At 71.5% G+C, this 56,445-nt stretch carries 51 protein-coding genes and 3 pseudogenes (2 of these 54 cut by a window edge); 14 read left to right on the top strand and 40 right to left on the bottom strand.

The annotated features are described in order from the left end of the window. Positions 1-1,095: the 5' portion of an MBL fold metallo-hydrolase gene (locus tag OHB00_RS43980; protein WP_406443591.1), read on the bottom strand. 93 nt of this gene lie to the left of the window's left edge; 1,095 of the gene's 1,188 nt are visible here — the first part of the coding sequence; its start codon is at positions 1,093-1,095; its stop codon lies off the left edge, out of view. A 140-nt stretch (positions 1,096-1,235) separates the two neighbouring features. Between OHB00_RS43980 and OHB00_RS43975 the strand changes: the two genes are divergently transcribed. Then, positions 1,236-2,414 (top strand): Glu/Leu/Phe/Val dehydrogenase dimerization domain-containing protein, encoded by a 1,179-nt coding sequence (locus OHB00_RS43975; protein WP_406443589.1) that lies wholly within the window; start codon positions 1,236-1,238, stop codon positions 2,412-2,414. A 4-nt stretch (positions 2,415-2,418) separates the two neighbouring features. On the opposite strand, the gene OHB00_RS43970 is transcribed toward OHB00_RS43975, so the two are convergent. Then, the gene (locus OHB00_RS43970) at positions 2,419-2,616 is read right to left on the bottom strand and encodes a hypothetical protein (RefSeq protein WP_406443587.1); all 198 of its coding nucleotides are present in this window, start codon (positions 2,614-2,616) and stop codon (positions 2,419-2,421) included. 114 nt (positions 2,617-2,730) lie between these two features. On the opposite strand from OHB00_RS43970, the gene OHB00_RS43965 reads away from it, so the two are divergent. Beyond that, positions 2,731-2,982, top strand: coding sequence for a GNAT family N-acetyltransferase (locus OHB00_RS43965; protein ID WP_406443586.1), 252 nt, complete (start codon positions 2,731-2,733; stop codon positions 2,980-2,982). Positions 2,983-3,024: 42 nt separating this feature from the next. After that, complete coding sequence (locus OHB00_RS43960; protein WP_406443584.1) at positions 3,025-3,627, top strand: TetR/AcrR family transcriptional regulator; 603 nt, start codon at positions 3,025-3,027, stop codon at positions 3,625-3,627. A 51-nt stretch (positions 3,628-3,678) separates the two neighbouring features. On the opposite strand, the gene OHB00_RS43955 is transcribed toward OHB00_RS43960, so the two are convergent. The 4 genes and pseudogenes from OHB00_RS43955 to OHB00_RS43940 form a co-directional block, all read right to left on the bottom strand. After that, positions 3,679-4,464 (bottom strand): SGNH/GDSL hydrolase family protein, encoded by a 786-nt coding sequence (locus OHB00_RS43955; RefSeq protein WP_406446260.1) that lies wholly within the window; start codon positions 4,462-4,464, stop codon positions 3,679-3,681. 145 nt (positions 4,465-4,609) lie between these two features. Next, a complete protein-coding gene (locus OHB00_RS43950; RefSeq protein ID WP_406443582.1) occupies positions 4,610-5,326 on the bottom strand; it encodes a DUF6250 domain-containing protein in 717 nt (238 codons plus the stop codon). A gap of 189 nt (positions 5,327-5,515) precedes the next feature. Beyond that, positions 5,516-5,732: pseudogene (locus OHB00_RS43945) on the bottom strand (M23 family metallopeptidase); the annotation flags it as partial. Between the two features lie 165 nt (positions 5,733-5,897). Continuing rightward, complete coding sequence (locus OHB00_RS43940; RefSeq protein WP_406443580.1) at positions 5,898-7,970, bottom strand: alpha-galactosidase; 2,073 nt, start codon at positions 7,968-7,970, stop codon at positions 5,898-5,900. A 198-nt stretch (positions 7,971-8,168) separates the two neighbouring features. On the opposite strand from OHB00_RS43940, the gene OHB00_RS43935 reads away from it, so the two are divergent. Next, positions 8,169-8,966 carry a tyrosine-protein phosphatase gene (locus tag OHB00_RS43935; protein WP_406443578.1) on the top strand — a complete coding sequence of 266 codons (798 nt, stop codon included), beginning with the start codon at positions 8,169-8,171 and terminating at the stop codon, positions 8,964-8,966. Positions 8,967-8,969: 3 nt separating this feature from the next. Here OHB00_RS43935 and OHB00_RS43930 read toward each other — a convergent pair whose 3' ends face one another. The 20 genes from OHB00_RS43930 to OHB00_RS43835 form a co-directional block, all read right to left on the bottom strand. Further along, the gene (locus OHB00_RS43930) at positions 8,970-9,092 is read right to left on the bottom strand and encodes a DUF6126 family protein (protein ID WP_406443576.1); all 123 of its coding nucleotides are present in this window, start codon (positions 9,090-9,092) and stop codon (positions 8,970-8,972) included. Further along, entirely contained in the window at positions 9,089-9,712 is a 624-nt protein-coding gene (locus OHB00_RS43925; protein WP_406443574.1) for a helix-turn-helix domain-containing protein, read from the bottom strand. Before OHB00_RS43925 ends, OHB00_RS43930 begins: the two co-directional genes overlap by 4 nt. 81 nt (positions 9,713-9,793) lie before the next feature. After that, positions 9,794-11,179 carry an aspartate aminotransferase family protein gene (locus OHB00_RS43920; RefSeq protein ID WP_406443572.1) on the bottom strand — a complete coding sequence of 462 codons (1,386 nt, stop codon included), beginning with the start codon at positions 11,177-11,179 and terminating at the stop codon, positions 9,794-9,796. Continuing rightward, positions 11,176-13,197, bottom strand: coding sequence for a 1-deoxy-D-xylulose-5-phosphate synthase (dxs, locus tag OHB00_RS43915; protein WP_406443570.1), 2,022 nt, complete (start codon positions 13,195-13,197; stop codon positions 11,176-11,178). The genes OHB00_RS43920 and dxs overlap by 4 nt, the downstream gene beginning before the upstream one ends. A gap of 27 nt (positions 13,198-13,224) precedes the next feature. Then, a complete protein-coding gene (gene ispG / locus OHB00_RS43910) occupies positions 13,225-14,382 on the bottom strand; it encodes a flavodoxin-dependent (E)-4-hydroxy-3-methylbut-2-enyl-diphosphate synthase (RefSeq protein WP_406443568.1) in 1,158 nt (385 codons plus the stop codon). A gap of 4 nt (positions 14,383-14,386) precedes the next feature. Continuing rightward, positions 14,387-15,409: an adenosyl-hopene transferase HpnH gene (gene hpnH, locus OHB00_RS43905; RefSeq protein ID WP_132887281.1), complete on the bottom strand. Its 1,023-nt coding sequence runs from the start codon at positions 15,407-15,409 to the stop codon at positions 14,387-14,389. 5 nt (positions 15,410-15,414) lie between these two features. Continuing rightward, positions 15,415-16,056 (bottom strand): 1-hydroxy-2-methyl-2-butenyl 4-diphosphate reductase, encoded by a 642-nt coding sequence (locus OHB00_RS43900; protein WP_406443566.1) that lies wholly within the window; start codon positions 16,054-16,056, stop codon positions 15,415-15,417. Then, positions 16,056-18,047: a squalene--hopene cyclase gene (gene shc, locus OHB00_RS43895; protein WP_406443564.1), complete on the bottom strand. Its 1,992-nt coding sequence runs from the start codon at positions 18,045-18,047 to the stop codon at positions 16,056-16,058. The genes OHB00_RS43900 and shc overlap by 1 nt, the downstream gene beginning before the upstream one ends. 117 nt (positions 18,048-18,164) lie before the next feature. Further along, positions 18,165-19,232: a polyprenyl synthetase family protein gene (locus tag OHB00_RS43890; protein ID WP_406443562.1), complete on the bottom strand. Its 1,068-nt coding sequence runs from the start codon at positions 19,230-19,232 to the stop codon at positions 18,165-18,167. A gap of 59 nt (positions 19,233-19,291) precedes the next feature. Then, the gene (gene hpnE, locus OHB00_RS43885) at positions 19,292-20,761 is read right to left on the bottom strand and encodes a hydroxysqualene dehydroxylase HpnE (RefSeq protein WP_406443560.1); all 1,470 of its coding nucleotides are present in this window, start codon (positions 20,759-20,761) and stop codon (positions 19,292-19,294) included. Continuing rightward, entirely contained in the window at positions 20,758-20,898 is a 141-nt protein-coding gene (locus OHB00_RS43880) for a DUF6380 family protein (protein ID WP_406443558.1), read from the bottom strand. Before OHB00_RS43880 ends, hpnE begins: the two co-directional genes overlap by 4 nt. Continuing rightward, positions 20,898-21,851, bottom strand: coding sequence for a presqualene diphosphate synthase HpnD (gene hpnD, locus OHB00_RS43875; RefSeq protein ID WP_406443556.1), 954 nt, complete (start codon positions 21,849-21,851; stop codon positions 20,898-20,900). The genes OHB00_RS43880 and hpnD overlap by 1 nt, the downstream gene beginning before the upstream one ends. Next, on the bottom strand, positions 21,848-22,750 hold the full coding sequence (gene hpnC, locus OHB00_RS43870) for a squalene synthase HpnC (RefSeq protein ID WP_406443554.1): 903 nt from the start codon (positions 22,748-22,750) through the stop codon (positions 21,848-21,850). Before hpnC ends, hpnD begins: the two co-directional genes overlap by 4 nt. Positions 22,751-23,109: 359 nt before the next feature. Continuing rightward, positions 23,110-23,904: an ABC transporter ATP-binding protein gene (locus OHB00_RS43865; protein ID WP_406443553.1), complete on the bottom strand. Its 795-nt coding sequence runs from the start codon at positions 23,902-23,904 to the stop codon at positions 23,110-23,112. Further along, on the bottom strand, positions 23,897-24,826 hold the full coding sequence (locus tag OHB00_RS43860; RefSeq protein WP_406443551.1) for an ABC transporter permease: 930 nt from the start codon (positions 24,824-24,826) through the stop codon (positions 23,897-23,899). Before OHB00_RS43860 ends, OHB00_RS43865 begins: the two co-directional genes overlap by 8 nt. Positions 24,827-25,012: 186 nt before the next feature. Continuing rightward, positions 25,013-25,897, bottom strand: coding sequence for a glycosyltransferase family 2 protein (locus OHB00_RS43855; protein WP_406443549.1), 885 nt, complete (start codon positions 25,895-25,897; stop codon positions 25,013-25,015). After that, positions 25,894-26,673: a CDP-alcohol phosphatidyltransferase family protein gene (locus tag OHB00_RS43850; protein WP_406443547.1), complete on the bottom strand. Its 780-nt coding sequence runs from the start codon at positions 26,671-26,673 to the stop codon at positions 25,894-25,896. Before OHB00_RS43850 ends, OHB00_RS43855 begins: the two co-directional genes overlap by 4 nt. Then, positions 26,651-27,712 carry an iron-containing alcohol dehydrogenase family protein gene (locus OHB00_RS43845; protein ID WP_406443545.1) on the bottom strand — a complete coding sequence of 354 codons (1,062 nt, stop codon included), beginning with the start codon at positions 27,710-27,712 and terminating at the stop codon, positions 26,651-26,653. The genes OHB00_RS43850 and OHB00_RS43845 overlap by 23 nt, the downstream gene beginning before the upstream one ends. Continuing rightward, positions 27,700-28,452: a sugar phosphate nucleotidyltransferase gene (locus tag OHB00_RS43840; protein ID WP_406443543.1), complete on the bottom strand. Its 753-nt coding sequence runs from the start codon at positions 28,450-28,452 to the stop codon at positions 27,700-27,702. The genes OHB00_RS43845 and OHB00_RS43840 overlap by 13 nt, the downstream gene beginning before the upstream one ends. Further along, positions 28,449-30,221: a DUF5941 domain-containing protein gene (locus tag OHB00_RS43835; protein WP_406443541.1), complete on the bottom strand. Its 1,773-nt coding sequence runs from the start codon at positions 30,219-30,221 to the stop codon at positions 28,449-28,451. Before OHB00_RS43835 ends, OHB00_RS43840 begins: the two co-directional genes overlap by 4 nt. A 435-nt stretch (positions 30,222-30,656) precedes the next feature. On the opposite strand from OHB00_RS43835, the gene OHB00_RS43830 reads away from it, so the two are divergent. Together OHB00_RS43830 and idi are read left to right on the top strand one after the other, a co-directional pair. Beyond that, positions 30,657-31,598, top strand: a complete 942-nt coding sequence (locus tag OHB00_RS43830) for a cation diffusion facilitator family transporter (protein WP_406443539.1) — start codon at positions 30,657-30,659, stop codon at positions 31,596-31,598. 203 nt (positions 31,599-31,801) lie between these two features. Beyond that, complete coding sequence (idi, locus tag OHB00_RS43825) at positions 31,802-32,395, top strand: isopentenyl-diphosphate Delta-isomerase (RefSeq protein ID WP_406443537.1); 594 nt, start codon at positions 31,802-31,804, stop codon at positions 32,393-32,395. Between the two features lie 6 nt (positions 32,396-32,401). Here the strand turns inward: idi and OHB00_RS43820 are convergent, their stop codons facing one another. Next, the gene (locus OHB00_RS43820; protein ID WP_406446258.1) at positions 32,402-32,896 is read right to left on the bottom strand and encodes an ATP-binding protein; all 495 of its coding nucleotides are present in this window, start codon (positions 32,894-32,896) and stop codon (positions 32,402-32,404) included. A 280-nt stretch (positions 32,897-33,176) separates the two neighbouring features. Here OHB00_RS43820 and OHB00_RS43815 point away from each other — a divergent pair, with 280 nt between their 5' ends. Then, entirely contained in the window at positions 33,177-33,932 is a 756-nt protein-coding gene (locus OHB00_RS43815) for an enoyl-CoA hydratase/isomerase family protein (protein ID WP_406443535.1), read from the top strand. Between the two features lie 10 nt (positions 33,933-33,942). On the opposite strand, the pseudogene OHB00_RS43810 reads toward OHB00_RS43815, so the two are convergent. Further along, positions 33,943-34,060 (bottom strand): annotated as a pseudogene (locus tag OHB00_RS43810) (AraC family transcriptional regulator); the annotation flags it as partial. A 92-nt stretch (positions 34,061-34,152) separates the two neighbouring features. On the opposite strand from OHB00_RS43810, the gene OHB00_RS43805 reads away from it, so the two are divergent. The 3 genes and pseudogenes from OHB00_RS43805 to OHB00_RS43795 all read left to right on the top strand — a co-directional run bounded on the left by OHB00_RS43805 (position 34,153) and on the right by OHB00_RS43795 (position 38,353). After that, a complete protein-coding gene (locus OHB00_RS43805; protein ID WP_406443533.1) occupies positions 34,153-35,022 on the top strand; it encodes an SCO6745 family protein in 870 nt (289 codons plus the stop codon). 170 nt (positions 35,023-35,192) lie between these two features. Further along, complete coding sequence (locus tag OHB00_RS43800; protein WP_406443532.1) at positions 35,193-37,580, top strand: Tex family protein; 2,388 nt, start codon at positions 35,193-35,195, stop codon at positions 37,578-37,580. Positions 37,581-37,759: 179 nt separating this feature from the next. Beyond that, positions 37,760-38,353: pseudogene (locus OHB00_RS43795) on the top strand (DinB family protein). A 124-nt stretch (positions 38,354-38,477) separates the two neighbouring features. On the opposite strand, the gene OHB00_RS43790 reads toward OHB00_RS43795, so the two are convergent. Together OHB00_RS43790 and OHB00_RS43785 are read right to left on the bottom strand one after the other, a co-directional pair. Then, positions 38,478-40,124 carry an ABC-F family ATP-binding cassette domain-containing protein gene (locus OHB00_RS43790; RefSeq protein WP_406443530.1) on the bottom strand — a complete coding sequence of 549 codons (1,647 nt, stop codon included), beginning with the start codon at positions 40,122-40,124 and terminating at the stop codon, positions 38,478-38,480. Positions 40,125-40,160: 36 nt separating this feature from the next. Continuing rightward, a complete protein-coding gene (locus tag OHB00_RS43785; protein WP_406443529.1) occupies positions 40,161-41,183 on the bottom strand; it encodes an oxidoreductase in 1,023 nt (340 codons plus the stop codon). An 89-nt stretch (positions 41,184-41,272) separates the two neighbouring features. On the opposite strand from OHB00_RS43785, the gene OHB00_RS43780 reads away from it, so the two are divergent. Next, entirely contained in the window at positions 41,273-42,196 is a 924-nt protein-coding gene (locus tag OHB00_RS43780; protein ID WP_406446256.1) for an FAD-dependent oxidoreductase, read from the top strand. Between the two features lie 4 nt (positions 42,197-42,200). Here OHB00_RS43780 and OHB00_RS43775 read toward each other — a convergent pair whose 3' ends face one another. Continuing rightward, positions 42,201-44,153 (bottom strand): Xaa-Pro dipeptidyl-peptidase, encoded by a 1,953-nt coding sequence (locus OHB00_RS43775; RefSeq protein ID WP_406443527.1) that lies wholly within the window; start codon positions 44,151-44,153, stop codon positions 42,201-42,203. A 223-nt stretch (positions 44,154-44,376) separates the two neighbouring features. Between OHB00_RS43775 and OHB00_RS43770 the strand changes: the two genes are divergently transcribed. Then, positions 44,377-45,846, top strand: coding sequence for a M1 family metallopeptidase (locus OHB00_RS43770; protein WP_406443525.1), 1,470 nt, complete (start codon positions 44,377-44,379; stop codon positions 45,844-45,846). A 70-nt stretch (positions 45,847-45,916) separates the two neighbouring features. Here OHB00_RS43770 and OHB00_RS43765 read toward each other — a convergent pair whose 3' ends face one another. After that, a complete protein-coding gene (locus OHB00_RS43765) occupies positions 45,917-46,408 on the bottom strand; it encodes a macro domain-containing protein (RefSeq protein ID WP_406443523.1) in 492 nt (163 codons plus the stop codon). A 447-nt stretch (positions 46,409-46,855) separates the two neighbouring features. Between OHB00_RS43765 and OHB00_RS43760 the strand changes: the two genes are divergently transcribed. Further along, positions 46,856-47,563 (top strand): MerR family transcriptional regulator, encoded by a 708-nt coding sequence (locus tag OHB00_RS43760; protein WP_406443521.1) that lies wholly within the window; start codon positions 46,856-46,858, stop codon positions 47,561-47,563. A 36-nt stretch (positions 47,564-47,599) separates the two neighbouring features. On the opposite strand, the gene OHB00_RS43755 is transcribed toward OHB00_RS43760, so the two are convergent. From OHB00_RS43755 to OHB00_RS43740, 4 genes are read right to left on the bottom strand one after another with little or no spacing between them, the layout of a single operon-like run. Beyond that, entirely contained in the window at positions 47,600-49,777 is a 2,178-nt protein-coding gene (locus OHB00_RS43755) for a 3-hydroxyacyl-CoA dehydrogenase NAD-binding domain-containing protein (protein ID WP_406443520.1), read from the bottom strand. A gap of 45 nt (positions 49,778-49,822) precedes the next feature. Next, on the bottom strand, positions 49,823-51,037 hold the full coding sequence (locus OHB00_RS43750; RefSeq protein ID WP_406443518.1) for an acetyl-CoA C-acetyltransferase: 1,215 nt from the start codon (positions 51,035-51,037) through the stop codon (positions 49,823-49,825). 58 nt (positions 51,038-51,095) lie between these two features. Then, positions 51,096-52,109, bottom strand: coding sequence for an LLM class F420-dependent oxidoreductase (locus OHB00_RS43745; protein WP_406443516.1), 1,014 nt, complete (start codon positions 52,107-52,109; stop codon positions 51,096-51,098). Then, a complete protein-coding gene (locus OHB00_RS43740; protein WP_406443514.1) occupies positions 52,109-53,257 on the bottom strand; it encodes a CaiB/BaiF CoA transferase family protein in 1,149 nt (382 codons plus the stop codon). The genes OHB00_RS43745 and OHB00_RS43740 overlap by 1 nt, the downstream gene beginning before the upstream one ends. 190 nt (positions 53,258-53,447) lie before the next feature. Here OHB00_RS43740 and OHB00_RS43735 point away from each other — a divergent pair, with 190 nt between their 5' ends. Beyond that, entirely contained in the window at positions 53,448-54,626 is a 1,179-nt protein-coding gene (locus OHB00_RS43735) for a saccharopine dehydrogenase family protein (RefSeq protein ID WP_406443513.1), read from the top strand. A 15-nt stretch (positions 54,627-54,641) separates the two neighbouring features. On the opposite strand, the gene mmpA is transcribed toward OHB00_RS43735, so the two are convergent. The 4 genes from mmpA to OHB00_RS43715 form a co-directional block, all read right to left on the bottom strand. Continuing rightward, on the bottom strand, positions 54,642-54,788 hold the full coding sequence (gene mmpA, locus OHB00_RS43730; RefSeq protein WP_406443511.1) for a morphogenic membrane protein MmpA: 147 nt from the start codon (positions 54,786-54,788) through the stop codon (positions 54,642-54,644). Between the two features lie 61 nt (positions 54,789-54,849). After that, the gene (locus OHB00_RS43725; RefSeq protein WP_406443509.1) at positions 54,850-55,542 is read right to left on the bottom strand and encodes an endonuclease V; all 693 of its coding nucleotides are present in this window, start codon (positions 55,540-55,542) and stop codon (positions 54,850-54,852) included. Positions 55,543-55,623: 81 nt separating this feature from the next. Then, the gene (locus OHB00_RS43720; RefSeq protein WP_406443507.1) at positions 55,624-55,962 is read right to left on the bottom strand and encodes a plasmid stabilization protein; all 339 of its coding nucleotides are present in this window, start codon (positions 55,960-55,962) and stop codon (positions 55,624-55,626) included. Between the two features lie 42 nt (positions 55,963-56,004). Then, positions 56,005-56,445, bottom strand: partial view of a WD40/YVTN/BNR-like repeat-containing protein gene (locus OHB00_RS43715; RefSeq protein ID WP_406443505.1) — the final stretch only. It continues 663 nt past the right edge of the window; only the last 441 of its 1,104 coding nucleotides appear in the window; the start codon falls outside the window, past its right edge; it ends in the stop codon at positions 56,005-56,007.

The following is a 56,445-nucleotide window of genomic DNA, read 5'->3' as shown; positions in this document are numbered from 1 at the left end:
CGTGCGCCACCACGGGTCCGCGGGCAGCTTCCCGGACGGCTCGAACGGCTCGCCGGGACGCGGCAGCGCGACCGCCTGGCCCGCCTCGTCACCCGCGTCCTTGGTCCACTCCCCCGGTTCGGCCCAGGCGTGCGGCGCGAGGTTGAAGGTGCCCCAGTGGATCGGCAGCAGCACCCCGTGCGGCTGCCCGCCCTGGAGGTCGAGGTGGGCGCGCACGCCCTCCTGAGGCGTCATGTGTATGTCGGGCCAGTACTCGCTGTACGCACCGATCTGGATCATCGTCACGTCGAAGGGCCCGTGGTCGGCGCCGATGTCCTTGAAGCCGTCGAAGTAGCCGGTGTCGCCGCTGTGATATATCCGGTGCTCCTCGCCGGTGACGGCCCAGGACGCCCACAGGGTGTGCTGGGTGTTGCGCAGTCCGCGACCGCAGAAGTGGCGGGCGGGGGTGGCCGTCAGGGTGAGTCCGCCGATCTTGGTCTCCTCGTGCCAGTCCAGCTCGCGCAGCCGGTCGGCGGAGACGCCCCAGTGTTCGAGGTGGGCGCCGACGCCGAGCGGCGCGGCGAACACGGTGTCCGTGCCGGCCAGCGCCTTGATCGTGGGCAGGTCGAGATGGTCGTAGTGGTCGTGCGAGATGACCACGACGTCGACCGGGCCGAGCGCGGCGAGCGGCAGCGGCACCGGGTGCAGCCGCTTGGGCCCGGCGAACGGGAACGGAGAGCACCGCTCACCCCAGACGGGGTCGAACAGGACACGGTGTCCGTCGATCTCGGCGAGCACGCTGGAGTGGCCCATCCACGTCACCCGCAGGCCGGTGGCGGCGGGCCGGGCGAGGTCGGCGACGGTGGTGGGGTGCACCGGGACGGTGCCCCGGGGGGCTCTGCGGGCGCGCTGCTCCTTCTCGAAGTAGGTCTTCGCGAACTCCAGCATCGAGCCCGAGGGCCGCATCCGGGTGGTGCCGCCGGGGTTCTGGAAGACACCGTCCTTGAAGTGCGGGGAGCCCTGGATGCGGGCCAGGCGCGCGCCGCCGGGGTCCGCGCCGAAGGCAGCGGGCCGCAGCACGCGGAGCCCGGAGCTCAGGGAACGCAAACCGGTCACGGTACCTCCAGGAGTTTCGCCGAGGTCCCCATTATGGTCGGCCCTTTGGACAGTCGGCGTTGACACCGCACCACCCGCCTCCCAATACTGACCCACTGTTCAGTAACACCGTTTCTTCACACAGCTCCCGAGGAGCCCCCGTGACCGCTCCCCTGATGTCCCTGGTCTGGACCGACCACGTCACCGGCCGCCAGGGCTTCCTGGTCGTCGACCGGCTGGTGCGGGGCGTGGCCAGCGGCGGTCTGCGGATGCGGCCGGGCTGCACCCTGGAGGAGGTGACGGGCCTCGCGCGCGGCATGACGATGAAGGAGGCCCTGCACTACAACCCCGAGGGCCGCTACGTCCCGCTGGGCGGCGCCAAGGGCGGCATCGACTGCGATCCGCAGGACCCCGGGGCGTACGCCCTGCTGGTCCGCTATCTGCGGGCCATGCGGCCGTACGTGGAGAGTTTCTGGACCACCGGCGAGGACCTGGGGCTCACCCAGGACCTGGTGGACCGGGCGGCCGCCGAGGCGGGGCTGGTCTCCTCGATCCAGGCCGTGTATCCGCTGCTGGACGACGAGGCGGCGGCCCGGCGGCGGCTCGCGGACGCCTTCGCCGTCGAGGTCGACGGGATCGGTCTGGACGAGCTGGCCGGCGGCTGCGGGGTCGCCGAGTCGGCGCTGACGGCCCTGGACCGGGCCGGGGTGCCGTACACGGGGACGCGGGTCGCCGTGCAGGGCCTCGGCACGATGGGCGGGGCCACGGCGCGGTTCCTCGCTCGCGCGGGGCTCAGCGTCGTGGCGGTCGCCGACATCAAGGGCACCATCGCCAACCCGGCGGGGCTGGACGTCGAGGCGCTGCTGCGCGCGCGGGACGCCTACGGCACCGTCGACCGCGCGGTGCTGCGCTCCGGTGACATGGAACTGCCGGGCGACGCCTGGTTGTCCTCCGACGCGGAGGTGCTGGTGCCGGCGGCGGTGTCGTACGTCGTCGACGCGGCCAACGAACACCTGATCACCGCCCGCTGGATCGTGGAGGCGGCCAACATGCCGGTGCTGCCGCAGGCGGAGGAGCGGCTCACCGCGCGCGGGGTGAGCGTGCTGCCGGACGTGGTGGTGAACTCGGGGACCAACGCCTGGTGGTGGTGGACCCTGTTCGGCGACATCGGCCCCGACGCGGACGAGGCGTTCGCCCACACCCGCCGCTCGATGCGGGCCCTGGTGGAGCTGATGCTGGACCGAGCGGAGTCCGACGGCACGACCCCGCGCGCCGCGGCGCACGCACTGGTGACCGACCGCCTGCCGGTGATCGCGGACCGGTTCGGCTGGTACCGGTGACGGATCAGCTGGTCCCCTGCCGGCCGAGCCCGCCCAGCAGAGCGGCCGCACCGGTGCCAAGGGCGCCGATCATGGAGAGCGGCAGGTCCAGCTCGGTGACGGCCATGGTGCGGACAGGCCGCATCGCGTAGTTGTCGGCATTCGCTGTCCTGGCCTTCGCGGCCTGCAGAAACGTGCCGCCGTGGCGCGCCGCAGGGCTCATGGCCGGCTGTCCCGGATGAGGACGACGGCGTATCGGCACTCGTCGTCGGTGGTGTCGGCGATGAGGCGCTCGACCGGCGCGCCGAGTTCGATGGTGTCGCCAGCGTCTCGTTCGGTGGAGAACTCCGTCTACGTCCGCGAGGGCAGGCACCGGCGCGGGATCGGCTCCGCACTGCTGGGCCCCCTCATCGCCTCGGCACGCGAGGCCGGCCACCATGTGATGATCGCCGGCATCGAGGCCCAGAACGCCGCGTCGATCCGGTTGCACGACCGGTTCGGCTTCGAGCACGTCGGCACGGTCCGGGAGGCGGGGACCAAGTTCGGGCGCCGGCTGGACCTGACGATCATGCGACTGCCACTGGCCTGAGAAGGCGAGGCGGGCGGCGGGCCGACAGATTAGGGTGATCGCGTGGCGAGAGTGCGGTTGAGCGTGGCCGAGCGGCGGGAGGAACTGCTGCGGGCCGCCATCGAGCAGATCGAGGCGCGGGGCGTGGCGGCGGTGCGGATCGCCGATGTGGCCTCGGCCCTCGGGGTGAGCAACGCACTGGTGCTGTACCACTTCTCGACGAAGGAGAAGCTGGTCGCCGCCGCCTTCACCTACGCCGCCGAGGGCGACCTGGCGCATCTGCGCAAGCTGCTGGGCCGCCGTACGTCGGCGTTGCGCCGGTTGCGGGCAGCGGTGCGCTGGTACGCGCCGACGGGGCAGGCGAAGGGCTGGCGGCTGTGGATCGAGGGCTGGGCGGTGGCGTTGCGGGACCCCGCCCTGCGGGACGTCACCAAGGGCCTCGACCAGCAGTGGAAGGCGGCGATCACCGAGGTCGTCGCCGAAGGGGTGGCGGCGGGTGAGTTCCGGTGTCCCGACCCGGCGGCAGCGGCGCTGCGGCTGACCGCGCTGCTCGACGGGCTCGCCGTCCAGCTGACGTCGTATCCGGGTGCCGTGCCCCGCGCCCGGGCGCAGGAGTGGGTCGACGAGGCGCTGGCCCGCGAACTGGGGCTGGCCGGGCAGCAGTAAGGGGCGGCCCGCCATGAGGCCACCCCTTACCACCCTGACGCCGGTTGCGCCTCAGGCCACGGAAGCGATCCGCATCTTGATGTCGTACGGGGAGAGCGCCCCCTTGGCCGTCACATGGTCGCCGGACGACTCGCCGCGCAGCCGGCGCCCGATCCAGGGGACCAGGTACTCCCGGGCCCAGTGCACGTCGTCGCGGCGGACCTCCAGGGTGCCCCGGGGCGGCAGCGGTGGCCACGGCTGGTCCGGGTCGGCCGGCACCTCGACGCCGAGCACCTGGCCGGCCCGCAGCGCCACGCGCGTGTGCCCCTCGGGAGACAGGTGCAGGCGGTCGCCGTCCCACGCCCGGCGGTCCTGCACGGTCTTGAGGGACCACAGGTCGAGGACGGGACAGCCGTACCGGTCGGCGATGGCCCGGACGTGCCCGTTGTACGTGGCGATCTTGCCGCGCAGATGCTTGAGGACGGGCACGCCCCGGGTGTCGAATCCGGTGGTCACCAGCACCGTGCCGATGGCCTCGGTCAGCTGGGCCACGGCGCGCTCGAACCGCTCGGCCACCTCGTCCGGGTCGGTGCCGGGGCGGATGATGTCGTTGCCGCCCGCGCAGAAGGAGACCAGGTCCGGGGCGAGTGCCAGGGCCTGTGGCACCTGGTCCGCCACGATCTGGTCGAGCAGTTTCCCGCGTACGGCGAGGTTGGTGTACTCGAAGTCGCCCTCGGGGCGCCGGTCCGACAGCAGGACCGCGAACCGGTCGGCCCAGCCGACGAACGCCCCGTCGGGGCCGGGATCGCCGACGCCCTCGGTGAAGCTGTCCCCCACCGCCACGTACGAGCCGATCACTGATGCCTTGTCACTCTTCGAATCGTCTCCCACGTCGGACCATGATTCACCTTCGGTTGTGACCTACGCGACCGTAATAAGGGGTTGACGTTCGGTGAGATAAGACACTTTTAAATACTTTGCCAAGCCTGGAATAAGGCTCTGATCAGCGGCGTTGACGTGTCGGTCGCCAGACTCGGAAGTCGGCGATCCGGAAGTGGCTCCACGTGGTGCGGAACGCGAAGTGCCCGCCGGTGTAAGGCTCCGGGTCGGTGTAGTCGAACACCAGCCGGCCGTTGTTCCACCAGCGCACGGTCGGCCCGTCGGAGACGATCCGGACCCGGTTGGGCTGGTTCGCGACGAGCAGCGGCTCGGTGTAATCGTAGATGAGCGGGCGTACGCCGGGTTCGCCGACGTAACGGCGCAGTCTGGTCGTGGTGTTGTAGTTGGCGCCGTAACCGGCGTAGTACGTCGTGAGGTAGTCGTACTCGGCGAGCGCACCGCCGCGCGGGGTGGCGAACAGGTCGTCAGGGGACCGGACGTCGGTGGCGTTCCAGAAGTTGTTGAGATCCGAGACGCGGTCGTTCACACCGCCCGCCGACACCGGCGTGGCCGTGTACTCCAGGACGTACGGGCCTTCGAGGCGCCGCCGGAACCAGACGGTCGCGCCGGCGGGCACGTCGACCTCCAGGGTCCCGTCGGACGCGGTGACCGTGCCGCCCTGCTCCAGCTCCACGAACCACTGGCCGAGGCCGTGGCGGAAGTCGTCGTGGGCGAGCGGCCGGCGGTGCCGGGGCGCGGCGCTCGCGGGCCCGGTGGGGGTGAGGGCCGCGAGGGCGGCTCCGGCGGCCAGGGCTCCGAAAGCTCGGCGGGTGGTCGTCATGCGGCGGGTTCCTTCCGGCGGGGCGACAGTGATGGAAAGCGCTTGCACCTACGGGATCACTGTGCCGCCGCCCGCCTTCGCTGTCGATGCCCCGAGCACGCGCGCCACAAGACGGAAACACCGAAGGCCGGACCCGGGGATCGGGTTCCGGCCTTCGGCGTGCGGGTCTGACCAGCAAGATCGCCGAGGTCAGCCGACGGCGAGGCCCTTCGAGCGGAGGTAGGCGACCGGGTCCACGTCCGAGCCGGAGTCGGGGGTGGTGCGGATCTCGAAGTGGAGGTGCGGTCCGGTGACGTTGCCGGTCCCACCGGAGAGGCCGATCTGCCGGTCCGCGGTGACGGTCTGTCCGGCCGAGACGGAGAGGGCGGAGGTGGCCGTAGTGCGCGTAGCAGCCGTCGGCGAGCCGTGGATTCCGGCCTTTTCGCCTTTCCCCTCTCCTTGAAAAACACCGGAATTACGTGACCATGACGCGCGACCCGACGTCACGAATATGACGCTCCTCACGCACGTCGCGCCACGTCGCCTTATTCCAGACCGAGTCGCAACGAAGGTTTCAATTCGGGCAGATGCATCAGATCCGGCGGAGGCGGATGACTGCCGCATCCAGGTCACCCTTCAACCCGGCGCGCAACCCGTGCTGGAGCAGAACGGCCCCCCGGTGCACTTCGCCCGTTTCGCGGCATTCGTACGACGCCGTCGGGTCCAGGCCCTGCAACCGGAGCGCCGGCGCCGGCTCGCCGTAGCTCTGCGCCTGGAGCCAGGCGAGGACGACGCTCTCGTCGCCGAGCGTGTACTGCACCGCGCTGAGTCCGCCGGTCGGCGGCCGCAGCCGGAACTGGTCGCCGCGCTGCACCAGAGGACGGATCTCCTTGTAGAGCTCCACCCAGTGTCCGGCCTCGGCAAGCTCCTCCTCGGTCCACTGCGAGAGGTCGCCGCCGACCCCGAGGGCACCGGCCATGGAGCTGATGAACCGGAAACGCAGGCTGCTGACCCGCCCGTTGAGCTGGTGGTTCGGGCTGTCGGTGACCCAGGCGGACATCACCCGGGCGGGATGGATCTGACTGAAGCCGTGCTGGATGGCGAGCCGGTCCAGCGGGTCGGTGTTGTCGGAGGTCCACACCTCGTCGGTACGGCTCATGATGCCGAGGTCGATGCGCCCGCCACCGCCGGAGCAGGACTCGATGGCGACATCCGGGTGGGCGGCGCGGAGCCGGTCGAGCAGGGCGTACAGCCCGCGCACGTGGTCCACCCACAGGCGCTGCGGGTAGGGCTCGCCGGGCCAGCCCGCGTCGGTGAAGCAGCGGTTGAAGTCCCACTTGACGTAGTCGATCGGGGCGCTGGACAGCAGGGTGTCGAGCTGCTCGTAGAGGTACCGCTGGACGTCCTCGCGGGCGAGGTTGAGGACGAGCTGGTTGCGCAGTTCCGTCCGCTTCCGTCCCTGCTGGTACTGCACCCAGTCGGGGTGGGCGCGGTACAGGTCGCTGTCCGGGTTCACCATCTCGGGCTCGACCCAGATGCCGAACTGCATGCCGAGGGCACGGACGTAGTCGGCGAGGGGCTTGAGGCCCTTGGGGAAACGGTCGGGGTTGGGCGTCCAGTCGCCGAGTCCGGCGCGGTCGCTGGTACGGGCGCCGAACCAGCCGTCGTCCACCACGAACAGCTCGACGCCGATCGCGGCGGCCCGGCGGGCGAGGGTGGCCTGCTGATCCTCCGAGATGTCGAAGGTGGTGGCCTCCCAGGAGTTGAACAGCACCGGCCGGTCCCGGTCGGCGTCCGGGATGATGTACGCCCGCTGGTAGGCGTGCCAGGCACGGCTCGCCCCGCCGAAGCCGGCGTCGGTCCACAGGCCCGCGAAGACCGGGCTGGTGTACGACTCCCCCTCGGCGAGCATCAGCAGGCCCGAGTCGTCGTAGCCGGCGCCGCCGGTGATCTGCACGCGCGCGTCGGGGAGCTGGGCGACGGCGATGCGCCAGGAGCCGGACCAGCCGAGGGCGCAGCCCCAGACCTCGCCGCGCTCCTCGGTGGCGTCGGTGTCGAGGGCGACCCAGGGCAGGTGCTGGTGGCCGGTGTGGCCGCGGCGGCTGCCGATGACCTTCTCGCCGTAGGTGAGCGGGCCGCTGGTGAGCCGGGACTCCGCCGCCCAGCGGCCGTGCAGCTGGGAGAGCCGCCAGCCCTCGCGGTCGGGCAGGGTCCAGGTGGCGGGGTCGGCGCGCAGCAGCTCCACGGGCGCGTGCCCCTCGTTGCCGACGGTCACCCAGCGCTCGACGACGTCGCCGCGCATCCGGTAGTGCAGGGTGATGACGATGTCGTCGTCCGTGAAGCGCAGCCGGAGTCCGTCGTCATCGGCCTCGTACGACTCGAAGGTCCACTCGGTGCCGCGCCGCTCCTCGGTGCGCACGGACAGGGCGGGGCGCACGAAGCGGGGCCCGCCCTCGACGGGGTACTCCTCGTGACCGTCCAGCGGGGACTCGAAGGGCCAGTAGTCCGGCAGCGCCCGGGTGCTGAGCTCCTCGGCGTCGGCGAGCTGGATTCTGGCGCCCCAGTGCAGGTGGAGCAGCTCGTCGGCCTCCGTCAGATGCAGCGCGTAGCTGCTGCCGGGGCCCGACAGGAGCCAGGTACGACCGTTTTCGGCGATGTCCAGCATCGAGAAACCTCACACAGGGGCCAACAGATCCGCTCAAGCACCAACATCATCAAGGCCCACGTGCTCCGGAAGCAAGGGCCAGGGGGGTGGAGGCGATGGCCTGTGGACAACTCATTGCCCGCGGAAACCGATGTCGTATCGTCGAGCCAGTGCCCGTCGACGAGCCGCGCCGGACGGGACCGACCGGGAGGAGCCCCCGTGACGCAGCAGGTCCCGTCGACCGAGCCCGAGCTGACCGGGGTGCGCAACTTCCGTGACGTGGGCGGCCTGCCGACCGTGGACGGGCGGCGGGTGCGGCCGGGTGTGCTGTTCCGCAGCGGTCACCTCGCGCACGCGACGGAGCAGGACGCGGAGTTCCTCTCCTCGCTCGGCCTGCACACCGTCTTCGACTTCCGCAACGCGGCCGACCAGAAGCTGGAGGGCCCGGACGTCGAGCTGCCCGGTGTGCGGAACGTGAACCTGCCGCTGACCGACCCGGCCCACGGCGCCGAGTTCTGGAAGATGGTCCGCGAGGGTGACATCGAGCAGTTGCGCGGGCTCCTGGACGACGGCAAGGCCGCGGGCCGGATGGTCAGCTCCTACCGCACGATCGTCAAGGACCGCACCGACGAGCACTCGCGTGTGCTGCACGCGCTCGCCGAGGACAGCGTTCCGGCGCTGATGCACTGCGCGGCCGGCAAGGACCGGGCGGGCGTCTCCATAGCCGTGACGCTGCTCGCGGTGGGCGTGGAGCGGGACGCGATCCTCGCCGACTACCTGGAGTCCAACGCCAAGCACCGCCGCTACAAGGTGCGGCGCAGCGGCGGTGGGGACAGCGTGTACAGCCCCGAGGTGATGGACCTGCTGAGCCCGCTGTTCGACGCCCGCGCGGAGTACCTGACGGCGGCCTTCGAGAGCATCGAGGAGACCTGGGGCGACGTCGACACCTACCTGGGGCAGGGCCTGAAGCTGGCCCCGCAGACCCGGGAGCGGCTGCGCGAGCGGCTGCTCGACTGAGGCTCAGCTCTTCGCGCCGAGGGAGAACAGCAAGAAGAGGAACGCGGCCAGGACGTGCCCGACGGCGATGTAGATGATCAGCCGGACCCACAGGGCCCGCGGGAACTTCTCCTCCATGTTGGTCATGGCGACTCTCCAGTGATCGGTCCCAGGCACAGCGCGGCCGTGGGACTCTGCAGCAGGGTGTGGACGAAGAGGAGCTCGACCCCGTCGTGGTCCTCGGCGGCGAGCCGGTGCGGGGTCAGCGAGTCGAAGTGCGCGCTGTCGCCGGGTGCGAGCACGTGGGCGGTGTCGCCGAGGCGCAGCCGGAGCCGGCCGCGCAGGACGTACAGCCACTCCTCACCGGGATGCACCCGCACGATGTCGCCCTGGGAGCCGTGCGGCACGTGGACGCGCAGCGCCTGCATGCCCCGGCCGGGGGCGCCGGCCTGCCAGTACGTCCAGCCGCCCGCCCGGGTCGGATCCATGTCGGCGGCGCGCACGATCGCGTCCCGGTCGGCGGCGGTCTCACCGAGCAGGTCCGAGACCGTCGTACTGTAGATACGCGCGAGGGCGAGCAGCATCGGCAGCGAGGGCTGCCGTTGCCCGGTCTCCAGCCGGGACAGGTGGGCGGGCGACAGCCCGGCGTCCCGGGCCGCGGCCTCCAGGGTGAGGCCGGCGCGGCGGCGCAGGGAGCGCAGCTGCGGGGCGACGGCGGGCAGGTCCTCGACCGGCCCGCCCCCGTGCTCGTTCGCGGAGGAGCTCATGGCTCCATTGAGCCGCAGCTTTGCCTCTGCGGCAATTTTCTTGCCTCAGAGGCAAAACCCGCGACCAGCGTCCGGCCCGGTCTAGCGGTTGGCCACCGCCTGCTTGATGAGCGTCTTGCCGAAGTCCCACATCAGGCCGCCGCCGCTGTGTGCGTCGTCCATCACGTCGGTGAAGGCGTCCACGAAGCGGTCGACGTCGGCCTCGTCGACGATCAGCGGTGGGATGAGCTTGATCACCTCCAGGTGATCGCCGGAGACCTGGGTGAGGATCCGGTGCCGTTGCAGCAGCGGTACGACGACCATCTGGGCGAACAGACCCTTGCGGGCTGCCTGGAGCATGGTCCAGCGGCTGCGCAGCTTCAGCGAGCTGGGCCGGCCGAACTCGATGCCGATCATCAGGCCCCGGCCGCGCACGTCGGCGAGCAGCTCGTACTTGCCGGTCAGCGCGGCGAGCCGGGACTTGAGCTGCTCTCCCACGGCCCGGGAGTTGGCGACGATCTGGTCGTTCTCCATGACCGCGAGGACGGCGAGCCCGGCCGCCATGGCCTGGGCGTTGGCACCGAAGCTCGCCGAGTGGACCAGGACCCGGTCCATGGAGGAGTAGACCTTCTTGAAGATCCAGTCCTTGCCGAGGGTGGCGCCGACCGGAACGTACCCGCCGGACAGTGCCTTCGCCACACAGACCAGGTCCGGCTCGACGCCCTCCTCGTGCTGGTAGGCGTAGAAGTCGCCGGTGCGGCCGAGGCCGGTCTGCACCTCGTCGGCGATGAGCAGCGCCTTGTGCCGGTGCAGCAGTTCCTGCGCGGCGCGCAGGTAGCCGGGCGGCGCCTCGTGCACGCCCTTGCCCTGGATCGGCTCGACGATCAGGGCGGCGACATCGCCCTTCTTCAGCTCGCGGGCGAGCGCGTCGAGGTCACCGAGGGGTACGGCGGTGTCGGGCAGCAAGGGGGCGAAGCCGTCCCGGAAGCCGTTCTCGCCGTTGACCGAAAGGGAGCCGGTGGTCAGGCCGTGGAAGGCGTGGTCGCAGAAGAGGACGCGGGGTCTGCCGGTGGCGAAGCGGGCGAACTTCAGGGCCGTCTCGACCGACTCGGTGCCGCTGTTGCCGAAGAACACCCGGTCCAGGTGCGGGCTGTGCGCGAGGAGCCGCTCGGCGAGCAGTCCGGGCAGCGGCTGGCAGTCGAAGCGGGTCAGGTCGGCGAGCCGGGCGTCCAGGACGTCGTGCAGCGCCTTGCGGACGACGGGGTGGTGACGGCCCAGGCCCATCACCCCGAACCCGGCGAGCATGTCCAGGTAGTCGTTGCCGTCCGCGTCCCAGAAGTGCGCGCCCTCGGCCCGCTCGTAGACCTTGTCGAAGCCGATGGTGTGCAGCATGCGGGGCAGCTGGTGGTTGAGGTACTTCGCGTGCAGCTCATAGCGCTCGGCCCCGCGCTCGGCGAGCAGCGCCCCTAGGTCGAACTCCGTGGTCATTGCCTCTCCTTGTCAACGCCCTCGGCATCAGCGCCCCTCAGGGGCGCGGGGAGCATCGATGTGCGGCTGCCGCCGCGGGGCGCGACCAGCCCGGACGGCGCCGCACCCGCCACACGACCCTCCGTTGCACTCCCGTTGGCGCAATCGGCCCCCCGCCCCGCGAGGCTCGCCCCGATCCGCCCCGCGATCTCCACCGGCGTCAGCCCGATGTCGGCCAGCACCTCTCCCCGCTTCGCATGCGCCAGGAACTGCTCGGGAATGCCGAACCGCCGCACCGGCACGTCCACTTCGGCGTCACCGAGCGCCAGCGCGACCGCCGCGCCCACGCCGGCCGCCCGGCTGTTGTCCTCGACGACGGCCACCAGCTCGTGCCGGGCCGCCAGCACCGGCAGCGCGGGATCCACGGGCTTCACCCAACGGGGGTCCACGACGGTGCAGTTGATGCCCCGAGCGGCCAGCAGCTCCGCGGCCTGGAGGCACACCGGCGCCATCACTCCGACCGCGACCAGCAGCACCTGCGCGTCCGTGTCGCGACGGAGCACATCCACCCCGCCGACCCGGTCGACCGCCGGGATCTCCGGCCCCACGGACTCCTTCGGGAACCGCACCAGCGTGGGCGCGTCGTCCACGGCGACGGCCTCGCGCAGCTGGAGCCGCAGTTGTTCGGCGTCGCGCGGGGCGGCGATGCGCAGGCCGGGGACGACCTGGAGGACGGACATGTCCCACATGCCGTTGTGCGATGCGCCGTCGACACCGGTCACGCCCGCCCGGTCCAGGACGAACGTCACCCCGCAGCGGTGCAGCGCCACGTCCATCAGCAACTGGTCGAAGGCACGGTTCAGGAACGTGGCGTAGACGGCGACGACCGGGTGCAGTCCGCCGGTCGCGAGGCCGGCCGCCGAGACCGCCGCGTGCTGCTCGGCGATGCCGACGTCCCAGACCCGGTCCGGGAAGCGCTCGGCGAACCTGCCGAGGCCGACCGGGTGCAGCATGGCCGCGGTGATCGCCACCACGTCGTCCCGCTCCTCGCCGATCCGGACGATCTCGTCGCCGAACACCGAGGTCCAGGAAGGCCCGTTGGACGGCGCGAGCGGCTCGCAGGTGAGCGGGTCCATGACGCCGACGGTGTGGAAGTGGTCCTCCTCGTGGGCGAGGGCGGGCTCGTAGCCGCGGCCCTTCTCCGTGAGGCAGTGCACCAGCACCGGCCCGTGGAAGCGTTTCGCGCGCCGCAGGGCCGACTCGACCGCCTTGATGTCGTGGCCGTCGATCGGGCCAACGTACTTGAGGCCCAGGTCCTCGAACATGCCCTGCGGGGCGAAGGCGTCCTTGAAACCCTTCTTGGCGCCGTGCAGGGACTCGTAGACGGTGCTGCCGACGACCGGCATGCGCAGCAGGGCGTCCTTGCCCCAGGCCAGCATCTTCTCGTAGCCGTCGGTGGTGCGCAGCGTGGCGAGGTGGTTGGCGAGGCCGCCGATGGTGGGGGCGTACGACCGCTCGTTGTCGTTGACGACGATGATCAGCGGCCGGTCCTTGGCCGCCGCGATGTTGTTGAGCGCCTCCCAGGCCATCCCGCCGGTCAGCGCGCCGTCGCCGATCACCGCGACGACATGCCCCTTCTCCCCCCGCACCTGGCGGGCCTTGGCGAGGCCGTCCGCCCAGCCGAGCGCGGTGGAGGCGTGGCTGTTCTCGATGACGTCGTGCTCGGACTCCTCGCGCGAGGGGTATCCCGACAGGCCGCCCTTGCCGCGCAGCTTGGAGAAGTCCTGACGGCCGGTCAGCAGCTTGTGGACGTAGCTCTGGTGGCCGGTGTCCCACAGGATGCGGTCGGCCGGGGACTCGAAGACCCGGTGCAGCGCGACGGTCAGCTCCACGACGCCCAGGTTGGGCCCGAGGTGGCCGCCGGTCCTGGCGACCGCGTGCACCAGGAACTCGCGTATTTCTTCGGACAGTTCACCGAGTTCCGCCTCGGACAGCGCCTTCAGGTCGCGTGGTCCCCGGATGGTCTCCAGAATCGTCACGCTCGGCCCCCTCTCGGTCCGTGCTGTTCAGCTCACCGTGACGGCGGGTGCTCCGGACCCGGCGCCGTCCTGCTCCATCTGCTCGGCGATCTTCATCGCTTCCTCGATGAGGGTCTCCACGATCTTCGACTCGGGTACGGTCTTGATGACCTCGCCCTTGACGAAGATCTGCCCCTTGCCGTTGCCGGAGGCGACCCCCAGGTCGGCCTCCCGTGCCTCGCCGGGCCCGTTGACCACGCAGCCCATGACAGCGACGCGCAGCGGCACCTCCATGCCCTCCAGACCGGCCGTCACCTCGTCCGCCAGCTTGTAGACGTCCACCTGGGCGCGGCCGCAGGACGGGCAGGAGACGATCTCCAGGCGCCGCTGCCTGAGGTTCAGGGACTCCAGGATCTGGATGCCGACCTTGACCTCCTCGGCGGGCGGGGCGGACAGCGAGACGCGGATCGTGTCACCGATGCCCTCAGAGAGCAACGCCCCGAAGGCGACGGCCGACTTGACGGTGCCCTGGAACGCCGGGCCCGCCTCGGTGACCCCGAGGTGCAGCGGGTAGTCGCACCGGGCGGCCAGCTGCCGGTACGCCTCGATCATCACGACCGGGTCGTTGTGCTTGACGGAGATCTTGATGTCCCGGAAGTCGTGCTCCTCGAAGAGCGAGGCCTCCCACAGAGCACTCTCCACGAGCGCCTCGGGCGTCGCCTTCCCGTACTTCTGGAGCAGCCGGCGGTCGAGCGACCCCGCGTTGACCCCGATCCGGATCGGCGTGCCGTGGTCCTTGGCCGCCCGCGCGATCTCCTTCACCTGGTCGTCGAACTGCTTGATGTTGCCGGGGTTCACGCGGACCGCCGCGCAGCCGGCCTTGATGGCCGCGAAGACGTACTTCGGCTGGAAGTGGATGTCCGCGATCACCGGGATCTGGGACTTCCGCGCGATCGTCGCCAGAGCGTCCGCGTCGTCCTGCGTGGGGCAGGCGACGCGGACGATCTGGCAGCCGGACGCGGTGAGTTCGGCGATCTGCTGAAGGGTGGCGCCGACGTCCGAGGTGCGGGTGGTGGTCATCGACTGCACCGACACCGGGGCACCGCCGCCGACGGCGACCGGCCCGACGTGGATCTGCCGCGAGACCCGTCGCTCGGCGATCGGCCGCGCCGGGATCTCGGGGAGGCCCAGGGGGATTGCGGTCATGCCGTCACTCCCGGTTCCCGGAGACCGTCTCGCGCATGGCGCGCAGGGACTCCTTGAGCGATCCCATGGTGGCGAGGACGGCGGTGGGCTCGTAGCCGCAGTGCGCCATGCAGTTGGCACAGCGCGGGTCCTTGCCCCGGCCGTACTTGTCCCAGTCGGTCTTCTCGATGAGTTCGCGGTACGTCGGCACGTATCCGTCGCTCATCAGGTAGCAGGGGCGCTGCCAGCCGAAGAGCGAGTAGTTCGGGATCGCCCAGGCCGTGCACGGGAAGTCGACCTTGCCCTCCAGGAAGTCCAGGAAGAGCGGGGAGTGGTTGAGCCGCCACTTCTTCCGGTTGCCGCCCGCGAAGGCCTTCTTGAAGAGCTCACGGGTCTGCTCCACGCCGAGGAAGTGCTCCTGGTCGGGGGCCTTCTCGTAGGCGTAGGCGGGCGAGATCATCATCTCGTCGACCTTGAGGTCGTCGTTGAGGAAGTTGAGCACCTCGATGATGGTCTGCGGGGTGTCCGTGTTGAAGAAGGTCGAGTTGGTGGTCACCCGGAAGCCGCGCCGCTTGGCCTCCTTGATGGCCGCCACGGCCTCGTCGAAGACGCCTTCCTTCGCAACGGACTCGTCGTGCCGCTCGCGCAGCCCGTCGATGTGCACCGCGAAGGCGAAGTAGGGCGAGGGGGTGAACTTGTCCATCTTCTTGCGCAGCAGCATCGCGTTGGTGCAGAGGAAGACGTACTTCCGCTTCGCCACCAACTGCCGCACGATCTCGTCGATCTGGGGGTGCATCAGGGGCTCGCCGCCCGCGATGGACACCATCGGAGCACCGGACTCCAGCACCGCCCCGACCGCCTGCGCGACCGGCATGCGTTGCTTCAGCACCCCCGCCGGGTGCTGGATCTTGCCGCAGCCCTCACATTTCAGGTTGCACGCGAAGAGGGGTTCCAGCTCCACGATCAGCGGGAACTTGTCCCGCTTGCGGAGCTTCTGTTCGGCCAAGTAGGTAGCGACCTTGATCGACTGACGCAGCGGCATGGCCATCTGGCTCACCTCCGGGGGAGCAGCAAGGAACGGTGCCATTCGAAGAAAGCTGGAAGAACGGATCGAAGAACGCGGAAAGCAGATATTCCACCCCGCACCGTGCCGATCCGGACGAGTTCATGTTCAGGAGCGTCCACGACCACTCGTACGGCCGCAACCGGGCGCTCGCCCGCGTGCACGGCGCTCAGGAGCGTGGCCGCTGATTCCATGTCGACCGCGATTGCGCCGGTCGCGAGCAGATCTGACCGCTCGTGACCGCGGACGACGTGATCGGAGCCGGTGAGGGGGCCGGTGTGCACGGTGCGGCCGGGCAGGGTCCGCACGAGCTCCTTCACCAGGAGTTCGGTGCCGACGCACGGGACGCTGCCGCGAGGGTCCCGGGTCTCCTCGGCGACCACCAGGTCACCGGGGTGCATCCCGGGGGCGAGTCCCGCGCAGAAGCCCGTCGCCAGGACCGCGGCGGCGGCGAGCGCGGGGTCGGCCAGGACCCGGGTGACGGACCGTTCCGCCGCCTTGGGGCCCATGCCGGTGCGCAGCACGGTGACGGGTCCGCCCGCGCCCCCGCGCTCGCCGGCGCGCAGGGCGAGGTGCTCGATGCCGAGTGCGCAGGCGATCAGCAGCGGGGCCGGCGCGGGCGTGGTGTTCATCAGACCCCCTCGGCCTCGGGGGTGGGCTCGCCGTGGACGTAGCGGCCGAGCGCGGTGAGCGGGAAGACCTGCCGGTAGAGGTGGTAGTTGATGGAGAAGTCCCAGGGGAAGCCGGTGCCGGTGAAGTACGGCTCGTCCCAGGAGCCGTCCTCGTGCTGGGTCTCGGCGAGCCACCTGACGCCCCGCTCGACGGCCTTGGCGTTCTTCTCCCCCGCCGCGAGCAGCGCCATCAGCGCCCACGCCGTCTGGGAGGCGGTGGAGGCGCCGCGCCCGCTCCAGTCGTCCGCGTACTTGTAGGAGCGGAGGTCCTCACCCCAGCCGCCGTCCTCGTTCTGGACCTGCTCCAGCCACTTCACCGCGCGCCGGATCGCCGGATGGGAGGCGGGCAGGCCGGCCGCCGTGAGCGCGGGCACCACGGATCCGGTGCCGTACACGTAGTTGACCCCCCAGCGCCCGAACCACGAGCCGTTGGGCTCCTGTTCGGCGAGCAGCCACTCGATGCCGCGCCGGGTGCGCGGGTCGTGGGACATGCCCTCGAAGGCGAGCATCTCCACGACGTGCGCGGTGACGTCGGCCGACGGCGGATCGATGACCTCGCCGAAGTCGCAGAACGGCAGCCGGTTGGGGAACGGGCTGGTGTTGTCGACGTCGAAGGCCCCCCAGGCCCCGTTCTTCGACTGCATGCCGAGGTTCCAGCGCACGCCCCGGCCGATGGCCTTCTCCATCCGCTCGGGGTCGTGGTGCCGGACCCGGCGCAGGGCGAGGACGACCTCGGCGGTGTCGTCGATGTCGGGGTAGTTGTCGTTGTGGAACTCGAACGACCAGCCGCCCGGCGGGAGTCCGGGCCGTTTCACGGCCCAGTCGCCGGGCCGCACGACCTGTTCGCCGAGCATCCAGTCGGCGGCCTTGACGAGTTGCGGGTGGTCGGCGGGCAGCCCGGCGTCGGCGAGGGCGATGGTCGCCAGGCAGGTGTCCCACACCGGCGACTGGCAGGCCTCGATCATCCGGGCGCCGTCCTCGCGCCACACGGCGTAACGATCCAGCGACTCAAGTCCCGCGCGCATCACGGGGTGTTCGAGGTCGTAGCCGAGCAGGTGCAGGGCGATCACCGAGTACACGGCCGGGGGCTGGATGCCGCCCCACGCGCCGTCGTTCTCCTGACGCTCCACGATCCAGCGGGCGGCGGAGTTCAGCGCGGCGCCGCGCAGCCGGCGCAGCGCGACCTTGCGATAGCCGCGGACAACCTTGTCGAGCCGCTGGAAGACGCCCTCCCAGCTGGCCACCGGGGCAAGCGGCTGGGGCGGGTTCGGGTCGGCCGCGTCGGTGTGGAGTTCGTCCAGCGGGAAGGGGGCGGGGCGCACCGGGCGCTTGGCCGAGACCACGGTGAGCGGCACGATGGTCTGCCGGGCCCACTGGCCGAAGTTGTAGATGCTGAGCGGGAACCACTTGGGGAAGTACAGGAGTTCCGGTGGGAGTTCGGGCAGGTCCTCCCATTTCCACCAGCCGAACAGGGCCAGCCAGATCCGGGTGAAGACCCGGGCGGCGGCGATCCCGCCGCGCTCGCGGACCCAGGCCGACGCCTTCGCCATGTGGGGCGCGTCCGGCGCGTCCCCGGCCAGCCGCAGGGCTACGTACGCCTCGATGGTGGCGGAGAGTTCGCCCGGCCCGCCGTAGAAGGTGGCCCAGGTGCCGTCCTCGCGCTGCTCGCCGCGGATGAAGAGCGCGGCGGCCGCGGTCGTCGACTCGTCGCGGATGCCCAGGAACTGACGGAGCAGCAGGTCCTCGGCGTCCATGGTGACGTTGGTCTCCAGGTCGCCCTTCCACCAGCCCTGCGCGTCCTGCTGCGCGAGCAGATGGTCGGTGGCGCGCCGGACGGCGCGTTCGGCGGCTTCTTGCACCCCGGCCGCCACGGGGGTGGTGAGGTCGGTGCTGGCCGAGTCGGCCCGGGGCGGCAGGGTGGCCCCGGTGCTTCCGTCGGTCGTCGCTGTCATGGCTTCCCCTTCGTGCAGTCGTGCGAAATCGTTCTGCTGTGGGTCCGCCGTCGGCCGGTGCTGGCTGCGCGCTCGCACCGGCCGGCGACTACGCGAGGGTTATTCGACCGATAATGATCATCTCTTTCGTACGACGACGAAGTCGGCCAGCGCCGTGAACCGGGCCCGGACCTGGTCGGGCATGTCGACGGCGTGGAGGGCTTCGATGGCGATGGTGTGCTGACGGCGCGCCTCTTCGGCGGTCCACTCGCGGCCGCCGGCCTCCTCGATGAGGGCGGCCCGGGCGGCGAACTCCTCCTCGGAGAAGTTCTCGAAGTCGCTGCTCTTGGCGTCGGCGGCGAGGATCTCGCCGAGCCGCTCGGAGGCGGGCCCGCTCGCGGCGAGGGCGGCGACGACCGGCAGGGACTTCTTGCGCTGGCGCAGGTCGCTCCAGGTCTGCTTGCCGGTGGCCTCCGGGTCGCCCCAGATGCCGAGCAGGTCGTCGACGGCCTGGAAGGCGAGGCCGAGGTGGTAGCCGTACTTCTCCAGGGTGTCGGCGGTGCGGTCGTCGGCGCCGCCGAGCACCGCGCCGATGGAGCTGGAGGCGGCGAGCAGCGCGCCGGTCTTGTTGCCCTCCATCTCCAGGCACTCCTCGACGCTGACCCGGTCGCGGTGCTCGTAGGAGATGTCCTGGGCCTGGCCGTCGATGAGGGCGCGGGTGGCGGTGGTGATCCGGCGGGTGGCGCGGCCGGCCTCGACGGTGCCGAGTTCGAGGAGGATCTCGTTGGCGAGGGCGAACAGGGCGTCGCCGACCAGGATGGCCTGGGCGGGGCCGTGCACCTTCCATACGGTGTCACGGTGGCGGCGCTGTTCGTCGCCGTCCATCAGGTCGTCGTGCAGCAGGGAGAAGTTGTGGACGAGTTCGACGGCGACGGCGCCGGGGATGCCGACCTCGGGCGCGGCGCCGGTGACCTCCGCGGAGAGCACGGCGAGGGCGGGGCGTACGGCCTTGCCGCCGTCGCCGTCGGCGGGGTTGCCCTCGGCGTCGATCCAGCCGAAGTGGTAGGCGGCCACGGTGTCCATGGGAGGGGCCAGGCGGTCGACGGCCGCCCGCAGTACCGGTGTGGCAAGGGTCCGGCCGCGCTCCAGGAGCGCGGTCACGTCCACCGCGTCGGCAGCCGTCTCGGCCGGGGGCACAGTGGGCACAGTTTCTCCTCTTGTTGCGGTACCGGGGATGCGGGGGCCTGCCGCCTGCTGATCGAGCGTCACGCCGCCTCCTCGAACTCGAAGAGGTGACGGGGGCGGGGCCGGCCCAGAGTGCGCAACACGGCATCGGCCGCACTGACACCGCTGCGGACCGCACTCTCCATGGTCGCGGGCCACCCGGTGGCGGTCCACGCTCCGGCCAGGTAGAGGCCGGGTGCCTTGGTGCGGGCGCCGGGCCGCAGCCGCCCGACGCCGGGGGTGGGGGCGAACGTCGCGGTGCGCTCCCGGGTCACGAAGAAGTCCCGCACCCCGGCGCCGCGCGCACCGGGCAACAGCCGTTCCAGCTCGGGCAGATAGCGCTCGCGCAGGTCGGCCACGGGGGTGTCGATCTCGTCCTGGGCGGCCGACTGGGACAGCGCAAGGTACTGTCCCGCCCGTCGCCCACCGCCACCCTTATACGGAGGCCCTTCGGGCCCGCCTTTCAACAGCCCCGAGGCGTGGGTGCGGTCGAACACCCACTGGACCGGGGTGCCGAGGGCCGCGAAGAACGGCTTGTCGAGCACCGCACGGTCGTAGACCACATGGACGTTGAGGATCGGCGCGGTGCCGATCTCCAGCAGGTTCTCCGGGGCGTCGAGGGCGCCGGCCGGCAGCAGGTCGTACGCCTCGCGCTGGGCGACGGCGAGCACGACGGCGTCGGCGGTGAGTGTCTCGCCGGGAACCTGAACGCTCCAGGTCCCGTTCTCGTTAGTGGAGACGGAGGTGACGCGTGTACGGACCTCGGTACGCACGCCCGCGGAGTCGAGCGCCTTGCGGGCCAGCCGGTCGTGCAGTTCGCCCAGCGGCACATGGGCCCAGCCGATGTCGGCCGCGCCCGGGTCGGACAGCAGACCGGTCTTGAACACCATCGCGGCGAGCCCCAGCGAGGCGTCGCCCGCGACCGCGTTGAGGGTGGCGACCCCGACCAGGTCCCACAGGGCCTCGACGGCACGCGCCGACTGGCCGTGGGCGGCCAGCCAGCTGCCGAAGTCCTGTGCGTCCAGGCTCGGATCGGCGAGGTCGAGTCCCTTGAGCGCGAGCGCGGCACGCCCGACCCTGGCCCGCTCGACGAGCGAGAGGTGCGGATAGGCGGCCAGGCTGCGCCCCAGGTGCAGGGGGACGGGCAGCGGGTCGCGCCGCAGCCTGCCCAGGCGCCGCCCCTCCGGCTTGTCGAGGTCGACCACGGGCACGTCGAGGCGGTCCTGCAGCGGTGCCAGCGCCGCGCCCTCGATGCGGTCGAGGAACCAGCGGTAGGCGGTGCAGCAACGCAGGTAGACGTGCTGGCCGTTGTCCACGGTCAGGTCGCCGCGCTGGAAGGAGAAGGCGAGCCCGCCGAGGCGCGGCCTGCCTTCGAGCAACGTCACGCGGACGCCCGCGTCGGCGAGTGCCAGCGCGGCCGTGGTGCCGGCCAGGCCGCCGCCGATCACGACAGCGGTACGCCCGGACGCGGGGTCGTCGTGCGTCCGTTCGGATCGCGTGCCGTCGGTCATCGTGTCGCCTTTCCTGCCTGGCCGCCGTGCCGGTGGGACGGGGCAGGTCGGGCCGTCGCAGTCAGGGACGCCATGCCGTGCCGGAGGGTTGCCTGCCGTTTTCCTCCGGTGGAGTCACCTTGGCCCACTGCGTCCATCAGGCACGCCTCCTGGCGGTCAGACGGGAGGTGTGGCGCCGGGCGTCCAGCCCGGACAGACCGCGTACCGCGACGTACGCCTTCTCGCGTCCGGGCAGCGAGACCCGGCCGCGCAGCACCGCCTCCGGTTCGCGCTCGATGCGGTCGAGCAGACGGCGGTAGATGCCGGCCATGGCGGCGACACAGGCGCCGCTGCGCCGGTCCAGCATGGGCAGCAGCCGGTAGCCCTCGGCGAAAAGGGCACGGGCGCGCCGTACTTCGAAATGCACGAGACCCGCGAAGTCGGAGCCCTCGGGCGGGGTCGGCCCGTGGAAACCGGCCGAGCAGCCGAACTTGGCGAGGTCGTCGGAGGGCAGGTAGGTACGGCCGTTGCCGGCGTCCTCGCGGACGTCTCTGAGGATGTTGGTGAGCTGGAGCGCGAGCCCGAGCGTGTCGGCGTACTCCGGCGCGCGCTCGGCGCCGCGCGCCCCCGGTTCCGTGCCGAAGACGCCGAGCGAGAGCCGGCCGATGGCGCCGGCCACGCAGCGGCAGTAGACCTTGAGGTCGTCCCAGGTCTCGTAGGTCTCGCCGCGGACGTCCATCAGGACACCGTCGATCAGCTCGTCCAGTCCGCCCAGCGGGATCGGGAAGGCCTGGGCGGCATGGGCGAGGGCGACCGCGACCGGGTCGGTGTCGTCCTCGGCGACCGCGCCGTCCTGGACCCGGGCGAGCAGCGCCCGGGTGTCCTCCAGGCGGGCCGCCTTCACGTCGCCGGCCAGCTCGCCGTCGCCGATGTCGTCGACGCGCCGGGAGAAGGCGTAGAGCGCCGACATGGCGCGCCGTTTGGGCGCCGGCAGCAGCCTGATGCCGTAGGCGAAGTTCCGTGCCTGCTGTCCGGTGACCGTCTCGCAGTAGCTGTAGGCGGCGAGTACCGGCGCGGACACGTGTGTGGGAGAGTCCACGGTCCGGATCACCCCTCTCCTCGCAGAGTCACGCCCACCTCACGCAGCAACCGGCCCTTGCCGGGCTTGGGGGGGCCGGGAAGTACGTCGTATTCGGCGGCGGCGATCGCATGGACCGCCGCCCTTCCCCCCGCCACGAACCCCGCGAGCAGCAGCTTCAACCTGCCGTTGACGCTACCCACAAGGGGGGCGCCTTCATTCAGGAGATCGCGGGCGCGTTGTGCTTCATATGCAACCAGTGCACGCACCGATGCGCCCGCGGTTTTCCTGGCGAGATCCGCCTCCTGGACGTGAAAGCGCTTCATGTCCTCGGCGGGCAGATAGATCCGGTCGCGGCCGAGGTCCTCGGCCACGTCCTGGAGGTGTTCGACGATCTGGAGTGCGGTGCAGATCGAGTCGGAGAGCCGGATCCGCTCGGCGGTCGAGGTACCGGTGACGGCGAGGACCAGGCGGCCGACGGGGTTGGCGGACAGCTCGCAGTAGGCGAGGAGGTCGTCGTAGGTCTCGTACCGCTTGACGAGCTGGTCCTGGCGGTTGGCGGCGATCAGTCCGAGGAACGGCTCGGGGGTGAGGGAGCGGCGGCGGACCGTGGGCTGGAGGCGGCGCAGCAGCGGGTGGCGCGGGGTGGCGTCGAAGACGCGGCGCAGGTCGGCCTCGAAGGCGTCGAGCAGGACCAGGCGGTCCTCGGCCTGTGCCGGGGACACGCCGAGCAGGCGGGCGTCGGCACCCCCGGGGGCCAGGTCGCCGTCGCCGATGTCGTCGACGAGGCGGGCGAAGCCGTAGACCGCCATCAGGTCGTCGCGCCAGGCTTTCGGCAGGAAGAACGGGGCCACGGGGAAGTTCTCGTCCGCGGCCTTGTCCAGGGTGTCGCGCTCCGGGTCCGCGGTGCGCGCCGAGGCGGTCGCCGTCACCGTTCGCTGCCCGGGGCGGGGACGGCGCGGCCTGCGTTGAGCTGGGGAGTTTCCGTAGCCATTGCCGTCACATCTCCCGTTCTACACTGCCGACCCAATACACACTATTTCGGACACGCCGCCCAGCAATCCGCGGGGAGGCCCGGCGGAGGGTGTCGCGCATTATCGCCCCACTTGCCGCTTTCCGGGACCGGTACAGCTTACGTTGTACAACGCGTCGAGGTTCGTCGGGGTGTCCCGCAGATCACAACAACACACCGATTGGCGTCAAGATTCCTAAGGCGAGCCGGAGTTGACGTTTCCTTTGCAGACGCGGGGCCCCGCCGGAAAGGTTCCGGCGGGGCCCCGGCCAGTCAGGGCTACTTGCCCGTGAACTTCTCGTACTCCTTGAGCACCTCTTCGGTCGGGCCGTCCATGCGCAGCTCACCGCGCTCCAGCCACAGGACACGGTCGCAGGTGTCGCGGATCGACTTGTTGTTGTGGCTGACCAGGAACACGGTGCCGGCGTGCTCGCGCAGTTCCCGGATCCGGTCCTCGGAGCGCTTGCGGAAGGCCGCGTCACCGGTGGCCAGCGCCTCGTCGATCATGAGGACGTCGTGGTCCTTGGCGGCGGCGATGGAGAACCGCAGCCGGGCCGCCATGCCGGAGGAGTAGGTGCGCATCGGGAGGGTGATGAAGTCGCCCTTGTCGTTGATGCCGGAGAACTCGACGATCTCCTGGTAGCGGGCCCTGATGTCCTCCCGGGACATGCCCATGGCCAGGCCGCCCAGGATGACGTTGCGCTCACCGGTGAGGTCGTTCATCAGGGCCGCGTTGACGCCGAGCAGCGAGGGCTGGCCGTTGGTGTAGACCCTGCCCTTCTCGGCGGGCAGCAGGCCGGCGATGGCGCGCAGCAGGGTGGACTTGCCGGAGCCGTTGGAGCCGATCAGGCCGATGGCCTCGCCGCGGTAGGCGACGAAGGAGACTCCGCGGACCGCGTGCACCTTGCGGACGCCCCGGTCCTCGCCGCGCTTGAAGATGCGGCTGAGGGCGGCCGTCGCGCTGCCCTTGCCGGTCTTGGCGCCGTTGACCCGGTAGACGATGTGCACGTCATCCGCGATGACGGTGGGGATCCGCTCCCCGGGGGTCTGCTCCACGTCGTTGAGGTCAGCCACGGCCGTACCGCTCCTCCGCCTTCCAGAAGTACACGAAACCGCCGGCGAACACGACCACGGCCCAGCACAGGGCGACGGCCCAGACGTGCGGCGGCAGGTTCGAGGCGCCGTAGCCGTCGATGAGGGCGAAGCGCATCAGGTCCATGTAGACAGTGGCGGGGTTCACCTGGAGGAGCGTGCGCGCCCACTCCGGCCGGCCCTCCATCATCTTGCTGATCGAGAACATCACGCCGGACATGTACATCCAGGTGCGCAGGATGAACGGCAGCAGCTGGGCGAGGTCCGGCGTCTTGGCGCCGAGCCGGGCCACGATCAGGGCCAGGCCGGTGTTGAAGAGGAACAGCAGGAACAGGATGGGGACGACCAGCACCCACGACAGGCCCGGGTGGCTGCCGAACCCGACCACCACCGCGACCATGACGATCATCGAGAACAGCAGCTGCTGGAGCTGCTGGAGCGCGAAGGAGATCGGCAGCGAGGCCCGCGGGAAGTGCAGCGCGCGCACCAGTCCCAGGTTGCCGGAGATCGCCCGCACGCCCGTCATGATCGAGCTCTGCGTGAACGTGAAGGTGAACACGCCGGTGACCAGGAACGGGATGTAGACGTCCTGCGACATGCCACGGCTGGCGTGCAGGATGACGCCGAAGATGAAGTAGTACACGGCCGCGTTGAGCAGCGGCGTGGCCACCTGCCAGAGCTGGCCGAGCTTGGCCTGGCTGTACTGGGCCGTGAGCTTCGCCTGCGAGAAGGCCAGGATGAAGTGGCGCCGCCCCCAGAGCTGGCGTACGTACTCGGCCAGCGAGGGGCGTGCGCCGCTCACCGCGAGCCCGTACCTGGCGGCGAGCTGCGCCGCCGTGAGGCCCTCGTCGGGCGACGGCGCCGCGCTCACCGCGATCCCGCCGTCATGCGTTGTCTCACTCAAGGGTGCAAGCCTTCGTTTTCGGATGCGTCTTCGGATGTGTCTTACGTTCGTCTTACGGAATTGTGCTACTGGGCGCGACACGCCTCCGCCATCAGACACATTTTCCGGGGGCGCCGGCGCGCCATGCGCGGCCGCTCCGTGGCGTGTCCGCACGCCGTCACGCGCGGACACGCACCTTCGAGCTTGTCAGATCACGGGGGGACGGCCCAGTCGCGTGAGTCTCCACACGGTCCGCCAGCGCATCGGGCGGCGGGGTCCGCACGGGGTGGTCCAGCCCTCCCGGAAGCCGGCGAACCAGGCGTGCAGGGCCGGGCGGGACGGGCGGCGGACCAGGGTCAGCAGCATCCACACCCCGAGGTAGACCGGGACCAGCAGGGCCGGCAGGTTGCGGCGGGCCAGCCAGACCCGGTTGCGGGCGACCATCCGGTGGTAGACCGCGTGCCGGGAGGGGGCGGTCGTGGGGTGGAACAGCACCATGTCGGAGCGGTAGTCGATCATCCAGCCGGCGTCCAGGGCGCGCCAGGCCAGGTCGGTCTCCTCATGGGCGTAGAAGAACTCGTCCGGCAGGCCGCCGACCTCGGCGAGGACCTGGGTGCGGACGGCGTTGGCGCCGCCGAGGAAGGTGGTGACCCGGGAGGAGCGCATCGGGTCGGAGGCCCGCAGCCGCGGCACGTGCCGGCGCTGGGTCTGTCCGGTGTCCGGGTCGGCGATGCGGAAACTGATGATGCCGAGCCTCGGGTCGGCCGTGAAGGCCTCACGGCACAGCTCGGCGGTGTCGTGCTCGGCGAGCAGGCCGTCGTCGTCGAGGAAGAGCAATATGTCGACATCGCGGCCGCTCGGGCCGAAGGCCTCTATGCCGACGTTGCGGCCGCCGGGAATGCCGAGGTTCTCGGGCAGTTCCAGGGTGCGGACCCCGTCCGGCACCGCCGGGACGGGCGAACCGTTACCGACGACGACCACCTCGACCGGGTCGCCGTGCTGCTTGGCGACCGAGTCGAGGAGGGCGCGCAGTTCGTCGGGGCGGTTGCCCATGGTGATGACGACCGCGCCGACCTTCGGTCCGGCGCTCACCGCAGCCTGCTCGACGCGAGGACCGAGACCAGGTGCAGCAGGGTCTGGAGCAGCGCGATACCGGCGAGCACGGCGGTGCCGAGGCGGGTGAAGAAGAGGTCGCCGCGGACCTGGTCGACGATCGCGAGCAGCAGGATCAGCAGGGAGGCCTCGATGCCGAGGATCAGCCGGTGGAACCGGAGCAGGGCGGCGGCCCGGCGGGCCAGCGCCATGCCGGAGGAGCGCATCTCGGCGGCGGCCTCCTTGACCACCGGAAGCCCGGCCTGATGGCGGGCGACGCCGACCAGGTCGGTCTCGGCCTTGATCAGGATGGCGCCGAGCGCGGCCAGGGTGCCGAGGAAGGCCCACAGCCAGTCGATACGGCCGCTGCCGAACAGGTCGGCGGCGCGCAGCCCGAGCCCGACCAGGACGGCCGCGTCGGTGAGGTACGCCCCCACCCGGTCCAGGTAGACCCCGCCCAGCGAGTACTGCTGCTTCCAGCGGGCGACCTCGCCGTCGACGCAGTCCAGCAGCAGGTACATCTGGACGCACACCACGCCGAGGACGGCGCCCGTGATCCCCGGCACCAGCAGGGCCGGGGCCGCGAGCACGCCGAAGACGGTCATCAGGTACGTGAGCTGGTTGGGCGTGACCCTGGTGTTCACCAGGTAGCGGTCCACCCGCAGGGACACCTCACGCATGTAGAGGCGCCCCATCCAGTGCTCACCGCTGCGCCGGTCCTTGACCCCAGCGGGGTGGACGACCGGACGGAGTTCAGCTACCGATGGCCTTGACATAGTCGACGTAGAAGTCCTTGATCTGGTGGGTCTTGAGGTCGAGGTGTTCGAGAATGGTGTAGCGGCCGGGCCGGGTCTCCGGAGCGAACTCCACGACCCGGACGAACTCGTCCACGGTGAAGCCGATCTCCTCCGGCAGCACCGGCAGTCCGTGCCGGCGCAGCACACCGGCCATGTACACGGACTGCTCGTGGGCCCCGCGCAGATACATCGCGAAGGCCGCGCCGAGGCCGCACTGCTCGCCGTGGCTGGCGGCCCGCCTCGGGAAGAGCAGGTCGAAGGCGTGGTTGATCTCGTGGCAGGCGCCGGAGGACGGGCGGGAGTCGCCCGACACCGACATGGCGATGCCGCTGAGCACCAGGGCCTCGGCGAGGACCTGGAGGAAGTCGTTCTCGCCGATGCCGCCGGGGTGGCGCAGCACCGCCTCGCCGGCCTGGCGGGCCATGGCGGCCGCCAGACCGTCGATCTTCTCGCCGTTGACGCGGTGGGACAGCTCCCAGTCCGCGATCGCCGAGATGTTGGAGACCGCGTCACCGATCCCGGAGCGCACGAAGCGCGCCGGGGCCTCGCGGATCACGTCGAGGTCGATGACGACGGCGATCGGGTTGGGGACGCCGTAGGAGCCGCGGCCCGCGTCGTTGTCGAGGGTGGCGACCGGCGAGCACAGGCCGTCGTGGGCGAGGTTCGTCGGCACGGCGACCAGCGGCAGGCCCACCCGGGCCGCGGCGAACTTGGCGCAGTCGATGATCTTGCCGCCGCCGAGGCCGACGACCGCGTCGTAGCGGCCGGCCTTGATGTCACCGGCCAGCCGGATCGCGTCGTCGAGGGTGCCGCCGCCGACCTCGTACCAGGTGGCTCCGGGCAGGCTCGGCGAGACGCGCTCGCGCAGCTTCGAGCCGGAGCCGCCGCTGACGGCGACGGCGAGCCGCCCCGAGTGCGAGATGCGCTCGTCGGCGAGCACGCCCGCGAGGTCGTCGAGGGCACCCGGGCGGATGTCCACGACGACCGGCGAGGGAATCAGCCGGGTCAGTACTGGCACGCGATCTCACGTCCCCTGGCGAGGTCGTCGTGGTTGTCGATCTCGACCCACCGGACGTCGCCGATGGGCGCCACGTCGATCCGGAAGCCGCGGTTGACCAGTTCCTGGTAGCCGTGCTCGTAGAACTGCTGGGGGTCGGTCTCCCAGACCGTCTTCAGCGCGTCGGCGAGCTCGGGGGCCGCGTCGCCCTCGATGAGGGTGACGCCGATGTACTCGCCGGTGGCCTCGGCGGGATCCATCAGCTTGGTGATCCTCGTCATGCCCTTGCCGGGGTCGACGACGACCTTCATCTCCTCGTCCGCGAGGGACTTCACGGTGTCGAGGGCGAGGATGATCTTCTTGCCGTCGCCGCGGGCGGCGAGCAGCGTCTTCTCGACGGAGACGGGGTGCACGGTGTCGCCGTTGGCGAGGATCACGCCGTCCTTGAGGGCGTCACGGCCGCACCACAGGGAGTAGGCGTTGTTCCACTCCTCGGCCTTGTCGTTGTCGATGAGGGTGAGCTTGAGGCCGTACTTCTCCTCCAGCGCCGCCTTGCGCTCGTAGACGGCCTCCTTGCGGTAGCCGACGATGACGGCGACCTCGGTCAGGCCGATCTCGGCGAAGTTGCCGAGGGTCAGGTCGAGCACCGTGATCGAGTCCTCTATCCCGGCGGGCCCCACCGGCACCAGCGCCTTGGGCAGGCTGTCGGTGTAGGGGCGCAGACGCCGGCCGGCGCCGGCCGCCAGCACGAGGCCGATCATGCGGGTTCTCCTTCGTCGTGTACGGCGGGCGCCCCTGCGGACACCCAGAAGCGGATGCTCTCGACGAGCACCAGCCCGGCCACGACCACGGCGAGGACCGTGAGCGCGACCTTGAACTGCGCGGCCGTGAGCAGCGCGGCCAGGACGGTGACGAGCAGCGTCCGCCCTTCCTGCCCCCCGATGGCACGTACCAGCCAGGCCGGCGGCGCCCCGGCGTCGCCGCGGATGCGGTACACCGTGTCGTAGTGATGGTAGGCGACGGCGGCCACCAGGCCGAAAGCCGCAGGAAGGGCTCCGTTTACCCCGGCTTTACTTGCGAGGACGAGCACGGTGCCGTACTCGGCGACCCGGAAGAGGGGTGGGACCAGCCAGTCCAGGGCGCCCTTGAGCGGCCGGGCCAGAGCCTGACCGGCGGCGAGGGCGTAGACGACGGCCCCCGCGACCGGGGCCCAGGTCGCACCGGAGAAGAGGGAGACGGTGAGAACCGCCACGCCGGCGAGGCTCACCAGGAACGGGGAGCCGAGCGGGGCGCGCAGGGCGCGGGAGACGACTCCCGCGAGCGGACCGTTGTCGGCCAGGTCCGCCAGTGCCTTCGCCGCCCGCTCCGTCCGCTTCGCCTTGCGGGTCAGCGACCGCAGCACCCGCCCTGCCGTGGTGTAGGTGGCCGCGAACGCGCAGCCGATCAGCAGGACGGTGAAGGTGATCCGCGGGGTCGTGGCCGCTGTCAGGACGGCTATCAGTGCCCATCGCTCGCCGATGGGCAGGACTATCATCCGGCGCACCCAGACCGTCCAGCCGACGCTGTCGAGCCTGCCGGAGAGGGCGGCGGTCGGGCTGGTGTTGGCGGTGGCGTCGTGGTTCGCCTCGTTGAAGGAGAAGTCGACCACGTGCCGGCAGGTCTGCAGGATCATCGCGCCGAGGGCGAGGGCCCATACGTCGTCATGGCCCCCGCCGCGGGCGGCGCCCAGCGCGAGACCCGCGTAGTAGGCGTACTCCTTGGCCCGGTCGAAGGTGGCGTCCAGCCAGGCGCCGAGCGTGGAGTACTGCAGCGAGTAGCGGGCGAGCTGGCCGTCGGTGCAGTCCAGGACGAAGGAGCAGATCAGCAGGGCGCCGGCGGCGACGAAGCCGATCCGCGTGCCGGTGGCCGCGCAACTCGCCGCGATCAGGGCGGTGAGCAGGGAGGCGGTGGTGACCTGGTTGGGGGTCAGTCCGCGCCGTGCGCACCAGCGGGCGAGGTAGCGCGAGTACGGGCTGATGCAGAAGGTGGTGAAGAAGCCGTCCCGGGACTTCACGGCCGACTTCAGGCGTACGGCCTCGTCGTCGACGGCGGCCACGGCCTGCCGTGCCTCGTTGCGGGCCTGCGGGTCGGCGGGGACGGTGGCGACCAGGCTGCCCAGCTCGGGACGGTGCACGTCGGCGTCCAGGGCGGTGACGAGGTTGTCGACCGCGAGGTCGGTGCTGCCGCCCGCCGAGGCCTCCCGGGCCAGCGCCTGGTTCAGGGCCGCACGGCCGGCCGGCTGGGCGGTGACGGCGCCGGGGATCGCGGCGAGCGGGAAGCGGGGGTCGGTGAGGCCGAGCCGCAGGGCGTGCACATGACCGACGAACCGGGCGTCGACGACGGCGACGCGCCGATCGGCGGGTACGGCCGTGAGGAGCGCCTCGGCCTCGGCGGTGTCCGACGCCGTCCGCACCTCGAAGCCGAGCGCCCGCAGATCGCTCTCCAGTGACGATCCGGGCACCGGCGGACCGGTGACGATGGCGATCGACAACCGAACTCACTCCCTGGGTGCCGGCGTACGGGCGCCGGTCTGCTGCGTGGTGGGGCGGGGTGTGCCTCGCGGCCCCCTGACGGCATTCGGCAGAGGTTAGCGGATGGTGAGGACCGCTTGTTCACCGGCCGTTCATGGCACGGTCGGCCCGCTCTGCCCCGGCCGTTGCCGAGATCATCATCCGTGATCCGGGCCCCGGCCCACAAACCGCGCTCGCAGAACGGGCATTGAGGACACGGATCCATGGCGGCGCCTCCGCGTCCGGCCGGCCACCCATACGGCACACCCCCTTACGGAAGGCAACTGAGGCTGCCCTGACCTGGGGTTCGTTTCCGCAGGTCAGGGCAGATGACAACGGTGTTCAGTGCAGCGTTGCCCGATACCCCCCACCCGTAGTTCACTGTGAGCCCGGGCAGAACACAGGAGGCGTTTGTCATGGGGGCAGGGCACGACCACGGCCACAGCCACACCCACGCGCCGCCCACCGGTACGGCCGCGGCGGCGTACCGCGGGCGGCTCAGGGTGGCGCTCGCCATCACCCTCGGAGTGATGGTGGTCGAGGTCGCCGGCGGTCTGCTGGCCGACTCGCTCGCGCTGATCGCGGACGCCGCCCACATGGCGACCGACGCGCTGGGCCTCGGCATGGCTCTGCTGGCGATCCACTTCGCCAACCGCCCGCCGAGCACCAACCGCACCTTCGGCCTGGCCCGCGCCGAGATCCTCGCCGCCCTGGCGAACTGCCTGCTGCTGCTCGTGGTCGGCGGCTATGTGCTGTACGAGGCGATCCAGCGGTTCGTCACGCCCGCGGACACCCACGGCGGCCAGATGATCGTGTTCGGTCTGATCGGCCTGGTCGCCAACATGATCTCGCTCACGCTGCTGGTGCGCGGCCAGCAGGAGAGCCTGAACGTGCGCGCCGCCTTCCTGGAGGTGGCGGCCGACGCGCTGGGCTCGCTGGCGGTGCTGATCTCGGCCGTGGTGATCCTGACCACCGGCTGGCAGGCGGCCGACCCGATCGCCTCGCTCGTCATCGGCCTGATGATCGTGCCGAGGACGCTGAAACTGCTGCGCGAGACCCTGGACGTCCTGCTGGAGTCGGCGCCGCGGGGCGTCGACATGACGGAGGTGCGGGCGCACATCCTGGCGCTGGACGGCGTGGAGGACGTCCACGACCTGCACGCCTGGACGATCACCTCGGGCATGCCGGTGCTGTCGGCGCACGTGGTGGTCCGCTCGGACGTGCTCAGCGCCATCGGCCACGAGAAGATGCTGCACGAGCTGCAGGGCTGCCTGGGCCACCACTTCGACGTGGAGCACTGCACCTTCCAGCTGGAACCGGGCGGCCACGCGGAGCACGAGGCCCGGCTCTGCCACTGACCCCCGGCCCGGCCGGGTCCTGGGCGAGGGGCTCCGCACTCCCCCGGCGTCCTTGTGTTCGAGGCCCCCGGACGGTTCCCTCTCACACCCGTAGGGCACGATCAAGTACCGGGTCCCTCTTCCGGCGTGCCCGTGCCGGGAAGTGCCGGGAGTGTCGGATTCGTACGGCAGACTTGGTGCGAAGACCGAGGCGAAGGATGGGTATGCCGATCACACCTGCCACCGCGACGCACAGCACGTCGGAAGGGACCGCAGACGCGATTTTCCTTGAACTCGTCGACGAGAAGGGTGTGACCATCGGCACCGCGGAGAAGCTGGCCGCGCATCAGCCCCCCGGGCAGCTGCACCGGGCGTTCTCCGTCTTCCTCTTCGACGAACACGGCAGGCTGCTGCTCCAGCAGCGGGCACTGGGCAAGTACCACTCCCCCGGCGTGTGGTCGAACACCTGCTGCGGTCACCCCTACCCCGGCGAGGCGCCCTTCGCGGCGGCGGCCCGGCGGACCTTCGAGGAGCTGGGGGTCTCCCCGTCGCTGCTCGCCGAGGCGGGCACGGTCCGCTACAACCACCCGGACCCGGCCTCCGGCCTGGTCGAGCAGGAGTTCAACCACCTGTTCGTCGGTATGGTCCAGGCGCCGCTCGCGCCGGACCCTGAGGAGGTCGAGGCGACCGTCTTCGTGACAGCCGCCGAGCTGGCCGAGCGGCACGCCCAGGACGCCTTCTCGTCCTGGTTCATGACCGTGCTGGACGCGGCCCGCCCGGCGATCAGGGAACTGACGGGCACGTCCGCCGGCTGGTGAGATCCCTCACGGCAGCGCCGCGGGTTTGAGCGGCAGGGCGGCCCAGATCACCTTGCCGCCGCTCGACGTGTGCTCCGCGTCCACGACTCCGCCCGCCTCCCGGGCCACCTCCCGCACCAGCAGCAGCCCCCGGCCGCCGGTCTGGCCGTGGTCGGCCTCCAGGGCGGTCGGGCGGTAGGGGTGGTTGTCCTCCACCGACACCCGCACCCACTCGGCGCCGACGGCGACCTCGACGGCGAGCACCGGCGACAGCAGCGCCGCGTGCTTGACCGCGTTGGTGACCAGCTCGGAGACGATCAGCAACAGCCCGTACACCAGGTCCTCCGAGACCGGGACGCCCTGGCGCTGGAGCAGGTCCCGTACGGCGCGCCGCGCCTGCGGGACCGAGGCGTCCACGGCGGCGGCGGTGAACCGCCAGACTCCTTCGTACGGCAGCGGATCCGGCGGCGGAGCGCCGCCCGACTCTGGACGCGGGTCGTGCCCGCGCCCGTGGTTCTCCATCGTCCGGTCGCCACCCTCGCGCTCGATTGTCACCACACGTCGAGTGTTGGTAACGACCCCCTCCGCGCCCAAGGACTGAACACAAGTCAGCAACTATCGAACGGATCTGACCGTTGGCGTATGACAAGGTCAGTTGTGGGACGACTCTTGCCCTCCTCGATGCCGACTTCGCGAACTATTCGGGTTGTACGGGTATGAGAACTTTCCGAGCAGGAGGGGTGCGGCTCCCGTGCCGCCACCGGAATTCCGCCTCTCCCCGGCCCGGATACCATCCCGCACCATGGAGCCCCGCCTCGACCACCAGGTCAGAAACGCCGTTGCCACCGTAGTCATCGGCAACGCGGCCAAACGCAACGCGATGACCGCGCAGATGTGGCGCGCCCTCCCGCCCCTCCTCGACGACCTGGCGGCGGACGCCGCCGTGCGGGCCCTCGTCCTCACCGGTGCGGGCGGCACCTTCTGCGCCGGCGCCGACATCTCCACCCTCCGGGGCTCGTCCGCCGAGGCGCAGTCCCTCGCCGTCGCCGCCGAGGAGGCCCTTGCGGCGTTCCCCAAGCCGACCCTCGCCGCGGTGCGCGGCCACTGCGTCGGCGGAGGCTCGCAGCTGGCCGCCGCCTGCGATCTGCGGTTCGCCGAGGAGGGCGCGCTCTTCGGGGTGACACCGGCCAGGCTCGGCATCGTCTACCCGGCCGCGTCCACCCGCCGCCTGGTGTCCCTGGTCGGCCCGGCCACCACCAAGTACCTCCTCTTCTCGGGCGAGTTGATCGACGCGGAGCGGGCGCTGCGCACCGGTCTGGTCGACGAGGTGCTGCCGGAGGGCGAACTGGACAAGCGGGTGGCGGAGTTCACCCGGATCCTGACCGAACGCTCGCAGCTGACGCAGGCCGCCGCGAAGGAGTTCGCGAACGGCCGCACGGACCGGGACGCGCACTGGGCGGAGCAGGCGCACGGCAGCGGCGACACCGCCGAGGGCGTCGCCGCGTTCCTGGAGCGCCGTCAGCCGCGGTTCACGTGGGCTGTTCCCGGCCGAGGATGAACCGGCTCACGCGGCCGGGCGTCGTCCCGGTCTCGGCCCGGAAGGCGCGGGCGAAGGTGGCGGGGCGAGAGCGCGGCGCGGGCGGCCGGCGCCTCGGCGCTCAGGTCGCCGTCCGGATGCTCGCTGATCCTGCCTTTCCTGCCATGCCCCGAGGGCGTACCGGATCCGCATCGGTCCGGAGACTGGAGTCCGTACCAACCAGTCAGTAGCGTGCGGCCTCATGACGACCGCCATCCTGGAGCCGCTCGCCGGCCGCCGCTGCCAGTCCCTGCTCAACTCCCTGCACGCGACCCACTTCTTCAGCCCCGAGCTGGCCGAGGAACTGGCCGCGCTCGGGGTCACGCACCCGCGGGCCGTCAACTTCGCGGTGCGGGCGGCCGCGTTGGGGCCGGTCGGGGCCGGCACGGTGACGGCGACCTTCTACAACTACAAGTACGAGCTGGTGGCCCGGCATGTGCCGGCCGTCTGGGAGACCGCGTCCCCGAAGGACGTCCTCGCCGCACGCACGCGTGCCGTCGACGCGTCCATGCGGCGGCTGCTCGGCGCGGACGTGGTGGCGTCCGACGCGATGGCCGAGGCCGCGCGGCTCGCGCTGCGCGCCACCGAGGCCTGCGCCCGCTCCGGCCGTCCGCTCTACGCCGCCCACGCGGACCTGCCGGTGCCCGAGGAGCCCCACCTCGCCTACTGGCACGCGAGCACGCTGCTGCGCGAGCACCGCGGCGACGGGCACCTCGCGGCGCTGCTGGCGGCCGGTCTTGACGGGCTGGAGGCGGTGGTCACGCACACGGCGACCGGCAAGGGCATGACCCCGAAGTGGGTGTTCGCCACCCGCGGCTGGAGCCAGGACGACTGGGACGCGGCGGTGACACGGCTGCGCGGGCGCGGCCTGCTCGACGCGGCGGGCGAGCTGACCGAGGCGGGGGTGGCCCTGCGCGCGGACGTCGAGACCGTGACGGACCGCCTGGATCTGGCACCGTACGAGCACCTGGGAGCCGACGGCGTGACCCGCCTGACGGAACTGGCGGCGGCCTTCGCGCGGGCGGCAGTGGCCGCCGGAGCGTTCCCCGCAGACCTTCTCGGCAAGGGGTGACGGAAACGAGGGGCGGAGGCCGGAGGTCGGGAGGAACCGTACCCCTGGTTTTTCGGGTGTGTGGGGGAATTCGGGAGAGTCCGTGTCGTGGAAAGGCGCCCTGGGGCCCGGTTGTCGGTGTCACCTGCCACAATTGCGGCGCAACCTCAGTGGAGAAGGCGGTACGGGACGTGACGACACCCGGGTCTCTGGTTCCAGGGTCCATCGAAGGCAGGATCGCCGAGGAGCTCGGCGTACGGGAGCGGCAGGTCAAGGCTGCCGTGGAGCTGCTCGACGGCGGTTCGACGGTGCCCTTCATCGCCCGCTACCGCAAGGAAGCGACCGAGATGCTCGACGACGCGCAGTTGCGCACGATCGAGGAGCGGCTGCGCTATCTGCGGGAGCTGGAGGAACGGCGGTCGGCGATCCTGGAGTCGGTGCGGGAGCAGGGCAAGCTCACCGCCGAGCTGGAGGCGCAGATCCGGGGCGCCGAGACCAAGGCGCGGCTTGAGGACATCTACCTGCCGTACAAGCCGAAGCGGCGGACCAAGGCACAGATCGCCCGGGAGGCCGGCCTGGAGCCGCTGGCCGAGGGACTGCTCGGGGACCCGGGGGTGGAGCCGCTGGCGGCCGCCGCCGCCTTCGTCGACGCCGACAAGGGCGTCGCCGATGCGCAGGCCGCCCTGGACGGCGCCCGCGCGATCCTCACCGAGCGGTTCTCGGAGGACGCCGACCTCATCGGTGAGCTGCGCGAGCGCATGTGGGTGCGCGGCCGGCTCGCCGCCAAGGTGCGGGACGGCAAGGAGGAGGCGGGCGCGAAGTTCGCTGACTACTTCGACTTCGCCGAGCCGTTCACCGACCTGCCCTCGCACCGCATCCTGGCCATGCTGCGCGGTGAGAAGGAGGAGGTCCTCGACCTCGTCCTGGAGCCGGAGGAGCCGACCGAGGGCCCGTCCTCGTTCGAGGGGATCGTCGCCCACAAGTTCGGGATCGCCGACCGCGGCCGGCCGGCCGACAAGTGGCTGTCGGACACGGTCCGCTGGGCCTGGCGCACCCGCCTCCTCGTCCACCTCGGCATCGACCTGCGGCTGCGCCTGCGTACGGCCGCCGAGGACGAGGCGGTCGACGTCTTCGCGGCGAACCTGCGCGACCTGCTGCTCGCCGCCCCGGCCGGCACCCGCGCGACGCTGGGCCTGGACCCCGGTTTCCGGACCGGCGTGAAGGTCGCCGTCGTCGACGCCACCGGCAAGGTGGTCGCCACCGACGTCATCTACCCGCACGTCCCGGCCAACAAGTGGGACGAGGCGATCGCCAAGCTGGCCCGGCTCGCCAAGGAGCACGCGGTCGAGCTGGTCGCGATCGGCAACGGCACGGCGTCCCGCGAGACCGACAAGCTCGCCGGTGAGCTCATCACCAGGCACCCGGAGCTGAAGCTCACCAAGGTGATGGTGTCCGAGGCGGGCGCGTCCGTGTACTCGGCGTCCGCGTTCGCCTCCCAGGAGCTGCCCGACATGGACGTGTCGCTGCGCGGCGCCGTGTCCATCGCCCGCCGGCTCCAGGACCCGCTGGCCGAGCTGGTGAAGATCGACCCCAAGTCGATCGGCGTCGGCCAGTACCAGCACGACCTGTCCGAGATGAAGCTGTCCCGCTCGCTGGACGCGGTGGTCGAGGACTGTGTGAACGGCGTCGGTGTGGACGTCAACACGGCGTCGGCCCCGCTCCTCGCCCGCGTCTCCGGCATCACCTCCGGGCTCGCCGAGAACATCGTCGCCCACCGCGACACCAACGGCCCCTTCACCTCCCGGGGCCAGCTGAAGAACGTGGCCCGGCTCGGCCCGAAGGCGTACGAGCAGTGCGCGGGCTTCCTGCGCATCCGTGGCGGCGACGACCCGCTGGACGCGTCGAGCGTCCACCCGGAGGCGTACCCCGTCGTACGACGCATGGTGAAGACGACGGGCCAGGAGGTGGCCGCGCTCATCGGCAACACGGGTGCGCTGCGCTCGTTGCGGCCGACGGACTTCGTGGACGAGACGTTCGGTCTGCCGACCGTCACCGACATCCTCAAGGAGCTGGAGAAGCCGGGGCGCGACCCGCGTCCGGCCTTCAAGACGGCCACCTTCAAGGAGGGCGTCGAGAAGATCTCCGACCTGTCCTCCGGGATGGTCCTGGAGGGGGTCGTCACGAACGTGGCGGCGTTCGGCGCGTTCGTCGACGTCGGTGTGCACCAGGACGGCCTGGTCCATGTCTCCGCGATGTCGAAGACGTTCGTCAAGGACCCGCGGGACGTGGTGAAGCCGGGTGACATCGTCAAGGTGAAGGTCCTCGACGTGGACATCCCGCGCAAGCGGATCTCGCTGACGCTGCGGCTGGACGACGAGGCCGCTGCGCAGCAGGGCGGCCGGCAGGGCGACGGCGGCGAGCGGCGCCAGCGGGGCGGGCGTCCGCCGCAGCAGCGGCAACAGCAGCAGCGGCAGGGGGGCGGCGCTCGTCAGGCTTCGGCGCCGGCGCCCGCGAACAGCGCGATGGCCGATGCGCTGCGCCGGGCCGGGTTGCTGGGCGGGAAGGACGGGAAGCGCTGAGGGTGCCTGCCGGGGCGGTGGGGAGCTGCGGGCTCGTTGTGGCTGGTCGCGCAGTTCCTCCCCCAGCCTTCGGCCGGGGGTACCCCCAGCGCCCCTGGAGGGGCGCGTTTCCCTCGCGGGTGCCGTCTCGCGCCGCATAATTCCGTGGACAGTGATCTCCTGATCCGAAGACTGGCCCCATGACTGGACCAGACTTCAAGGCCGATCTCCATACATACCTCCAGGACGCCCGGGACGTGCTGTTGTGGAAGCTGGAGGGGCTGTCCGAGTACGACATCCGGCGGCCGCTGACTCCCACGGGTACGAATCTGCTGGGCCTGGTCAAGCATCTCGCCGGTGCCGAGGCCTGGTACTTCGGAGCGACCTTCGGGCGGCCCTTCGACGGGGCACCTCCGCTGTGGTTCACCGGTGACGCGGAACCCAACGGAGATCTGTGGGCGCGGGGCGACGAGACGCGTGCGGCGACAGTCCGCGGGTACCGGCAGGTCTGGACCCACTCGGACTAGACGATCGCCGCGCTGCCCCTGGACGCGGTCGGGCAGCTGCCCGTCGATCCGCCGAAGGAGATCACCCTCCACCGCGTCCTCACGCACATGGTCGCCGAGAGTCAGCGGCACGCCGGTCATGCGGACATCGTGCGTGAGCTCGTCGACGGGGCGACGGGGCAGCGGGCGAACGGCACCAACATGGCGCCCGGTGACGCGGCGGCCTGGGCGCAGCACCGGGGCCGGGTGGAGCGGGCGGCCGAGGAGGCCGCGCGCGGCGTTCGGTGAACGCGGGACGAAAGGAGCACGGCAACTCGCGGTCGTACCTCTGCGGACGCCGTGAAGGGCTGTAGCGGCGCAGGTCGACCGCGCCCACGCGGCGAAGCCGCATGCGCGTACAGCCCCGTGCCCCTTATGGGGCGCGTTCCGTCACCTTGCCCGCCGCGACCTCCAGGCAGCGGGTGACCCGGACCGCGTCCAGCATGCGGCGGTCGTGGGTGACCAGGAGGAGGGTGCCCTCGTAGGCGTCGAGCGCGGACTCCAACTGCTCGATGGCGGGCAGGTCGAGGTGGTTCGTCGGCTCGTCGAGGACGAGGAGGTTGACACCCCGGCCCTGGAGCAGGGCCAGGGCGGCACGGGTGCGCTCGCCCGGGGAGAGGGAGGCCGCCGAGCGGAGCACGTGGTCCTGTTTCAGGCCGAACTTGGCCAGGAGGGTGCGCACTTCGGCCGGTTCGGTGTCCGGTACGGCCGCGCTGAAGGCGTCCAGCAGGGACTCGGAGCCGTGGAACAGTTTGCGGGCCTGGTCGACCTCGCCGACCAGCACGCCCGAACCGAGGGCCGCGTGCCCGGCGTCCAGCTCCACCCGGCCGAGCAGCGCGGCGAGCAGCGTCGACTTGCCCGCGCCGTTCGCGCCGGTGACCGCGACCCGGTCCGCCCAGTCGATCTGGAGGGAGACCGGCCCGAAGGTGAAGTCGCCGCGCCGCACCTCCGCGTCCCGCAGGGTGGCGACGACGGCGCCGGAGCGCGGGGCCGCCGCGATCTCCATACGCAGTTCCCACTCCTTGCGGGGCTCCTCGACGACCTCCAGGCGTTCGATCATGCGCTGGGTCTGGCGGGCCTTGGCGGCCTGCTTCTCGCTGGCCTCGCTGCGGAACTTGCGGCCGATCTTGTCGTTGTCGTTGGACGCCTTGCGGCGCGCGTTCTTGACGCCCTTGTCCATCCAGGAACGCTGCATCTGGGCACGGTCCTGGAGGGCGGACTTCTTGTCGGCGTACTCCTCGTAGTCGTCGCGGGCGTGCCGGCGGGCCACGTCGCGTTCCTCCAGGTAGGCGTCGTAACCGCCGCCGTAGAGGTTGATCTGCCGCTGGGCGAGGTCGAGTTCGAGGACCTTGGTGACCGTGCGGGTGAGGAACTCGCGGTCGTGGCTGACGACGACCGTGCCGGCGCGCAGGCCGGTCACGAAGCGTTCGAGGCGCTCCAGGCCGTCCAGGTCGAGGTCATTGGTGGGCTCGTCGAGGAGGAAGACGTCGTAGCGGGAGAGCAGGAGGGAGGCGAGGCCGGCACGGGCGGCCTGGCCGCCGGAGAGGGAGGTCATCGGCTGGTCGAGGTCGACGGCCAGGCCGAGGGAGTCGGAGACCTCCTCGGCCCGCTCCTCCAGGTCGGCGCCGCCGAGGTCCAGCCAGCGCTCCAGCGCGGTGGCGTAGGCGTCGTCGGCGCCCGGTGCCCCGTCGACCAGGGCCTGGGTCGCCTCGTCCATCACGCGCTGGGCCTCGGCGACTCCGGTGCGCCGGGCCAGGAAGGCACGGACGGTCTCGCCGGGCCGCCGCTCGGGCTCCTGCGGCAGGTGGCCGACGGCCGCGGTCGGCGGGGAGAGCCGCAGTTCGCCCTGTTCGGGGGCGGTGAGCCCGGCGAGCAGCCGGAGCAGGGTGGACTTGCCCGCCCCGTTGGCACCGACCAGCCCGATCACGTCACCGGGCGCGACGACGAGGTCGAGCCCGGAGAAGAGCGAGCGGTCGCCGTGCCCGGCGGCGAGGTTCTTGGCGACAAGGGTGGCAGTCATCAGAACGCCGATCCTAATGTCCGCGGGGCATGTCGGTCAGCGCACCGTCGCCTGCACCAGGACGCTCCCGGAGGTGCGGGCCACGACGAAGGACGAGCCCTTGGCCGCCTTGCCGTCGAGGGGGATGCGGTGGCGGCCGGGTTCCAGGACGCCGTCGAAGAGTTCGTGGGCGCGGGGGCGGGAGAGCCGGTCGAGACGGTACGCCGTGAGCCGCACCCGGCAGGGTGCGGTGACCTCGATGCCGGCGGTGCCGTCGGCGGCGACCAGGCGGGTCAGCCGGCGCTGCGGCAGCGGGCTGCGGTCGAGGGCGTGTTCGATCTGGGCGACGAGAAGCGGGACGATCGGGGCGAGTCCGTGGACGTAGGCCACGGCCACGCCCGCCCGCTCGAACGCCTGGCGCACGGCGGTCCGCTCGGCCTCGCCGACCGCGGGGCCGAAGGCGACGGCACCGTAGCCGCGGAGTTCCTCGGCGGGGACGCCGTCGGCGTCGCGGGTGATGTCGGCACCGATGCCGATGGTGCGCAGGGCGGCGGCCAGCTTGGCGAGGAGGGCGACGCGGGCGCCGATGAGCAGCACCCGGCGGCCGGGCGGCGGGCCGGGGTCCGCCAGGAGCGCGCCGAGGGCGTCGCGGTACTCGGGGCCGCGGAAGCGGAACGGGCCGATGCCGTGATAGCCGTTGAGCTCCAGGTCGGCGTGGTCGCCGGTCTGCCAGGCGAAGTCCCGCCAGATGTAGTCGTCGCCGTCGTGCTCGATGACCGCGGTGACCGCGCCGCAGGCCAGGTCCTCGCACTCGGGGCACCCGTAGATGACGTACCGGTCGTCGGGCAGCGGCGCCTCGGACTCCAGTAAGAGGCTGCGGACCTGGGCGGTGAAGATCGCGGGCGGGACGTCGGAGGCGAGCGGGGAGACGGCGTCCAGGTCGGAGAGCTGGAACAGCAGCGGGTGACCGTCGACGACGAAGTCCACGAAGTCCCGGTGGAGCTGGTAGCCGCCGTCGGCGCGGACACCGCCGGCGCGCATCGCCGGGGCCAGGCCGAAGGTCGCGTATGCGGCAGACATGCTGTGAGTATCCCCAGAGCGGGACGATCTGAGCGCAGCATGACATATTCCGCTAACGTCACGGTGTGCAGCCTGAGCTGAGTGACGAAGTGATCGTGGTCGGTGGCGGGGTCGTCGGACTGACCACCGCGGTGGTGCTGGCCGAGGGCGGCCGCCGGGTGCGGGTGTGGGCCCGGGAGACCGGCGGGCGTACGACCTCGGCGGTCGCCGGCGCGCTGTGGTGGCCGTACCGCATCGAGCCGGAGGCACTGGTCGGGGAGTGGGCGCTCGCCTCCCTTGTCGTGTACGCGGAGTTGGCGGCGCGGCCTGAGGAGACGGGCGTACGCCTGGTCGAGGGCGTACACGGCGGACTGCGGCTGGACGAGCTGGGTGCGTGGGCGTCGGAGGTGCCCGGGCTGGCCGAGACCGGTGAAGGTCTGGCGGCCCGGCTGCCGTTGATCGACATGGCGGTCCACCTGGCGTGGCTGCGCGAGCGGTTGGAGCGGGCGGGCGGGACGGTCGAGGAGCGGACGGTGCATGGGCTGGACGAGGTGCCCGCGCCGGTCGTGGTCAACTGCACGGGGCTCGGGGCCCGTTCGCTCGTCCCGGATCCGGCCGTGCGTCCGGTGCGCGGGCAGCTGGTCGTGGTGGAGAATCCCGGGATCACCACCTGGTACACGTCCGTCGACGATGCGGAGGGGGGCGCCTCCGCCTACTTCTTCCCGCAGCCCGGCGGGCTGCTGCTGGGGGGTACGGCTCAGGAGGACTCCTGGTCGCTGGAGCCGGATCCGGAGGTCGCGGCCGGGATCGTGGCGCGGTGTGCGGCGGTCCGGCCGGAGATCGCCGGGGCGCGGGTGCTGGCGCACCGGGTGGGGCTGCGGCCGTACCGGACGTCGGTCCGGCTGGAGCACGGACTCCGGCCGGACGGTCGGGTGCTGATCCACAACTACGGGCACGGCGGGGCCGGGGTGACGGTCGCCTGGGGATGTGCGCGGGAGGCGGCCGGGCTGGTGGACGCCGGCCCGGCCGCCTGAGCGGTCAGCTCGCGGGGACGCGCTGGACGGTGCGCGGGGCGCGGACGCCGTGCAGGGCCCTCGCCTCGGGGGCGGTCCACCGGGTCGAGGTGGCGCGGGTGAACGCGGCCGCGCCGCCGACCAGCGGGACCCTGGCCGTCGTACGGGACAGGTCCACGGTGAGCGTCGGGGTGGTGGACGGCGGATCGATGAGGTCCTTGTCCGTGCCCGCGACGATCAGCGCCAGGCGGTGGCCCTTGGGTACGACGTGGTCGGTGGCCGCCAGGTCGAGCGTGATCGTGTAGGCCTTGCCCGGGGTGAGCGGGACGCCCTTGCCGGGGTCGGCGTAGGTGCCGAGGTCGGCCCAGCCGCGGCTGAAGACGGTGTAGTCGACGGCCTTGGTCCTGGCGGCGGTCCGCAGGAAGCAGGCGCTGTCGCCGGCCGTGCTCTGGCCCCAGCAGGTGCGGTCGGTGAGGGTGGTGATGCCCTCGGCCGCGTCGGCGTAGTCCCGGATGGTGTCGGGGCCGAGGTCGACCAGGACAGCGGTCAGGTGGGCCGTCGACGTGGTCGGGGTGGCGGTGACGGTCACCTTCGACGAGCCGGACAGGCGCAGGTCCCGGGTGAGCGGCGCGGTGAGGAATCCGGCCTTGTCCGAGGTGGGGGTCGCGAGTTGGGCGGCCCAGTCGGTCTCGCTCTGCCGCGGGTCGTCGGTGAACGTCTCGGTGCCGGAGCCCCGGCTCAGGCCCAGGGTACCGACGCCCGGCTCGGCGCCGGTGGCGGGGCGCAGGGTGGTGGCCCGCGTGCCGCGCGGCGGCCAGACGGACGAGGTCACCCACTGGTCGGGGTGGCGCTCGATGTCGGCCATGGGCTCACGGTCGATGCCGTTGTCGTAGCCGAGGAGTTCGTGGTCGAACCAGCGGTGCAGGGTGTCGACCCAGGCGCCGCGCCGGTAGTCGAAGGGGTCGACGTGCCCGGTCTGGGAGAGCCAGATCTTGCGCTCGACGCCGTTCCTGGCGAGGGCGTCCCACCACTGGCCGAAGTGCTTGGTGCGGACGTTGAGGTCCTGCATGCCGTGCACGAGGAAGACACTGGCCTTCACCTTGGAGGCGTCCTTGACGTAGTCGCGCTCGGTCCACAGGCCGGTCCAGTCGCCGTTGCGCGGGGCGCCGTCGACCAGCTTCTGCTGGACGGCAGCGCACTTGGCGTAGGCCGTGTCGCTCTCCACCGCCCCGGCCAGCCAGTCGGGGCCCGAGTCGTAGAGCGGGGCGCCCTGGGCGAAGTAGTAGTCGTACCAGGAGGAGATGGCGCTGATCGGGACGATGGTCTTCAGGCCCCTGACGCCGGTGGCGGCCACGCCGTTGGCGATGGTGCCGTCCCAGCTCTTGCCGATCATTCCGGTCTTCCCGTTGGTCCAGCTCGCCTTGACGGTGGTGCTGCCGGTGCGGCTGCTGTACGCCTTGGCGCGGCCGTTCAGCCAGTCGATGACGGCCTTCGCGGACTGGATGTCGGAGCGGCCGCCGACGTCGACGCAGCCGTCGGAGCGGTTGGTCCCGGCCAGGTCGACGCCGACGAAGGCGTAGCCGCGGGGTACGAAGTAGTTGTCGTAGAAGAGCGGCATCTGGACCACGTGGCCGCTCGCCTCGTATGTCTTCACCTGGCTCTCGTTGCCGCGTCCGCAGCAGGAGTAGTAGGGGCTGGCGTCCATGATGACCGGCACCTTGCGGCCCCGCGCGGCGGGTTCGGCGGGCCGGACGATGTCGGCGGCGACGCGGTCGGTCTTCCCGTCGCCGTCGGAGTCGAGGCCGGTGTCCACCCAGACGGCCTCGCGGATGGCGTTCGCGTACGAGTAGACGGGTCGGCTCTCGCGCGGGGTACCGGCGGCCTGGGCCGCGCCCGGGGTGAGGAAGGCGGCGAGCAGGGCTGCGACGGCCGCGACGGCGAGCGGTCTCCAGATCGTGAAGCGCGTGCGTTTCGGCATGGGGCGGACGCTACCCGGGTCAACTCCCGTGCAGAAGGGGGCATCTGGGGGACCGTCAGGGAGGATTGCGGCCGAATGGCGATCGTGTGACAGCAGGTGCCATGGACAGGCCAGGGGACACAGGGACTGAATAGGCTCCGAACAGTTTCGTGCTCCATCGACTTGGCGCCGCCCGTCGTGGTGTGGCGGATGCGCCTCGGCCCCCTACCGACCTGGAGTTCTCGTGCACCGCAGAATCCTCGCGCCGGCCGCCCTCGCGGCGGCTTCCCTGCTGCTGGCGATCCCGGCATCGGCCGCGAGCTACAGCCCCGGCGCACCGGGCATCGGCGACCCCTACTACCCGTACTACGGCAACGGCGGTTACGACGTCTCCCACTACGACCTCCGGTTGCAGTACCAGCCGGCCACCGACGAGCTGGCCGGTACGGCGACGATCCTGGCGCGCACCACACAGGACCTGTCCAGCTTCGACCTGGACTTCCTGCTGGACGTGAGCGAGGTGCGGGTCAACGGGGTGAAGGCGGACTTCGCCACGACCGGTCAGCACGAGCTGGTCGTCACGCCCAGGTCGCCGCTGGCGAAGGGCACACCGGTCACCGTCGTCGTCCGCTACAGCGGGGTCCCGTCGACGAAGAGCGCATACGGTTTCAACACGTGGCACCGGACACCGGACGGGGCGGTCGCGGCGGACGAGCCCGAGTCGGCCTGGTGGTGGTTCCCGAGCAACGACCACCCGCTGGACAAGGCGACCTACGACGTGTCGGTGGCCGTTCCCGACGGCACCCAGGTCATCTCCAACGGCTCGCTCCAGTCGACGAGTTCGCAGCGCGGCTGGACCCGGTACAACTGGCGGCAGAACAAGCCGCAGGCGACCTATCTGGCCACGCTGGCGGTCGGGAGGTTCGACATCACGACGAGCACCTCCGAGGGTGGCGTTCCCGTCGTCAACGCCTACAGCGAGGACCTCGGCGACAACGACGGGGCGGCGCGGGCCAGCGTGGAGCGCACCGGGGAACTCGTCGACTGGCTCTCCGGCTACTTCGGGCCGTATCCCTTCAGCTCGGCCGGCGGGTACGTGCCGAACACCACGACCGGGTACGCGCTGGAGACGCAGACCCGCGTCTACTACAGCCCCAAGCAGTTCGCGAACGGCGCCAACACCTCCGTGGTCGTGCACGAGCTGGCGCACCAGTGGTACGGCGACGACGTCTCCCTCAAGGGCTGGAAGGACATCTGGCTCAACGAGGGCTTCGCCCGCTACGCCCAGTGGCTGTGGTCGGAGCACGAGGGCGAGGGCACGACGCAGGAACTCGCCGACTACGTGTACGCCTCGCATCCGGCGGACGACGCGTTCTGGACGGTGAAGCCGGGGGATCCCGGCCCCGACGACCAGTTCGACATCGCTGTCTACGACCGGGGGGCGCTGGCGGTGCAGGCGCTGCGGAACGCGGTCGGGGACGACGCGTTCTTCACGATTCTGAAGGGGTGGCCGAAGGAGCACGCGTACGGGAACGCCTCGGTGGCGGACTTCGAGGGGTACGCCGAGAAGGTGTCGGGGAAGTCGCTGTCCGGGTTGTTCGATGCGTGGCTGTTCCAGCCGACGAAGCCGGCGGCGCCCGCGTTCAGGGCGGCGGTGGCTCCGGTCCAGCCGAAGTCGTGGAAGCGGATCGAGGCTACGAACGACGTGCACTGAGCATGTGCCGGGTGCGGTGAGTGGGGGGGCTGCGGGCCGGTTGTGGCTGGTCGCGCAGTTCCCCGCGCCCCTAATGGGGCGCTTCGTTGCCGTAGTCGTACACGGTGACCGGGATTTGGCGGGTGACCAGCCGCTCCTTTATCAGCGGCTCGACTCGGGACCATTTGCCGCCCGCCAGGCCGCAGCCTATCCGCGGCATGTGCACGGATGCGCCGAGTTCCGTCGCCTCGTCGGCGAGCTTGGCCAGGGCCGTGTCTATCGCCTCGTACCGGACCGGCACGCCCTTGCTGCCGGTTCTGGTCCCCCGTTGGCCGATCATGTTGGCCACCCAGATGTAGCGTTCGACGCGGACCAGCTGGACCGCGCCCAGGGCGAAGTCGTTGTTCGCGCGGTCGCGGTGCCAGGCGCGGTATGCCTTCTCCGGCTCCGGCCAGCGGCGGGAGAGCGCCAGGACGAAGCCCTTTCCCCAGCCCCCCAGGTCGTTGCAGACGTGGGCGATCACCTTGACGCCCTTGGCCGACGGTGCGGTGGCGTCACCCAGGATGTATGTGATCTCCGACATGACGCCACCGTAGGCGATGCCACTGACAATGACGCTGACCTGCTACTTCGTGAGCTGCGAGAGCTCCTTGTCGGCTGCCTGGGAGACCCGGCGGCGGACCCCGAACCCCGGCGTCACCCGCGTCCGCGGGCGTCCGGGCCGCTTCGGCCCGGGTAGCGGCGGCCTCTGCCGTGTCCACGGCGTCCTTGCTCACAGGTTGTTCCACTCTCTGGTGCGCCCGAGCGGATCGCGCTCGGGTGTCCGGACGTAGTCGGTCGGCGCGCTCGGTGTGGGCACAGACCAAGGCGCCTCCTTCCCCCCGGGCACCGCGGCGTATGCGATGGCACACTTCACAGAGCGGGACTTCTCACGAGGTGCCGGTCATGAGGTGAAGGTGGACATCGGGCGGACACATCGCCCCGCGCCAACCGGTGTCGCAGTACTGGTGTGACAGCGATACTGCTGCACATGACGACCGACACCGACGGCGATTCCGCGGAGCCCGCGCTCACCATCGACGAGCTGGCCGCGCGGGCCGGCACCACGGTCCGCACGGTCCGCTTCTACGGCACCAAGGGGCTGCTCCCGCCGCCGGTGATCGGTCCGCGGCGGGTGGGCCACTACGGGCCGGACCACCTCGCCCGGCTGGCGCTGATCGAGGAGTTGCAGCACCAGGGCATGACACTGGCGGCGATCGAGCGCTATCTGCGGCAGCTGCCGCCCGGCCTGAGCCACCACGACCTGGCCGTCCACCGGGCCGTGGTGGCCTCCTGGTCACCGGACACCGAGGAGACCGTGACGGCCGCCGAGCTGCGGCGGCGGGCCGGACGGCCGCTGGACGAGGAGGATGTCGAACGGCTCGTCGCCATGGATGTCGTACGGCCCGACGGGGACGGCTACCGCGTCGACCCCGGCCTGCTCCGGCTGGCCGTACAGCTCCTCGACGTACCGCTGTCGGAGAAGGCGATCCTGGCCGCGCGCACGGTCCTGACCGAGCACGCGCGGGCGGCCGCGCACGAGCTGTCCCAGCTGTTCCGGGCCGAGGTGGCGGAGCGGACCGAGGCGGACGTGAAGTCGCTGTCCGCCCACATGCAGCCGCTGGTGGTCCAGGCACTGCTGACAGCCTTCCAGCGGTCGCTCGGCGCGGAGGTGCACCAGTGGCTCGCGGGCCCCTGAGGAGGGCCCGCTCCGCGCACTCGGCCCGGCGTCGGCTCAGCGGCCGTCCGTGAAGGTCTCCCCCCGCTCCGCCTTCGCCACCAGCAGTGCGGGCGGGGTGAACCGCTCGCCGTAGGTGTCGGCGAGTTCACGGGCGCGTGCCACGAAGCCGGGCAGGCCTCCCTCGTAGCCGTTGACGTACTGGAGGACGCCGCCGGTCCAGCCGGGGAAGCCGATACCGAAGAGCGAGCCGATGTTGGCGTCTGCGACCGAGGTGAGGACGCCCTCCTCCACGAGGCGGACGGTGTCGAGGGCCTCGGCGAAGAGCATGCGCTCCTGCATGTCCCGGAACGGGATCTGGTGGCCGGGCTTGGTGAAGTGCTCGCGCAGGCCGGGCCACAGGCCGGCGCGGCTGCCGTCCTCGGCGTAGTCGTAGAAGCCCGCTCCCCCGCTGCGGCCGGGGCGGCCGAACTCGTCGACCATGCGGTCGATGACCGCCTCGGCGGGGTGTGCGGTCCAGGTGCCGCCGGACTCCTCGACGGCCAGCCGCGACTCGCGGCGGATCTTCTGGGGCAGGGTGAGCGTCAGCTCGTCCATCAGGGAGAGCACCTTGGCCGGGTAGCCGGCCTGGGCCGCCGCCTGCTCGACCGAGGCGGGCTCGATGCCCTCGCCGACCATGGCGACGCCCTCGTTGATGAAGTGGCCGATCACCCGGGAGGTGAAGAAGCCGCGCGAGTCGTTGACGACGATCGGCGTCTTGTTGATCTGCCGGACCAGGTCGAAGGCGCGGGCGAGGGCTTCGTCGCCGGTGCGCTCGCCCTTGATGATCTCCACGAGCGGCATCTTGTCGACGGGCGAGAAGAAGTGCAGGCCGATGAAGTCGGTCTGCCGCTCGACGCCCTCGGCGAGGGCGGTGATGGGGAGCGTGGAGGTGTTGGAGCAGAGCAGGGCGTCGGGGGCGACGACGGACTCGATCTCCTGGAAGACCTTGTGCTTGAGGGCGGTGTCCTCGAAGACCGCCTCGATGACCGCGTCGCAGCCGGCCAGGTCCTGCGGGTCCGCGGTGGGCGTGATCCGGGCGAGCAGCGCGTCCGCCTTCTCCTGGCTGGTACGGCCCTTGGCGACGGCCTTGGCGCAGAGCTTCTCGGAGTAGCCCCTGCCCTTGAGGGCGGCCTCGGCCGAGACGTCCTTGAGGACGACGTCGATGCCCGCGCGGGCACAGGAGTAGGCGATGCCGGCGCCCATCATGCCCGCGCCGAGCACGGCGACCTTGGTGACCTTGCGGGGCTCGATGCCCTTCGGGCGGTTGGCGCCGGAGTTGACGGCCTGGAGGTCGAAGAAGAACGCCTGGATCATGTTCTTCGAGATCTGCCCGGCGGCCAGCTCCACGAAGTACCGGGCCTCGATGACCTGGGCGGTCTCGAAGTCGACCTGGCTGCCCTCGACGGCGGCGGCCAGGATGCGGCGCGGCGCCGGGTAGGGCGCGTTGTTGGTCTGCTTGCGCAGGGTGGCCGGGAAGGCGGGCAGGTTGGCGGCGAACCTGGGGTTTGCGGGCGTACCGCCGGGGATGCGGTAGCCCGGCTTGTCCCAGGGCTGATGCGACTCGGGGTTGGCGTCGATGTACGCGCGTGCCTTGGCGAGGAGTTCCTCGGGGGTGGCGGCCACCTCGTGGATCAGGCCGTTCTGCAGCGCGCGCGTGGCGTTGTACTGGGTGCCCTGGAGGAGGACCTTCAGCAGCGCGTCGGCGATGCCGAGGAGGCGTACGGTGCGGACGACTCCACCGCCGCCCGGGAGCAGGCCGAGGGTGACCTCGGGACAGCCGATCTTGGTGCCGGGGGTGTCGAGGGCGATGCGGTGGTGGCAGGCGAGGGCGAGTTCGAAGCCGCCGCCGAGGGCCGCGCCGTTGATCGCGGCGACGACCGGCTTGCCGAGGGTCTCGATGCGGCGCAGGTCGCGCTTGATGGCGAGGCCGCCGTCGAAGAGGTCCTGGGCGGTCTCGGGGGTGACCCGGATGAGGTCGCGCAGGTCGCCGCCGGCGAAGAAGGTCTTCTTGGCCGAGGCGAAGATGATCCCCCGGATCGAGTCCTGCTCGGCCTCCAGGCGGTCGGTGACCGCGGCGAGGGACTCGGCGAAGGCCGCGTTCATGGTGTTGGCGGACTGGTTGGGGTCGTCCAGGACGAGGGTGACGACACCGGTGTCGTCCTGTTCCCAGCGGATGGTGGTGCTCTCGGTCATGGTTCGTGTCTCCGTGAGGTCTCTTGGTTCCGGTTCCGCCGGGGTTCAGACGCGCTCGACGATGGTGGCGATGCCCATGCCGCCGCCGACACACAGGGTGGCGAGGCCGTAGCGCTTGTCCTGGCGCTCCAGTTCGTCGACGAGCGAGCCGAGGATCATCGCGCCCGTGGCGCCGAGGGGGTGGCCGAGGGCGATGGCGCCGCCGTTGACGTTGACCTTGTCCAGGGACAGGCCCATGTCCTTCACGAAGCGCAGGACGACCGCCGCGAACGCCTCGTTGATCTCGACCAGGTCGATGTCGTCGACGGTGAGGCCGGCCTTGGCGAGGGCCTTGCGGGTGGCGGGGGCGGGGCCGGTGAGCATGATGGTCGGTTCGGAGCCGGAGACGGCGGCCGAGACGATCCGCGCGCGGGGGGTGAGGCCGTAGCGCTCGCCGATCTCCCTGGTGCCGATGGCGACCAGGGAGGCGCCGTCGACGATGCCGGAGGAGTTGCCCGCGTGGTGGACGTGGTCGATCTTCTCGACCCAGTGGTACTTCTGCAGCGCGACCGCGTCGAAGCCGCCGAGTTCGCCGATGTCGGCGAAGGAGGGCTTCAGCTTGGCGAGCGAGTCGGCGGTGGTGCCGGGCCGCAGGTGCTCGTCGTGGTCGAGGACGGTGAGGCCCGCGCGGTCCTTCACGGGGACCACGGAACGGTCGAAGCGGCCCTCCTTCCAGGCGGTCGCCGCGCGCTCCTGGGAGAGGGCCGCGTACTCGTCGACATCCCGCCGGGAGAAGCCCTCGATGGTGGCGATCAGGTCGGCGCCGATGCCCTGCGGCACGAAGTTGACGGCCAGGTTGGTCATCGGGTCGTTGAACCAGGCGCCGCCGTCCGAGGCCATCGGCACCCGGGACATCGACTCGACGCCGCCCGCGAGGACGAGGTCCTCGAAGCCCGAACGGACCTTGGCGGCGGCCATGTTGACGGCCTCCAGGCCGGACGCACAGAAGCGGTTCTCCTGTACGCCGGCGACCGTGTCCGGCAGTCCGGCGGCGATCGCGGCGATCCGGGCGATGTCGGATCCCTGGTCGCCGACCGGGCCGACGACACCGAGCACGATGTCGTCGACGGCGGCCGGGTCGAGGTCCGGGAAGCGGTCACGGATCTCGTGGATGAGCCCGACGACCAGGTCGATGGGCTTCGTGCCGTGCAGGGCGCCGTTCGCCTTGCCGCGGCCGCGCGGGGTGCGGATCGCGTCGTACACGTACGCTTCGGTGCTCACTGACAAGCCTTTCAACGAGGGTTTTCGCGCGGTGGGGGCAGAGCCAGTTCCGGCCGGCTCAGAGCCAGTTCTTGACGGTCTCGATCAGGCGGGCCGGGTCCGGCCCGACGGGGGCGATCTCCAGCATGGTCACGCCCGCCTCACGGAAGGCGGCGATGCGGTCACGGACGTAACCCTCCGGGCCGCACAGGGATATGAGCTCGCAGAACTCGTCGGGTACGGCCGCCTCGGCCTCCTTCTTACGGCCGGCGAGGTACAGCTCCTGGATGAGCCGGGCCTCCTTCTCGTAGCCGTAGGCGACGGCGAGGTCGTTGTAGAAGTTCTTGCCGGGGGCGCCCATGCCGCCGACGTACAGGGCGATCCGGGGACGTGCCAGGTCGCGGACGGCGGCCGCGTCCGCGCCGATGGCGAGCAGGCCGCCTGCGACGATCTTCAGCTCGCCGAGGGCCGGGTCCCGGCGGGCGGCACCCTCGGCCAGCGGGGTGCCCCACACCTGGTGGGCCTTCTCGGGGATGAACAGGGTGGGCAGCCAGCCGTCGGCGACCTCGGCGGTCATCCGGACGTTGGCGGGGCCGAGGGCGGCGACGTAGAGCGGGACGTCGGGGCGGACCGGCTTGGTGAGGATCTTCAGGGGCCTGCCGAGGCCGCCCGGGCGGGGCATGTCGGTGATGCCGTGGTGGTCGATGACCTCGCGGCGCAGGATCCGCCGGGTCAGTTCGATGGTCTCGCGGGTACGGCCGAGGGGCTTGTCGTACGCCTTCCCGTGCCAGCCCTCGACCACCTGGGGACCGGAGGCGCCGAGGCCGATGATCGCGCGGCCGCCGGAGACCGCGTCGAGGCCGGCGGCCGTCTGGGCGATGAGGGCGGGGGTGCGGGAGTAGACGTTGAGGATGGCGGAGCCGATCTTCATCCGTTCGGTGCGGGCGGCCAGGTAGCCCATGATCGTGGGCGAGTCGAAGCCGTAGGCCTCCGCGACCCAGACCGCGTCGAGGCCCGCCGACTCCAGCGCGGCCGCCCGGTCCGCCGCCGCGCGCGGGTCGCCCGCGTAGTCGAGGAAGGTCGAGAGCTCCATCAGGTGCCGTCCTTGTCATGGTCGTCGAGGAGTGCCGGAACGTCCCAGTCACGGGCCACCGCACCGGTGTCGGCGCCGGGCCGGGCGGGAGGAGTGTGTACGGCCGTGGGGGTCGCGGAGAAGCGCGGGGCGGGGGCGGGCTGGGTGATGCCGCCGTGGTCGGTGAAGGTGCCGCGGGCGGCCAGATGGGCGTGGTGCGGGGCCTCGCGGAGGGTCAGGACGGGGGCCACGCAGGCGTCGGAGCCCTCGAAGACCGCCGTCCACTCGTCCCGGGTGCGGGCCTTGAAGCGGGCGGCGACGCGCTCGCGCAGCTCGTCCCAGCGGGTCCAGTCCTTGCGGGCGTCGCCCAGGTCGTCCAGGCCGCCGAGCAGCCTCAGGAACTCGGCGTAGAACTGCGGTTCCAGGGCGCCGACCGCCATGTGGCCGCCGTCGGCGGTCTCGTAGGTGCCGTAGTACGGGCAGCCGCCGTCCAGCAGGTTGGCCGCGCGCCGGTCCTGCCAGCCGCCCGCGGCCACCATGCCGTGGATCATCGCGGAGAGGTGCGCGGTGCCGTCCACGATGGCGGCGTCCACGACCTGGCCGGTGCCGCTCGCGCGGGCGTGGTGCAGCGCCGCCAGGACGCCCACGACGAGGTAGAGGGAGCCGCCCGCGTAGTCGCCCAGCAGGTTGGCGGGGACGGCGGGGGGCTCGTCGGGGCGGCCGATCATGCCGAGGGTGCCGGTCAGGGCGATGTAGGCGATGTCGTGGCCCGCGCGGTGGGCGAGCGGGCCTTCCTGGCCCCAGCCGGTCATCCGGCCGTAGACCAGGCGGGGGTTGCGGGCGTGGCAGTCCTCGGGGCCGACGCCGAGCCGCTCGGCGACGCCTGGGCGGTAGCCCTCGATCAGGATGTCGGCGCGGGCGGCCAGGTCGAGGACGCGGGTGGGGCCGTCCGGGGACTTCAGGTCGACCAGTACCGAGCGCTTGTTGCGGTTGGTGACGTCGTACGCCGGGTCGACGGCGAGGCCCGGGCCGCCTGGCCGGTCGACGCGGACCACGTCGGCGCCCAGGTCGGCGAGGAGCATGGCGGCGAACGGGCCCGGTCCGATGCCGGCCAGCTCGACCACGCGCACGCCGGAGAGCGGGCCGTGTCCTGGCGTCCCTGCGGTCATGCCGCCCCCAGTCATGTGACACAACTGATGTAACACCGATGATGCTAAGAACGCGTTCCACTGGGCACAAGTGTTCCGAGCATGTGGACGAGCAAGCGCTTAGTCAAGATACCCCGCAGGGGTGCGTCCGCACTCCTCACGCTAGCCTCAGCCACCGACAACGGCGCGGGTTGCAGGACCGAGAGGTGTCATGAGCAGGCTGAAAACGACGGATCGTCGCTACGACCTCGTGCTCTTCGGAGCCACCGGGTTCGTCGGCGAGCTCACCGCCGAGTACCTGGCCGCCCACGCGCCGGAAGGCCTGCGCTGGGCCGTCGCGGGCCGGGACGAGCGCAGACTGGAGGCGCTGCGCGAGCGGCTGACGGGCGGCGCCGAGGTCGGGGTGGTGCTCGCCGACGCGGCGGAGCCGGCCACGATCCGCGCTCTCGCCGAGCACGCGCGCGTGGTGGCCTCGACGGTCGGGCCGTACGGCCGTCATGGCGAGGACCTGGTCGCGGCCTGCGCGGACACCGGCGCGGACTACCTCGACCTGTGCGGCGAGCCGGAGTTCGTGGACCTGATGTACGTGCGGCACGACGCACGCGCGCGTGAGACGGGCGCCCGCCTGGTGCACGCGTGCGGTTTCGACTCGGTCCCGCACGACCTGGGCGCGTACTTCACGGTCCGGCAGCTGCCGGAGGGCGTGCCGCTGACCGTGGACGGGTTCGTGACCGCCGACGCGGCCTTCTCCGGCGGCACCTTCGCCTCCGCGCTGGACCAGTTCGCACGCCCCCGGCAGATGATCGCCGCCGCGCGCGACCGCGCCCGGCACGAGCCCCGGCTGATGACCCGCCGGACAAGCGCGCCGACGGGTGTCCCGCGGTTCGCGCCCGAGGTCGGCGCCTGGGCGCTGCCGCTGCCCACCATCGACCCCCAGATCGTGCTCCGCTCGGCCAGGGCGCTGGACCGCTACGGCCCCGACTTCCGCTACCGGCACTACGCGGCCGTCAAGCACCTGCCGGTGGCCCTCGGCGGGACAGCGGCCGTCGGCGCACTCGCGGCGGCCGCCCAGCTGCCGCCCGTCCGGCGCTGGCTGTCGGACCGTCTCAAGCCCGGGGAGGGTCCGGACGCGCAGAAGCGGGCCCGCAGCTGGTTCACGGTCCGGTTCGTCGGCGAGGGCGGCGGACGGCGGGTGTTCACGGAGGTCTCGGGCGGGGATCCCGGCTACGGCGAGACGGCGAAGATGTTCGCCGAGGCCGCCCTCTCCCTCGCCTTCGACGACCTGCCGCCGACGGCCGGCCAGGTCACCACCGCGCAGGCGATGGGCGACGCCCTGACCGAGCGGCTGCGCGCGGCCGGCATCGCGTTCCGGGTGGCTGCGACGTTCTAGCGGACTCGGGCGCCGTCAGGACTGCCACGCCAGCACCGTGTAGAGCATCCCGACGATCCAGGCGAACCCTGCCACCACGGCGAGGGCCAGCGCCGCGTTCACGGCGCGCTCGGCGGACTGGGCGGGGGCGGCCACGGATCTGGGTGCACGGTGTGTCGTCATGCGGGTCAGCCTGCCGTCGGACTGTAACAGCGGCATCCGTACTCGTACTCAGAATCGCTACTCAGGCCTGAGCTTCACGCAGCGCCATGCGGCACAGCGCGTCCGCGCGGCGGGTGGTCTCGGGCAGGCGGTACCTCGGAGTGAGCGCGAGGGTGTGGGCGCAGGCGTGGTCGAGGCTCACCCGGTGGCCGACGGAGACGAAGACCGGCTTGACGGCGTCCCGGGTGCGCAGGGCACGGCCGACCTCCTCGGTGCCGGCGAGCAGCGGCGCGTGGCTGCCGCGCGGGGCGCCGGGGTCGTCGTACGCGAAGGTGAACGGGTTCTTGGCTACGCCGATGGTGGGCAGGCCGGTGAGGACGCCCAGGTGGCTGGCGAGGCCGAAGCGGCGCGGGTGGGCGAGACCGTAGCCGTCGCAGACGACCAGGCCCGGTACGCAGGGCAGGGCGTCGAGGGCGGCGCGCACGGTCGGGATCTCGCGGAAGGCGAGCAGTCCCGGCACGTACGGGAAGGACACCCGGCCGACGGCGGTCGCCTCGGCGACGACCTCCAGGGTCGCCGCGTCCAGGACGACGGCCGCCGCGGCGACCAGGTCGCGCTCGTCGTCGTAGGCCACGTCGACGCCGGTGACATGACCGGTGCCGGGCGCCGGGCCCGGCTCGTCGAGGACCACCCGCCCCCGCAGCTCGTCCTGGGCCGCCAGGGCCTGTTCCTCGGTCGCGGGCCAGCCCGCCGGGGCGCGTACGGTCGTCGTCATGGTGGGCACGAGCGTACGGCCCGCCACGCGCGCGTGCGGCCAGGGTCGCGAGCACCGCACGCGCGCGGGTGCTGTGGCGGGTCAGCTCTTCTTGGCGTTGACGGCGCGTTGCAGCTGGGCCTTGTTCATGTTCGAACGGCCTTCGATGCCACGCTGCTTGGCCTCGTTGTACAGCTGGTCCCGGGTCGGGCCCTGGGAGCCCTGCCGGTTGCCCGACCGCTGGCCGCCGCGCTTGCTGGACGACATGTCCTGCGTGGAACTGCGGCTGGCGGACTTGGACTCGCCGGACCGGGCGCGTTCCTTGTTGACCGTCCGGGCGGCGATCTCCTCGGCGCGACTCTTGCTCTCGCCCCGGTCGAGCGCGCTCTCCTTGATGTGCTCGTACTGGCGTTCCCGCTTGGGGCTGGATCCGCTGGGCATGGCCGCTCCTTTCTCGGTATGCGGAGAACGGGTACCCACGGTTCAGTTCTCCAGGCGTGCCGCCCGCCCCTGCTCGCCGGCCGCCCAGCAGCTCAGGTCCGGTGTGCAGTCCACGGTGTCGTACGAGCCGGTGTCGACCGTCCGCCAGGTGCGGCCGCCGTCGGTGGTCAGGTCGGTGCCGGTGGGACCGACGGCGAGGGCCGTGGTGCGGCTGTGCGGGAGCCAGGCGACGCCGGAGCGGTAGGCGGGCGGCGGGGCGGCTGCGGTCCGCCAGCCGCGGCCGCCGTCCTGGGTGACCGCGGCGGCCTGCGGTGAGACCTGGTCGGGGCGGTAGTCGCCGCCGACCGCGAGGCCGTGGGCGCGGTCCCGGAAGGCGAGGGCGAAGACGCCCTTGGCCGGGTCGCCCGCCGGGATCGTGGTGTCGGCGGCGGTCCAGGTCAGGCCCCGGTCGGTGGAGTGCAGCACGCGCGCGTGGGCGCCGCC

Source organism: Streptomyces sp. NBC_00631 (assembly GCF_045206895.1).
Taxonomy (GTDB): Bacteria; Actinomycetota; Actinomycetes; order Streptomycetales; family Streptomycetaceae; genus Streptomyces.
Note: the sequence above shows the minus strand (reverse complement) of the source record. Positions and strands in the feature narration are given on the sequence as shown.

Excerpts from the sequence above, each read along its gene's own strand:
- OHB00_RS43970 (WP_406443587.1), bottom strand. The coding sequence starts at position 2,616 with ATGAGCCCTGCGGCGCGCCACGGCGGCACGTTTCTGCAGGCCGCGAAG.
- OHB00_RS43950 (WP_406443582.1), bottom strand. The coding sequence starts at position 5,326 with ATGACGACCACCCGCCGAGCTTTCGGAGCCCTGGCCGCCGGAGCCGCC.
- OHB00_RS43940 (WP_406443580.1), bottom strand. The coding sequence starts at position 7,970 with ATGCTGGACATCGCCGAAAACGGTCGTACCTGGCTCCTGTCGGGCCCC.
- OHB00_RS43930 (WP_406443576.1), bottom strand. The coding sequence starts at position 9,092 with ATGACCAACATGGAGGAGAAGTTCCCGCGGGCCCTGTGGGTCCGGCTG.
- OHB00_RS43925 (WP_406443574.1), bottom strand. The coding sequence starts at position 9,712 with ATGAGCTCCTCCGCGAACGAGCACGGGGGCGGGCCGGTCGAGGACCTG.
- OHB00_RS43920 (WP_406443572.1), bottom strand. The coding sequence starts at position 11,179 with ATGACCACGGAGTTCGACCTAGGGGCGCTGCTCGCCGAGCGCGGGGCC.
- ispG (WP_406443568.1), bottom strand. The coding sequence starts at position 14,382 with ATGACCGCAATCCCCCTGGGCCTCCCCGAGATCCCGGCGCGGCCGATC.
- hpnH (WP_132887281.1), bottom strand. The coding sequence starts at position 15,409 with ATGGCCATGCCGCTGCGTCAGTCGATCAAGGTCGCTACCTACTTGGCC.
- OHB00_RS43900 (WP_406443566.1), bottom strand. The coding sequence starts at position 16,056 with ATGAACACCACGCCCGCGCCGGCCCCGCTGCTGATCGCCTGCGCACTC.
- shc (WP_406443564.1), bottom strand. The coding sequence starts at position 18,047 with ATGACAGCGACGACCGACGGAAGCACCGGGGCCACCCTGCCGCCCCGG.
- hpnE (WP_406443560.1), bottom strand. The coding sequence starts at position 20,761 with ATGACCGACGGCACGCGATCCGAACGGACGCACGACGACCCCGCGTCC.
- OHB00_RS43880 (WP_406443558.1), bottom strand. The coding sequence starts at position 20,898 with ATGGACGCAGTGGGCCAAGGTGACTCCACCGGAGGAAAACGGCAGGCA.
- OHB00_RS43850 (WP_406443547.1), bottom strand. The coding sequence starts at position 26,673 with ATGTCAAGGCCATCGGTAGCTGAACTCCGTCCGGTCGTCCACCCCGCT.
- OHB00_RS43840 (WP_406443543.1), bottom strand. The coding sequence starts at position 28,452 with ATGATCGGCCTCGTGCTGGCGGCCGGCGCCGGCCGGCGTCTGCGCCCC.
- OHB00_RS43830 (WP_406443539.1), top strand. The coding sequence starts at position 30,657 with ATGGGGGCAGGGCACGACCACGGCCACAGCCACACCCACGCGCCGCCC.
- idi (WP_406443537.1), top strand. The coding sequence starts at position 31,802 with ATGCCGATCACACCTGCCACCGCGACGCACAGCACGTCGGAAGGGACC.
- OHB00_RS43820 (WP_406446258.1), bottom strand. The coding sequence starts at position 32,896 with ATGGAGAACCACGGGCGCGGGCACGACCCGCGTCCAGAGTCGGGCGGC.
- OHB00_RS43815 (WP_406443535.1), top strand. The coding sequence starts at position 33,177 with ATGGAGCCCCGCCTCGACCACCAGGTCAGAAACGCCGTTGCCACCGTA.
- OHB00_RS43805 (WP_406443533.1), top strand. The coding sequence starts at position 34,153 with ATGACGACCGCCATCCTGGAGCCGCTCGCCGGCCGCCGCTGCCAGTCC.
- OHB00_RS43790 (WP_406443530.1), bottom strand. The coding sequence starts at position 40,124 with ATGACTGCCACCCTTGTCGCCAAGAACCTCGCCGCCGGGCACGGCGAC.
- OHB00_RS43785 (WP_406443529.1), bottom strand. The coding sequence starts at position 41,183 with ATGTCTGCCGCATACGCGACCTTCGGCCTGGCCCCGGCGATGCGCGCC.
- OHB00_RS43775 (WP_406443527.1), bottom strand. The coding sequence starts at position 44,153 with ATGCCGAAACGCACGCGCTTCACGATCTGGAGACCGCTCGCCGTCGCG.
- OHB00_RS43765 (WP_406443523.1), bottom strand. The coding sequence starts at position 46,408 with ATGTCGGAGATCACATACATCCTGGGTGACGCCACCGCACCGTCGGCC.
- OHB00_RS43760 (WP_406443521.1), top strand. The coding sequence starts at position 46,856 with ATGACGACCGACACCGACGGCGATTCCGCGGAGCCCGCGCTCACCATC.
- OHB00_RS43755 (WP_406443520.1), bottom strand. The coding sequence starts at position 49,777 with ATGACCGAGAGCACCACCATCCGCTGGGAACAGGACGACACCGGTGTC.
- OHB00_RS43745 (WP_406443516.1), bottom strand. The coding sequence starts at position 52,109 with ATGGAGCTCTCGACCTTCCTCGACTACGCGGGCGACCCGCGCGCGGCG.
- OHB00_RS43740 (WP_406443514.1), bottom strand. The coding sequence starts at position 53,257 with ATGACCGCAGGGACGCCAGGACACGGCCCGCTCTCCGGCGTGCGCGTG.
- OHB00_RS43735 (WP_406443513.1), top strand. The coding sequence starts at position 53,448 with ATGAGCAGGCTGAAAACGACGGATCGTCGCTACGACCTCGTGCTCTTC.
- mmpA (WP_406443511.1), bottom strand. The coding sequence starts at position 54,788 with ATGACGACACACCGTGCACCCAGATCCGTGGCCGCCCCCGCCCAGTCC.
- OHB00_RS43725 (WP_406443509.1), bottom strand. The coding sequence starts at position 55,542 with ATGACGACGACCGTACGCGCCCCGGCGGGCTGGCCCGCGACCGAGGAA.
- OHB00_RS43720 (WP_406443507.1), bottom strand. The coding sequence starts at position 55,962 with ATGCCCAGCGGATCCAGCCCCAAGCGGGAACGCCAGTACGAGCACATC.